Genomic DNA, 57,671 nt, shown 5'->3' on the forward strand with positions numbered 1-57,671 from the left:
ACTTCATCACAAATATGGTTTCCGGACTCATTGCATATGCCTTTTACCCAACAAAACCAAACATCAATATAGACAACCTTCAAAGAATTGGATAGTCCTTATATCGAACTCACGTTAAATTATGTTGAAAGCCAGAACTTTATTATATTAGTACAATCGATTGCATAAATCTTAATGTTATGAATGTCAGCCTTCGCTTTTTTCTAAATACATCACTCATTATTCTGTTTTTAGGTTCTGTTGCCACTGCCTGTAAGGAGGCACCAAAAGAGCAAAAGGAGGTTGTGGATGCATTTGCCGCTGCCGATAGGATAATTAAGGATATAGTAGTGCCTCAATTTCCGGATAGGGATTTTAATATAGTCGATTTTGGCGCCGTAGCAGATGGCGGTACAGATAATACCCAGGCCTTTAAATTGGCCATTGAGAGTTGTAATAAAGAAGGCGGAGGTAAGGTGATTGTACCGGAAGGAAGTTTTTTAACCGGGCCTATTCACCTAAAAAGCAATGTGAACCTACATTTGGAGGAAGGCGCTGTGGTTTTGTTTACAAAGGATTCCAGTGCCTATCTGCCCGTTGTCCATACCTCTTATGAAGGCGTGGAACTCATGAATTATTCGCCCTTGATTTACGCCTATAAACAAAAGAATATTGCCGTTACGGGAAAGGGAGTTTTTGATGGACAGGCAAGTAAAACAAATTGGTGGCCTTGGAGCGGAGCGGAAGAATATGGGCATATTGATGGGCAACCGGAGCAAAAAGATGATCACAACTTGCCTAGGTTGCGTAAAATGAATGAAGAAGCAACGCCGGCTTTAGACCGTTTGTTTGGGGAAGGTTACCAATTGCGGCCGAGCTTTTTTCAACCTTTTGATTGTGAAAATATACTTGTGAAGGGAGTAACATTCACCAATGCCCCATTTTGGGTTATGCACCCCATAAAATGCAACAACATTACAATTGATGGGGTAACGGTAACAAGCCATGGCCCCAACAATGATGGTTGTGATCCAGAGTATTCCAAAAATGTGCACATTACTAATTGCGTATTCGACACAGGCGATGATTGTATTGCCATCAAATCCGGTAGAAACGAAGAAGGAAGAAGAGTGAATATTCCAAGTGAGAATATTGTTGTAGAGAATTGTAAAATGAAGGATGGCCATGGAGGTGTGGTTATGGGAAGTGAAATTTCTGCAGGGGTAAGGAATGTGTATGTTAGAAACTGTAATATGGATAGCCCCAACTTGGAAAGGGCAATTCGCATAAAGACCAATACGCTAAGGGGAGGCTTTGTTGAGAATGTATTTGTAAAAAATATTCAGGTAGGGCAGGTAAAAGAGGCGGTATTAAAAATTAACACCTACTATGCAATCTATGGCAATCAGGACGGGAATTTTATTCCTACCATCAAGAATATCCATTTAGAGGATATAGAGGTGGAAAACGGTGGTGAATATGGCATTCTTATCAAAGGTAGGGCCGAAAGCCCGGTTGAAAACGTAAGCTTGACAAATGTTCATATCAAAGGAGCAAAAACTCCTTTATCTATTGAAAATTCACAACCTATTATATTTAAGAATACTACTATAAATGGAGTTGAGTATTAAACTATAAATAACTACAATGCATAAATTATGAAAAAAATCGCTGTACTATGTCTTGCCTTATTGGGGATCATGGCCTGTAAAGATAAATCGGTCAAAAACGAAACCATACCCGATGTTGGGGAAAGTGTTGGGGTCGCGGTCCATACACCCCTTAAAACTTACGCAGAAATCTCCATTAAGGAGGGCGGGGAATGGGTTGGAAGAAAGTATGTTGGGGGAGATGGCTTTAAAAATGTACAAGAATTGGAGGTTCCTAAAAATCACACGGACCATTCTTTTTTTATTCGTTACGAGGGCCCGGGATGGGAAAACAATCAAATTGGTTATAGGCTATATTTGGACTGGAGGAACGCCATAGACATTTATGGCAAGAAGGTAGATTCTTTGGTCTTGCCCTATGTAGGGCAAGATGGTTTCGATTCCTATCACGAGCCCGCAGATTGGGGACAGGATATTTTGAAGGCCGGAAAATCCATGGGTATAGGCGGTTATGGTAGATTGGTAAATGACACGGTGGCCCATTTTAGAAATGTGGACAATACTTTTGTACAAATTGAAAATACGGAGAGTAACTCTACGGTGTATATTGACTACAAGGGTTGGGAAACGGGTAATGAAAGTATTGATTTGGATGCCACATTGTCCATTTTTAAGGAAGACAGGTACACACTTGCAACATTGACCCCGTCCAAAGCCATTTCAGGTATTTGTACTGGGATAGTGAAATTCCAGGATATTGCCCTAAAGAAAAAAGAAGGGATAAAGTGGGGGTATATAGCAACATATGGTGCCCAGACATTAGTGAATGACACCGATAAATTGGGGATGGCTATTTTTTATAGGATCGATCAAGTTGCCGAACAGAAAGAGGGAATCAATGATCATCTTGTTGTATTTAAACCAACCACAGATAAAATCGCCTACTATTTGCTTGGGGCATGGGAACAAGAACCCAATGGCATTAAAGATGAGGCATCTTTTATTTTGGATTTGGACAAAAAATTGGAAAGGCTAAACACTACTAATTCACTAAACTTATAAAGCATGAAAAATTTAAGAACTTACATTTCTATTTGTGTATTGACTATTGGTTTATCTGTTACTTCGTGTAAGGAGACCAAAGGGGAATCCAAACAAGTAACAGAGGACACTACTACCTCGATAATTGTTCCTGAAAACCTTAAGTGGTCCGAAAGAATGCTGATGTCAGAAATTGAGCGTTTTCCGGATGCCACCAAGCTCGACTTTGTGGACAAACCTAGATGGAGCTATACTAATGGACTGGTGCTATCTGCCGCCATAAGAGTGTATGAGGAAGCCAAGAAGCAAAAATACTATGACTATATCTACGCTTATGCCGATGATTTAATTGACAGTACGGGAACCATAAAAACATATTCTTTGGAAGACCAGAACCTTGACATGATCAAGTCTGGTGATGTTTTATTGTACCTACATGATAAAACCAAGGAAGAAAGGTTTTTAAAGGCCATGCAGACCTTAAGCAGCCAAATGGATTCCCAGCCAAGAACTTCGGATGGAGGTTTTTGGCACAAGAAGCGATATCCCTATCAAATGTGGTTGGACGGATTGTATATGGCAGAGCCCTTTCATGCGCAATACACCAAAATTTTTGAAAAGGACGAGGCTGAGGTGACCAAGGTGTACGATGATATAGTGCATCAATTTGATTTGATCCAAAAGCATAGTCTTGATAAAAATACAGGTCTTTTGTACCACGGATGGGATGAAAGCAGGGAACAAAAGTGGGCCGATAAGAAAACCGGGACCTCACCTCATTTCTGGTCCAGGGCCATGGGCTGGTACGGTATGGCTATAGTAGATGTTTTGGATTTTTTACCTGAGGACCACCCTGGCCATGAAAGAATTATTACCTACCTGAATCAATTTGCAGAAGCGGTTACTAAATATCAGGATAAAACTGGCCTCTGGTACCAAGTGTTGGATCAGGGTGATCGTGAAGGCAACTATTTGGAGGCTTCCGGTAGCTCCATGTTTACCTATGCCTTTGCCAAAGGTGTCCATAAGGGATATTTACCGGAAAAATACTTGGATATTGCAGAAAAGGCATACTCGGGAATATTGGATAATTTAATATCTATTGAGGAAAACGGTGTTGTAAACCTCAATAAAGTATGCGGAGTGGCCGGTTTGGGAGGCGACCCATATAGGGATGGATCCTATGAATATTATGTAAATGAAATTATTCGCCCCAATGACCCAAAAGGAACAGGTCCGTTTATATTGGCTAGTATAGAACTGAATAAGTAGCCTTTAAGGGAAAGCATGTGTATCCCGATTTGATTTTCGGATTCCATTTAAAATTGAAGCAATAATCAACTCACTTATGGTGACTAACACTTGGCATTCATGACCATAAATTGTATTAAATTTGTGATGGGCATGAGAATTCACTAGCCGATAGTAATGAAGTATTTTCATTTTAGATAAACGGTGAAATAAGATTTTCTAAAATTAATTACTCCATAAAGAATACTTCTTTTAGTGTACTTGATTGTGGGGAATTGTCGGGGTTGGTTTCCATAATATCGGCCATATAGGCCCACCACTTTTTTACTATGGGTTGATTTGGAATAACCTCCCCATTAAAATTATCCGCCAACTTATGAAAAGCAAAAAGGGTAAGGGTTTCTTCGTCCAAAAAAATGGAATATTCAGAGATACCTTTCTTTGAAAGTAAAGCGGAAAGTTCTGGCCAAATTTCATCATGGCGCTTTTTATATTCGGCCTCAAAACCTGGCTTTAATTTCATCTTAAATGCATTTCTAGACATAGTTATTTTTTTACTTTCAATTGCAGCGAACTATCGTTTATCTCAAATTCATTGTTTTTCAGCAATAGGATTATTTCAGCTCCTGCAAGCATTACTGGACCATAACCGTGTGCTGCGAACACATTGATGGGCCTGTAATAATAAAATGCAGGATCAAACCCCATTCCTGTTCCTACACAAGTCCCTTCAACCTGTCCTTTGGCGTTTACCTTGGTGGCAACAGCATTCCATCCTAACAAGGCCATGGGTGCATAGGCCAATTTATCTATGTACTCCCTATTGATGGCCCTTGCTATGGCATAGGTGTAGATTGCTGTTGCAGAAGTTTCCAAATACGTATCGCTGCGGTCTATAAGTTGGTGCCAGAATCCTGTTCCATTTTGATAGCTGGCCAATCCTTTGATATGATCCTGTAATTGTGTTAACACCATTATATAACCGGGATGGTTCTTCGGTAATACTTCCAGTAATTCAACCATGGTCATTACAGCCCAACCGTTGGCTCTTGCCCAATGATATTGTGGGTGATCTTCCATAGCCTTCACCCAGCCGTGCATGTACAGTCCATTCCCTTTATTGAACATTCTTTCGGAAAATTGGGCCAGCTGTTTTACGGCGTCATCAAAATATTTAATCTCTCCCGTCAATTTCCCCATTTGGGCCAATGCCGGGACACTCATAAAAAGATCATCTAGCCATAAAGTGTTGGGTTGAGGTCTGTTTCTGGCAAGTGTTCCGTCTGAAAACCTAAATTCCTTATTGCTTATATAATCTATAAAATTATCGATCAATGGTCTTAGGTCGGCTTTGAGACCTGCTCTTTCCACTTTTATCATCGCGGCACAAACCGCACCGGCATCATCCAATGCATGGGGTTTAAGGACCGTGGATATAGGAGAAGGGAAATCTTTATTTTTTTTAATCTGTTCTTTGTAAAAGGGGGCAATATCCGCTATGAGTTTAATTCTTTCATTGGTATAGTTGGCATATTTTGGGTTGCCAGTTGCTTCAGTAGCCAGAAGCATTCCAGCATAGGTAACGCCCCATTCGTAACTGGTAAGTCGGAACGCACCAGGGGCAAATAAGGTATTTTCGTCCAGCCTTTTTAGATTGGTTACTTCTTGATTGGATTTGCTATCCACCAATTTTGCAGGGGTTGAAGCATCCAGAAAATTATAGACCCTATCTAAGGTGGCTGTGATTTGCGCTACGGATTTGGTGCCGTAGGGAGTAGGATAGTCCGGTTGCAGCAAATGTAAGGGAGTGGTTACATCATTGGTGGGCTCCTGTGCAATTATTGGTGTTTGAATGGAAATCGCAACTATTAGAAATGATAAATTTTTGATGATTATGTATTTAGTTAGATCCATTTTTATAGGGCTTTTTAGTTAATTTTTTACTTCGATAACTATTTCTGCAGAAAGTTGACGGGTTAGCATTTTTAAATAATCCATAAAATAGGTTTCGTTTGTAAATTTTTCGTCACTGAGCTCCCATCCAGCAATGGCAAAGTAACTTATTGGCTCGTTGTTGCCTATTTTAAGTTTTGCTAAATAACTGTTGGAAAGATTTCCAGTTTTGGGAGCTTCCAAATACCCTAAATATTTATCCTTGGGTACAATTAGTGCCATTCCCAGCCACCATTCCTTATCATAGGTCTGCTTATCATGAGTATACAAGGCTACATATTTGCTGTTATCATCCAATATTTTCAAGGCCTTATCCGTATGAATGTTGACAAGGCCAACGCCTAAATATTCATCGCCCTTTAAACCAGATACCGCAACCGTATTTTTATAGCCATAGATCCCTGGCCAAATAGAAGTGGTTTCTTTGACCGAATAAGTCCTGTCATTGGGCATCCAATGGTCATATGTATAAGATAATATAGATTTTACAGGTCCTTCTGCAACAATTTGAAAAGACGTTTTTTCTACATTGTTTATAGAATCTTCTACGGTTACCCCCAATCTCATAAATTCATTCTCGGTAATAAGGGCATAGCCCCCCAAGCCAACGGAATTGCCAACGGCAAGAATATCCCTGCCCCAGTCTTCCATTACATGATAGTTGTCCTCTACGGCACCATTTGCGTTAAGACCAACATCCTCAGGAGAGATGCCAGAAGTCTTTTTTCCGAAAAGGTCTTTTGCATTTCTACCGTCCAAATAATGTCTAAACCCCACCTTGTCATTTTCCCAGGAAGGCCCATCGGTCTGGTATTGTTGGTAGCCCAGACTTTTGGGAAGTTCTTTGGCCATCATGGTTTCGCTGGTGGTTGGCTGTACCGGGGTATCCGCTGAGCTTCGTTTACCAAACCTAACACTGGTTCTTGCCGTATAAATTGGTTTTTGGTATGTCCAATTCAGCTTAATAGCCTTTGATTCTTTTGGGTTAAAATCAGCAACAAAAAAAAGCTCGTCCCACTGCCCATCATTATCCGTATCATTTAGTTGTGACGGAAGCGTATCCAGATTAAAAACTACAAGAGGATATTTGGCAAGGCCATCTTTCAGTCTCAGTAATTTTTTTTCAATAGAAATGGGCTTGTCCAATAAGTCTAATTCTGACGTATTTATCAATTGAATTAGCTGGCCATTTTCTTTTACCTTTTCACAGGAAGCAAAGACGAATAGCATACTAAAAGAGAGCGAATAAATGCATGTTTTCATAGGGTTGTTATTAGTTATTTAAATATAGATTCTCTGCTGCAGTATTGGCACAATCTATTATTTATTACCTATAGTTGGCTATAATCAATACTGGGAACGGGTTATCACCTTATCTGAAAGTTAACGAATTATCGTTGGAATGCAATCATTTTGGTTTCCCGTATTTTTCCGTTTATAGTCAATTTTTAGCTACTTCAAAAAAAAGAGTCCCAATTTTTGGTCGGGACTCTTAAAAAACTAAATTAACTCAACCAATTATTTTTAATGATCAATACCCTGGATTCTGCATTGCCGACTTTTCATCAGCGGTCAATGTACGACCTTCTGTATATACGCCGTCTAGGAATGTTTGCGGTATAGGTCTTAAGTTGTGGAAATCTTGAATATTAGGGGCTGCTTCAGGGTTATAGGCCCTAACTCTGGCCACTAGTGTTTTGGTGCGACTTAAATCTTCCCAGCGGTGCCATTCTCCGCATAGTTCCCTAGTGCGCTCATTTAAAACTAAACATAGCATACGGTCATATTCGCTGCCATAGCCCAATTTGGCAATGATAGCCTCATCTTCAGCGGGTAAACTCCCGGGGCCACTAATAGTTAGATCGGTTGCAGAGGTAGTATACGGAATGTTATTTGATTCGTAATAAGAATTCTCGTTCATAAATGAATTATCTGAAAACGGTTGCGAAAAATCGGAGGTAGGATAAGCAGCCGCACCATCAGTGTAATAGGAACGGTCTTCTCCACCCTTGTAGGAAGCGCGATTACGAATGGTATTAATGTACGACAAGGCAGCGCCAAATGCATTTTGACGAATTTTTGCTTCTGCTGCCATAAGATAAGTTTCTGCGGAACGTGCCAGAATTTCATCACGTAGTCCCCTATTATCATTTATTGAGGTTCTTGCAGCATCAAAATGCTTTGTCAATGAAGGAAATCTTGGGTCCTTCAACAATCCAATCCCATCAGCAGCATAGGCCGCATAAACATGGGGGATGGTTTTACCATTATAAAGGATATTGGGATTATTATTGTTTTTTGTGAAATCGAAGCGATCGTCATCAGGGGAATTAATGACATACATAATGCCCAAATCAACACCTGGAATATAATCGATACCATCAAAATTGCCGCCTCTGTTTACGCGGTGCTTGGTTCTAAACGTTTTCCAAAAACGAGAATCGTTGACATGATCAAAAACATCGTATGTGAAGTAGGTTGCCGCTAAACGGCTATAGGGACGCATCCCCGTTAGGTCACGTTTCATCATGGACAGGTCATCATAACGAGCTGTAAAAGGGACCGTGCTAAAATTAGAAGTTGCTAAAGCTTGATCACGACTAAATTGTGCCGATAAAATTAATTCAGGAATAAATTCATTGGCACCATCGGGCTCCGTATAATCCCAAAGTTCTTGGTAATTAACCGCTAAAGGGTGATTTGCGATTACCTCATCCGAAAGCTTTACAACCTGGGCAAGATCAGCTTCTTTAGTTGAAGCATTCCAATCATCATTTATTTCACTTGTTCGCGTTAAGTAAGCTTTTGCCAAATAATGGGCTGCGGCATCTTTGGTAATTTTTGCAGGCGCACCGGCATTATCCAATAAATTATAGGCTTGCGTAAAGTCGTCGATGACCTGGGTAAGTACTTCCTCCGCGGTTGCACGTGTAAATTCCAATTCAACGGTTGTACTTACGGTTAGTTTTAAAGGGACACCCCCATATTGTCTTACTAATTTCAAATAGTTGTATGCACGGAGGAAATAACCCTCCCCTAATGCAATCTTCTTTATGTCAGGGTTGGTAGATTCAATGTTTGTTGCAGCTTCTATTAATTGATTGGTTAGACCAATCCCTAGGTAAAAATTATCCCATGGTTCCTCTGCTTGTGTTCTTGTCGTATTTACAATGGAATTAAATCTACTATCGTAATTGTTCCAAGGGCTATTGGTATCGTCACCTCCAACATGAAATTCATCGGTACCATAATTTGTAGTCGCAAATTGTTGTTCCGAAGGAAATGGGGAAGCTAAAACTTTATAATATGCTCCTATAGCTAATGATCGTATCCCCTCTTCTGTAGTGAAATACTCAGAATTTCTTTTGGTAGTTAGTTCTTCGTCAAGAAAATCTTCATTACAAGAACTAACAATACATACTAGCAGGATGCCCGTAAATAAGTTGGTAAAAAGGTTTTTATAATTTTTCATGATTATTGTTCTTTTATGATTATTTGAATTTTTCATTGATTAGAATTCTACATTCATTCCAATTGCAAAACCTCTATTGGAAGTTGATGTTCTTACATCTAAATCAATCCAATCTACATTGGAGAAAACCATGCCCGGGTTGATTGCCTGTACGTAGAAATTTAACTTACTAAGCCCAATATTATTGGTTATTTTATCCGGGATATTATATCCTAATGATATATTTCTGATTTTCATAAAGGACCCATCCTTATACCCCAAGGTTTGGAAATATGGATCACCATTCCCTGCGGAATATATGGGCTTTTGATATTCGGAATTTTTATCAATCTCAGTATAATAATCTACTTTTCGAGAATTATATCTTCCTACAAGACCTTCACCTCCAGTGTTATAAGTATATTTCAATCGGCCGTATAGGAATAAAGAAAGTTCTATTCCTTTATACGTAAAGGTATTGGTTAAGCCCACAATAAATTTAGGAATTTCATTTCCTATAACAACGCGATCATTATTTGCATCAATAACATAATCGCCATTTTGATCTACAGGACGTGCGTTTCCGGGCGAAAAGGTATGTCCATTGGCATTGAACAATGCAATTTCTGCTGCATCTGATTCTTGCCAAATACCATTTGATTCATACCCGTAAATAATATTTTGGGATTCTCCAATAAACCACTCATTGTTGATATCATCTTCTTTTCCATTGGCTAGCTCTACAATCTCATTATATTGCCAGGATCCATTAAAGTTTGTATCCCATTGAAAAGCATCGGTTTGAACATTAACAGTATTCAAAGTTAAATCCATTCCCTTGGTTTTTGTTTCCCCAATATTGGCAAAGGTTGCATTATAAGCTGTAACAGTAGGGATTGCTTTAAGCAATAATAAATCGGTCGTATGTGCAGTATAATAATCTAAACTTCCAGAAATTCTCCCTGTAAATAAAGAAAAATCAAGTCCGTAATTGTATTGGGTGGTTTTTTCCCAACCTAACTCCTCATTTGCCAACAAGGTATAATCGTTATCATTAACCTCTGTCAAAGCATTTTGTACTCCGGATACAGACGTAGAACCAATGGGGTAAAACAATGGGGATAATGCATTTTTAGTAGAATAGGCATTAATTGCAGAGTTACCAGTTACTCCTACCCCTACGCGTAACTTTAATTGGTCTATCCAATTGACATTTGTTAAAAAGTTTTCCTTATCTAATCGCCATCCCAAAGCTGCACTAGGAAAAAACGCCCATTTATTGCCTTCTGCCAATTGCGAAGCGCCATCATATCGGCCTGATACCGTAATTAAATACTTGTCATCAAAACCATAATTTATACGCGCCATATAAGATAATATTTGTCTGTCGATAATATCCCCATTCCATCCAGATAATGACACATTATCTGAAGTTAAGGCATTCCATTTTTGACTAGAAAAGGGAATATTGTCTGCTGAAATCGAATTCCATTCTTCGTTAAATTGTGTTTGACTTTGTAATAAAGTAGCCCCTACATTATGCATACCGAATGTTCTATTATATAATAATAAGTTGTCCAGGGTATATGATAATCGTTGTCTTTTTTCTAACGATGCATAACTCGAACCCGATCTAACTACCGACTTTCCGTCAACATAAATTCCTCTGCGATAAGTTTCTATATCCGGACCAAAGTTGGTTCTAAATTTTAGCCCATCCAAAGCATCGGAAAAAGCGCCAAAATCCAATTGTGCGAAAAAACTACCAAAGGCTCGTAAGGTCACCCGTTGGTCTTGAGAATATTCATGCTCATCAATAATTGTCTTTACGGCAATATCTCCCCCAGGAAAGTCGATTCTATTTCCATCGCTATCATAAGGTAATGTATATTGAAATATAGATCTAGCACTTTCATATAAGCCTCCTTGTACGGATACTCCATTGTTGCCAGCTGTAGATTGCCCGTATTCTTGGGTGCTAAAAGATGTATTTAAAGTGCCTCCGAAGGAAAACCAATCGACTGGTTTGATATCAACACTAACATTTCCGTTATAACGTTTATAGCTTTGCCCGAGTACAGTTCCTGTATTACTGGTATAACCAAAAGAGCCGTAAGCTTTCATTTTTTCGGTACCTCCACTTGCACTTAAGGTATGCAGGGTAGTATACCCTGTCTTGGTCACAAAATCTGTCCAATCGGTACTTGTTAATTTTGATCCGTCCCAAGTACCGCTCTCCCATCCTTGTAAAATATTGTCAAAAGCAGTAACATCACCTGTAAAGATTGCATTATCATTTGCTATGGTGGGTTGATCTCCTCTAGGATATGTTACCGAGTTTTCATAATGTTTTGCCCATCGACGGTATTCTACATATTCTCCGGCATTAAATAGTGGGGCAAATTCTCGAATATTTTGTGCAGTTACAGAAGTACTATAATTTAAGGTAAATCTACCTGTTTTACCTTTTTTTGTCGTTACAATAACTACTCCGTTAGCACCACGAGAACCGTAAATTGCTGTAGCAGAGGCATCTTTAAGAATATCTATTGATTCTATATCGGAAGGATTAACATTTTCGATGCCTCCAGAAATTAATGGGATACCATCTAATACATAAAGCGGTGAGTTTGAAGCGGACAGTGATCGAACACCACGAATGGTTATGCTACCGACCTGTCCGGGTCTTTCGTTGGTACTAATGTCGACCCCAGCTGCCTTGCCTTGCATTGCCTCAATCGCGTTATTTACAGGTCTAGAAGTAATATCTTCTGCGCTTACACTGACTAGGGAACCAGTAACATCCGATTTCCTTTGGGTTCCGTAACCCACAACTACCACTTCCTCCAATTGCGTATTGTCCTCTTCCATAATAATATTATAGACATTGGCCAATCCAATAATCAATTCTTGGGGTTTTAATCCGATAGAACGAAATACTAGGGTACTTCCTTGGGAAACGGAAATTGAGTAATTACCATCAAAATCGGCCACAACCCCATTGGTCGTGCCTTTTTCAATAACGTTAACTCCAGGTAGGGGCTCTCCATTTGCCATGGATATAAACCCTGTTACCTCCTTCTCTTGGGCATAAATTCCAATGGATAACATGAAAAGGCATGAGCTAAGTAGCACCTTTAGTGTTTTGTTCATTTTAATTTTTCTGTTTTTCATATTTGTTGAGTTTAAGTTTTGAATTGTGTAATTGATTGAGTCATTTGGTGAAGAATATTTTTATTGAGTCATATACTGTATATTTTAGTAATGCAATCGATTGTATAAATTTGATGATTTAATCTGTATTTTATGCAATTGTTATTTGTAATCGATTGCATGGTTTGTCAATATTAATTTTTTCATTTTATATAACTATCCTGTACTATCCTGTACTATCCTGTTCAATGTTTAAATTTTGGCGCTTATCTATCAATTTAACAGTTTTACTATCAATTAATTGGCAATATAATTGTTGAATTTTTTGCTAACTAAGATTATTGGTTCGTGAAATATTTAATCCTGCCATTGGTCTTAAATTTTAGGCCTTGCAGGGTTTTTATTGTAGAGAAACTAGGGTAACGTTAACTACTTTTTTAGAACAACAGAATACTCTTTGTTTTTAGGCGATATGGTGAATAAAAGAACATTTTTTTTATGGATTAGAATGGGTTTTCCCTCGGTATTACTATCCTCTGGACCTACTTTCTTATTATTAAAGTATACTTCTTTTGGTGGGTCCTGTAAGTGCACTTTAAAGGAAAATGAGCGACCTTCCATATTATATAATCCTTTTGGAGCGTTCACTTTTATTTCTGTCCTTAAGTTACTGTCCTCTACCTCAATTAGGGTTTCTGCATACTTTCCTTTCAAATATTCTAAACTTTTCCCGTCATCATCATACAGAAGGAAATTACTACTATTCAAAGGATAAATATCAAGATGAATAGTGTCTATTTTCTTTTCTCCAATATAGTTAACTACTTGTTGGCTAGGGATTATGGCACCAGACTTAATGAAAATGGGTATTTGATCTAATGGACAAAGAACACTTATATATTGTTTGCCATCATAAGGCTCGTTAGTCCAATAATTGATCCATTTACCTTCTGGAAGATATACTACTCTGGTCTTAGCTCCTTTTGTGGTAATAGGGCATACCATAAGGTTTTTACCCAGCATATATTGATCTGTAATTTCATATACATTTTTATCATTTTGATAATCGAGAACCAATGCCCTCATGATTGGTTTTCCTGATGTGTACATTTCATAAGCTGTACTGTACAAATAGGGAATAAGACTATATCTTAACTCGTCATATTGCTTAAATATCCGGAGGGCCTCCTCTCCATAATTCCATGGTTCTTTGTAGTTCGGATGTTCCATTCCAAACAAATGGGCAATGGGACTTAAGAGTCCAAATTGGCACCAACGAATGTATAGTTCTGGGTCTGCAACATGTTCAAATCCCCCCATACAGTGTGCCCAATTGCCAACTCCTGAAAGACCAATGTTTAATCCGGCCTTTATAACGGGTTCAAAATATTGCCATTCACTGGGCCAATCTCCGGCAAAAATAAAAGGATAACGCTGAATACCAGCATAGCCTTCACGCGTATGGTTCATTCCTCGAATCTTATTGAACTCTTGAAACTTCTCGTAAGGAGCCTTGGCATATGCCAATGGAAATAAATTATGAAGTGATTTAATTTCTTCCCCCAGGGGTCCAGTTTTGTCACTTTCGTTTGCCTGATGTCCAAAAGCACTACCTTCATCCGTTTTTAGAAATCTGGCCCCTTGTTCCGCTATACGTTTTACTCCATTCTCCCACCACCAATCAACGGCTTTTTGATTGAAAAAATTTACGAATTCTCCAGGATTGTCTTGTTCGGGATATACTAAGCCCTTCTCCCGGGCCACATCCAACAGACGCAATGTTTTTCCATTGTCAAACCTTGGTCTTAAATGAACGCCTACCATATTGAGGTTTAAATCATAGAGATCGGAAAACATTTTTTCAGGCTTGTCAAAAGTTTCGCGCCATTCAAAAGTGGTAGCTCCCTTTCCTCCGTTTTCACCAAATATTCTCCATGTAGAATCTAAATGAAGGACATCTAGGGGAATTTCCAATTCCCTAAACTTTTTGACAAGATCAACGACGTATTCCGTTGATGTTTCTGATTCGTGTCCCCATGTTCCGCCACTATAGGTGCCCACTTGTAGACCCAATGCAAATTTTGGCAATAAAGGGGATTTCCCAGTTATGGAGGTATAACCGTCCAAAATTGTGTTAAAAGTGGGGCCGTATATAAAATAGTAATCCAGCTCACCGCCCTCGGCTTCAAATGTATAGGTGTCCGAATTGCTTAAACCCATATCCCAGGTTGTGGGGTGGGCATTATGAAAAAAGATTCCATACCCTTTGGTACTCATAAAGAAGGGTATTGGGCTATAGTTGGCCTCCAATACATTATATGCACCAACAATATGTGGCAATCCAACTCCCCTGCCCACATTCAAGCTTACCTTTTTGCCCCTTCTGTCCAAAAAGTCCATTCGTTCTCCAAAGCCAAAAAAATGCTCATCGGGCATCAATTTTTTTACAGAGCCAATAGTTTCATTATTGCTAAAAGCGCCGGATTGAGCACTGGAATTTAAATTTGCTTCCGAAGACAGTAAGTTCCCTTGCTTATCCAAAATTTGAATGGCAAAAGGTTGCTTTTGAATTTGTAATTGTAAAATGTGAGTTGAAATCTCAATGTTATTTTTCGTTTCAATTAATTGATAGGGAACCGGGCCCCAATCATATTTATTAACCATCCAAGGTTCATTGGCTTCAAATTGTTTGTTCCAACTTGTTCTAAACCTAACAATTTGGGGGGTACAAAATTCGATTGCTACGGTCGCATTATTGGTAGACAGCCTTAGTTCGTTCCCATTTGTGGAAAGTACTTTTTGGAAGTTGCCAAGTGTATTTTGAGCCATTACACTGTTTAGGTACCAAAAAAGGAAACATGGGAAAATGATTGTTTTATATTTCATTGTAATAGAATTATAGTGAAAAGTTATATGTTTTCAAATGATATTGTATCCTGTGCTTTCCTGCATTTGTTTTTTTAGAATCGATTTCTTGGCGTTTAACCAGTGTAATTCGGTAAAATATTATTCATAAACACATTGTTAATAGATAGTTATAGAATATTTCACTTTATATCACAATAGGTAAAAAATTAGGCATTCGATAGTTGCTTTAATATTCTTCGATCGCGGGACTTTAATTTTGGTTGGATTTTGAGTATTTTTTTGGACAGTCCGGGTAGGTAAGTTTAGATATGGTATACTTTTTCTAAGTTTATTACCAAACCCTAGGCCAAAATGGTTCCTCGCAACTCCGTAAAAAGTCACTTTTCTATTTACTTTTTAGTTGAAAACAGGATGCCACAGGATACCATATCTTTATATAGTTATTATTTTTAGTGTTTGAATTCAATTCAGTTTGTCCATTTCCATTTTTAGGTAATCGATTATGATGTTGAATTTTGACTTATAATACGCTTGCGTCAAATAATGGTATTACCTAAGGTTTAAAGTGGGAATTAAAAAATAATACTCCAATGAATAATGTATTGGCAAAAAAAATTGGATTGGTGCTACTACTATTTTATATCCCTATGCACTTTGTTAGTGCGCAGGATAACAACGGTTTTTCTCCCGAGAAAACCAATACGGCCCAACCATGGACCCGTTGGTGGTGGATGGGTAGTGCTGTGGATACTTTTAATTTAAAACAGAATTTAATCAACTTGCACAAGGTGGGGATTGGAGGCGTGGAAATTGCACCTATTTATGGGGTAAAAGGGGAAGAAAATAATTTTTTGGATTACTTGTCCCCCAAATGGATGCAAATGCTGGACTACACTATTAAGACAGCGGATAGTTTGGGAATGCAGGTAGACTTAACACTGGGAACTGGATGGCCCTATGGTGGTCCACAGGTAACTCAGGAATTTGCAGCCACAAAATTAATTACACAAACTTATCAGGTAAGGAAGGGGGAGAAATTTTCGCAGCATATCCTTGTGAAGGATGACAAAGAAAAACAACCTGCCCATTTACAATATTTGTTGGCCTATGGAAATAAGGGCGCATATATAGACTTAACACCACAACTTAGCGGGGACTGGATAAATTGGAGGGCAAAAAAGGAAGATTTCACCATTTATGCGGTATTTGTTGGTAAAACCGGACAAAAAGTAAAGCGGGCCGCCCCAGGTGGCAGTGGTTTTACCCTTGATCATTATTCCGCCAACGCACTAAAGGCTTATGTAAAACCTTTTAATGAAGTATTATCTGGGTTTGAAGGTAGAATTCGCTCCGTTTTTAATGATAGCTATGAGGTTTATGGAACCGATTTCACAGCTGATTTTTTTAAGGCATTTGAAAAGTATCGTGCTTATGATCTTAAACCGTTTCTGCCATTATTATTAAGTGAGGATAATAATGAGGAAGGCAATAGGGTTAAAAGTGATTATAGGGAAACCTTGTCCGATCTATTATTGCTGGATTTTGATAATCCTTGGACGGATTGGGCCCATGGCAAAGGTTTTAAGTCACGACTTCAAGCACATGGTTCACCAGGAAATTTGATCGATCTATATGCCTCTGCGGATATTCCCGAGTGTGAGACTTTTGGTTCTATGCCTTATGATATTCCTGGGTTGCGCAGGGAAAGGGAAGATATTCGGGAAGGTGATACTGATCCGGTCATGCTAAAATTTTCATCTTCCGCGGCTCATATTACGGGAAAGCCGTTAACCTCCTCAGAGACTTTTACTTGGTTGCGGGATCATTTTAAAACGGCCCTTTCCCAATGTAAACCTGAAGTTGAAGATTTATTTTTAAACGGGGTGAATCATGTCTTTTTACATGGTACCACCTATTCCCCAGATCGAGCCCCATGGCCAGGGTGGAAATTTTATGCCTCGGTAAACTTCAACCCCAATCTTTCTTTGGGAGAGGACGAAGCACAATTATTTTCCTATATCGCTAACTGTCAATCTTTTTTACAAGCTGGCAAACCGGATAACGAAACCTTACTTTATTGGCCGGTATACGATGTATGGAACAGCTATTTGGAAGGTGCATTCTTTTTTCAATTTAAAATACATTCCTTGGAGGAATGGCTTCACAATCAGCCGTTTTATGAAACTACTAGAAGTCTTATGCAAAAAGGGTACGGCGTAGACTTTGTTTCGGATAATTTTATAGAAAAGGCGACTATTGAAAATGGTGAAATAAAATTGCCCGGAGGAAGTTATAAAAGTTTGATCGTTCCTACCAGCAAGTATATGCCATTGGGCACTTTAAAAAAATTGATAGCGCTTAAAAAACAGGGAGCCAATATTATCTTTCAAAATCTTCCAGAAACTATTCCAGGGTTTAAGGACTATAAATTGCAGCAGAGTGAAATGCAGCAATTGTTATTGGATAATAAATCGCTTATTAATTCTTCAAAAAATATATTTTCAGATTTGGAAATGGCCCAAGTTGAGCCCGAGCAGTTGGTTGAAACCGGTTTAAAATTTATTAGAAGGGATCATAAGGGCAATAAAATTTATTATCTGGTAAATCATACTTCAAAAACGGTTGACCAATACATTCCAATAAATGGCAGTTACAGGGAGGTGAATATATTTGACCCCAATACCGATATAACTGGGAAGGCCAAAATTGAAAATGAAGGTAATAATACTCTGGTTAAAGTCCAGATTAAACCAGGAGGGACCCTCTTTATAATAACGGGTGAATATTCAATCAATAAGGACTGGGAATATTTTGAAACTACAGGTGAATCGTACGAGATCAAAGGGGATTGGAAAATATCTTTTTTAAGGGGCGGGCCAAGTTTACCTGAAAATGCTACTATTTCAAAATTGAAATCTTGGACAAAATTGAGCAAAACAGCTGAGGAATTTTCGGGTACAGCCAAGTATGAACTGGAATTTCAAAATTCAGATACTAAAACGGAGGCCTGGTTGTTAAGATTGGGAGATGTAAGGGAAAGTGCAAAAGTGTGGGTAAACGATGTCTTTGTGGGAACATTATGGTCCAACCCTTTTGAAATTAAAATTGGACCCTTAAAAAAAGGGAATAACAAAATAACCCTCGAGGTTACAAACCTGTCCGCAAACAGGATCAGGGCAAAAGAACTAAGAGGGGAGGAATGGAAAATTTTCCACGAAATAAACATGGTGGACAAAGACTATAAAAAGTTTGATGCAACATTATGGGATCCCATGCCCTCCGGCATTTTAGGGCCTGTTACCTTAACTCCATTAGAATTGAATTAAAAATTAAAATATGAAACAGCAACTTTTGTTTTTATGCATTACGGCCATATCAATACAATCAATATTTGCCCAAATTACCGATAAGGCCAAAGTAATGGAGCATATGCAACTGGCCAATGAATACTTTATGAACAAATGGCCCGATGTTGGGAAAACGATCATTACCAACAAGGAGCGCCCTAGCAATATTTGGACCCGCGGGGTATATTATGAAGGACTTATGGCATTACATGATATTTATCCCAAAGAAGCGTATTATGATTACGCCTATGATTGGGCAGAGTTTCACGGATGGGGCTTTAGAAATGGCAACGCCAATCGCAACGCCGATGATTATTGTGCTGCCCAAACCTATATAGATTTGTACAATTTGGAGCCAGACCCCAAGAAATTGAAGAACACCAAGGCATGTATCAATATGTTGTTGAACACTCCACAAATGGACGATTGGTCCTGGATAGATGCTATACAGATGGGAATGCCGGTGTTTGCAAAATTGGGTGTTTTGGAGAAGGACCATCGCTATTATGAAAAAATGTATGGGATGTATATGTTTACAAGGGACAAACATGGCGATAAGGGCCTTTTTAACCCTATAGATGGCCTGTGGTGGCGGGATGCCGATTTTGATCCGCCATATAAAGAACCCAATGGTGAGGATTGCTACTGGAGCCGCGGTAACGGATGGGTAATTGCAGCACTTGCTAAGGTTTTAAGTATAATCCCCAAGGATGCCCCCCATAGGGATCAGTATATTAAGGACTTGAAATCTATGGCGGAAGCCTTGGTCCCCATTCAGAGAAAAGACGGATTTTGGAACGTAAGTTTGCACGACCCTAAACATTTTGGGGGAAAAGAGTTTTCTGGAACCGCACTTTTTATCTATGGGATGGCTTATGGCGTTAACAGCGGAATTTTGGATAAGGAAACCTATCTTCCCATAATAGAAAAAGGTTGGAAAGCTATGACCGAAGAAGGCTTGCATACGAACGGATTTTTGGGATATTTGCAGTCTACCGGAAAAGAGCCAAAAGACGGTCAGCCCCTATCCTATGACAAGGTCCCCGATTTTGAGGACTATGGACTGGGCTGTTTTTTGTTGGCGGGAAGTGAAATATATAAAATGAAATTATGATTCGGAAAAGAGGAGTAAAATTATGTTTTTATGTAATAATTGCATTTTTTTCTTTGGCAGGGGAAGTAAGTATATATGCCCAGGAAGTGCTACCAGTTTGGCCTAATGGAGTGCCAAATTCGTTACTGAATAAGGAATATAACGAGGTATTGACTTATGATGAAGCCAATGAAATTAGAGGGGTAAGTAAGGTGACCAACCCTAGCTTGACCGTTTATTTGGCAGAGGGCAACAAATCCAATGGTGCTGCCGTAGTTATTTGTCCCGGAGGGGGATATTCGCATTTAGCTATCAATAAGGAGGGGTATAAGGTTGCCAAATGGTTCAATAGTATTGGAGTTTCAGCCTTCGTTTTAAAATACAGACTGCCCAATGATTTGATTATGAACGACAAATCCGTAGGACCTTTACAAGATGCACAGGAAGCTATAAGATTGGTAAGGCGTAATGCGGTTCAGTGGAAGATAAATCCGAATAAAATTGGGATTATGGGCTTTTCGGCAGGCGGTCATCTTGCCTCCACGCTTTCCACCCATTACAATGAAAAAGTGTATGATTCTGGACCCCTTAGTGCCCGACCGGATTTTTCCATTTTGATCTATCCGGTTATTTCCATGGAAGATGGGGTTACCCACCATGGTTCCAAAAGAAATTTGCTGGGAGAGAAGGTCAGAGCTGACTTAGTTGATAAATTCTCCAATGAAAAGCAAATAGATGCCAACACCCCTCCTACTTTTCTGATCCATGCTGTGGATGATAAGGCTGTTCCCGTTGAAAATAGTATTAATTACTTGCTAAGGCTAAAAGAGAATAATGTACCTGCCGAATTACATATTTATGAAAAAGGGGGGCATGGTTTCGGATTGGGCAGGGAAGGTACCAGTACTTATTGGCCCGAGTCCCTCAAAATCTGGTTGAGTGCCAATGATTTTATATTGGATGAATCGGTGCTTTTATTTTCATATTTTAAGGGAAACGGAGAGGATGGTTTACACTTGGCTTACAGTAATGACGGTTATAAGTGGAGAGCTCTAAAAAATGACACCTCATTCTTGACTCCAGAAGTTGGGAAAGATTCCTTAATGAGGGATCCATGTATTATTAAAGGTGGAGACGGCAATTATCATATGGTCTGGACAGTAAGTTGGACCGATAAAGGAATTGGATATGCTTCTTCCAAAGACTTGATCAATTGGTCCAAACAGAAATTTATTCCGGTAATGAAACACGAAAAAGGAACCCGAAATACCTGGGCTCCAGAGATAACCTATGATGAAGATACGAAGGTGTATATGATTTATTGGGCGTCCACCATTAGTGGGCATTATCCGGAAACCCAATCCAAAGAGGAAAATGGGTATAATCATAGAATGTATTACACCACTACCCAGGATTTTAAATCCTTTGGTAAAACACAATTATTGTATGAACCTGGTTTTAATGTAATTGATGCGCATATTTTAAAACACGACAATAAATATGTAATGTTCTTAAAAGATGAAACGAAGGAACCGGCTGAAAAAAATATTAAAATAGCCTATAGTGATAATTTAACAGGACCTTATTCCAAAGCCAGTGAGCCCATTACCGGGGACTATTGGGCCGAGGGTCCAACGGCCATTCAAGTGGATGGCCAATGGATGGTATATTTTGATAAGTACATGGATGGAATGTACGGTGCGGTACGTTCCAAAGATTTAAAAAATTGGAACGATGTATCGGACAAAATTGATTTTCCTAAGGGATCAAGACATGGAAGTGTTTTTAGAATTTCCTTAGATGAGTTTAAAGTAATTCAGAAGAAGTTAGGGGAGTAGTTCCATTCTACTATATATGCATTTAGAATTTTATATGTTGCTTTTCCAATTCGTCAAGGGCTAACTGGGCAACCAAGGTTGCTCCAATTACCGATAGGTGGGTATTGTCCACAATGCCATTTGGCCTGTGGGGATTTTCTCCTGGGGCAAAATGAAGATGGAGTTTTTTGGACCCTTCAACACCATATGATATTTCCATTTGTTCTGTCAATAATTGTAAGTCAATAAATGGCACTTTTAAATCCTTGGCCACCATTCGTGTAACTAAGGGGTAGGCACCATGAGTGTCTATCAACACCCCATTTTCGTTAAAATTTCGTCTTGTTATAGAGCTAAAAAGAATGGGAAATGCCTCTTTACTCCTAGCTTCTTTTACAAAACGTTCAAGGTTATAACGGTATTGGGTATAAGGGTTGGTATATCGCGATGAATCTTGGTGCTTTTGGTCATTATGCCCAAATTGAATAAAAATATAGTCTTTGGGTTTCACCGAATCCAATACTTTTTGCCAGCGTCCCTCAGCTATAAAGCTACGACTGCTCCTGCCGTTAACAGCGTGGTTGTGTACATGCACAGATTCTCCCAATAATTCGGGAAGCATTTGTCCCCACCCACGTTCCGGATTATTTGTTGGATCGGGTTTGTTGGCCATGGTAGAATCACCGATTAGGTAAAGGCATGTTTTCTCTTGGGAGTGATCCGTTGTTTCATGCTTCTGGGCACTGACCACAACTGAAAAAACAAATAGGATCCATTGAAATATATTTTTCATATTCACGTGTTTTAGGATTTAAAATTTAAATACCACTCCAACGGTTTATCTTGGACCTTTTCACCCAGTATATTTTTTGTGGTGTATTCTTTTGCCTGTGATTTTGTTAATTGGCGGCTCCATGAAACCCTTTGGGAGGGTTTGTATCCCGGTCCAAAACAACCGTACTCGCCATAAAAAGATTGTTTTTCAGCCTCTGTGTTGGACCAATTGTCCCATCCTATGGGGAGAATATGTTGACCCATGTAGCAATTAATGAAAACTGTTTTGGCATGGGTTCTCCATGGTCTTCCCAAATACACTTGGTCGGTCTGTGGATCTGCGGTTAGCCTACAGTCTATGAACACATATCCGAAGTCCATTCCTCTTGGGGTGGATGCAGCGGTAATAAAGGAATTGGATTTACTATGTATGGTACATTTTTCAAAAACTACAGTAGCGTTGCCAAAAATAAAATCCGTTGTTCCTTCTATAAAACAATTTTTGTAAAACTGTTTAAATCCCTCGCCAGAAGTATAAAGTGTATCTTGATTTCCTATTATCTTACAGTTTTCCACACGGGCTCTGTTCGCATTCACAGCAAGGGCTACTGCTTGTCCTACTGCTCCTGCCGTATTTTGAATGGTTAGGTTGCTGGCGTAGAAATCGTTGCCCTCAACAAGAAGGGTAGGGGTATGAAAAGTGCTGTTCCTGCCCAAATTAATCTTGTCAAAATAATCATCGTAGGTAATAATGGTATTTTCCCGGTCCTGACCTATTAATGATATTTTGGGATTCCAGGAATATACGTTTACCTTCTCATAGTAAACGCCATTCTTTATATGGATCAAGACTCTTTGGTCTGGATAGGCTTTGGCAGAATTAATGGCCTCTTGAATGGAAGTATAATCTCCACTACCATCTTTGGCCACGCTAATGTTATATCCTTTAAGGGATGCTGAAGTGCCTACAGGGTTGTTTTGAGCTAAAACGGATAGGTCTGCAAAGAATGTCAGAAGTAATAAAGTAAGGATAAACGAATTATTCATAATGACTCTTATGGTCCGGTCCACGGTATCTGAAACCAAGGGATCACATTTTTCAAATCTTTAATGTAATCGATTACACGAATATAGATAAAATATTATATCTTGTCAAGGTCGTATTTAATGATGGGGTTTTTTAGGATGGTTATGGTAAAGTATATGGAATATTTGGTCCATATAATCTACATGTATTGGCTATATCCTTTAATTTTGCCCCAATTTAAATAGTAAACTAAGTTATCAATTTTCAGTGAACATTAGTGGTATTGTTATAAAAACCAAGTTAAATAATTCATGAAAAAGAAAACGACCATATATGACATAGCGGCAAAACTTGGTCTCACTGCTGCTACAGTCTCTAGGGCCCTGAACAACAATACCAAAATTAGTTTAAATACACGGAAGCTGGTTCTGGAGACTGCCTTGGAAATGAATTATGAGCAGAACAAGTTGGCTTTGGCTTTAAAAAGCGGTAAGAGCTATAATGTTGGTGTCATTGTTCCTAGAATAGATAGTAATTTCTTTTCGTCGGTTATACGGGGTATTGAAGAAGAATTGTACCCCAAGGGTTACCATGTTATAATCTGCCAGACCCATAATCAGGAAAATATAGAAGTCGAAAAAATAAATTCCCTTGTAAATGTACAGGTGGATGGTATTTTAATGTCTATTTCCAATGCCAATCTGGAAGAAAATAAGGGTTTTAATAAACTTCTAAAAAATAAAAATACCCCTTTGGTTTTTTTTGATAGGAAGAAAGATATTAAGGGTGTCAGTTCCGTAACCATAGATGATTTTAAAGGTGGTTATGATGCTACCCAACATTTGTTGGACCAAGGTTGTAGGCGTATAGCGCACTTATCCAACGACCGTAAGTTTGAAATTTTTAGGAATAGGTATTTGGGATATAGGCAGGCTTTATTGGACAATGGTATTGAATTTGATGAAAGCCTGGTCATTGAGACACATAGTAGTGTTCTTGAGGGTAGAAGGGCGGCACGCCTTCTTTTGGATATGGAAACCCCACCGGACGCTATTTTTTCTTCCAGTGATTTCGCTGCTTTGGGTGTTATTCAGGAAATTAAGGAAAGTGGACTACATATTCCAGAAGATATTTGTGTTGTTGGCTTTTCCAATGAGCCATTTACCAGGTTTATGGAACTTACGACCATTACGACTGTTGATCAATATCCGTTGGAAATGGGAAGAAAGGCCGCTCAGGTTTTTTTGGAAGAGGTTAACAATACGGAGGACACTAAAATAACCCAAACGGTGGTACTCACCCCCCAACTCATTATTAGAAAGTCTTCTTTAAAACACAAAGAAGGTTGAAGAAATACGATAATTTCTTCAACCTTTTAATTATTGCACATTTAAGGTAATGGACTAACGGAATATTATAAAGACACGCCTCTACGCCAAGGAATAAAATCATTTTGATTTAACAATTTTGCCTTGGTCTGAATTTTTCCACTGGCCACTTCGATTATAAAGTCCAACATTTCCCCCGCCATTTCCTCGATGGTTTTTTCACCTCGTATTACCGCACCGGTTTCAATATCAATTATATCGGGCATTCTTTCCATTAGTTCGGTATTGGAGGAGACTTTTATAATTGGGGCAATAGGATTGCCTGTTGGTGTTCCCAGACCTGTTGTAAACAAGACAACATTGGCTCCTGAACCTACCATGGCCGTAGTGCTTTCCACATCATTTCCTGGAGTACACAAGAGGTTAAGCCCCGGCTTGGTAATGTATTCGCCATAATCCAAAACATCTTGAATGGGGGAGGTGCCTCCTTTCTTAGCGGCACCTGCAGATTTCATGGCATCGGTAATTAATCCGTCCTTAATATTTCCTGGTGAAGGGTTCATATCAAAACCAGATCCGGCATCCACCACCGACTTTTCGTAGGCCTTCATTAACTTTAGAAACTTTTGGCCCTTATCGTCCTCAACACATCGGTTTACCAATTCCTGTTCCACACCACATAGTTCCGGAAATTCGGATAGTATGGCAGTACCATTCAAGGCAGCCAATAAATCTGAAACGGCCCCTAAAGTGGGATTAGCCGATATCCCTGAAAATCCATCCGATCCCCCACATTCCAAGCCAACTCGTAATTTGGACAGTGGTGCCGGTTTACGTTCGGTATTATTGGCTTTTTTAATGGCTTCAAAGGACTCTTTGACAATGGTGGACAACATTTCATCCACTGTGCCCATTTGTTGTTGTTCAAAAATGAGTACAGGTTTATTTAGGTTGGGATTAATGGATTTTAAGGCATCTTTAAATACACTTATTTGGAGGTTTTGGCAGCCTAAACTCAATACTGTGGCTCCTGCAACATTAGGGTTGTTTACGTAACCTGCCAGGAGTTTTGCCAAACTTTCGGAATCCTGTCTTATACCGCCACAACCTCCTGGGTGTGTAATGAACTTTACATCAATATTGTTGAACACATTGCTGGAATTAAGATCTGCCGCAGTTTCTTCTGTAGTATTGTTCACCAAAGATCGCAGTAACATTTGATGTGGGTTTACTTTCTGTTGCAACAACTCCTTTTCAAAAACTTCCTTCAAAACTTCTATGTTCCTATTTTCGCAGAAAACCAAGGGGAAAAAAAGCCATACGTTTTCTGTACCAACCTGTCCGTCTTCCCGATGGTACCCTAAAAATGTTCTGACTTTCCACTTCTCCACATTAGGGGCGGTCCAACCAATGGTGCCCGTTTTTTCAAATACTTTTTCACTTTGGTGTTTAACATTTTCGGTAGTAAGTACATCTCCTTTTTCTATAACACCATTGGCGCTCCCTACGAGAACACTATACATAATAATACGATCCCCGGATTCAAATTTTTGAAGGGCAATTTTATGCTTTGATTTTGTATCCGATACCACGGTGATTTCTTCGCCTTCAAATGAAATTACTTCCCCAGCTTTTAAATCGACCAAAGCAACTGCTACGTTGTCCGTTGAATTTACCTTTATAATTTTACTTTTCATTTTATCAACCTCTAATTAGTTTTAGTTTAATGGCTTAAAACCTTTTACTGTAATTGGCATACCCTACTTCAATTCCATTTGTTTCAATTTCCTCCAGGGCTAGGGCAACTGCTTCGGAGAGATTTTTAACTTGCGTTAAATCCTCCCCCCAATAGGATTTGTTGCCCAAGGTTTTATTGGCGATTTCCAAATAATTATTGGATTCCCATATTTTGGCAAAGGCCTCCACTATTTCATCACTGTCATTTACGGGTAAATTTTCACCCTTCCAAGTTCCTTTGTAAAAACGTATTAGCGCAGCAAAGGAAAATGTTAAGTTGGTAGGTATTTTTTTATGAATGTCTATATACTCCAATAAACTTGGCAGTACCCTTACCTTAAATTTTGAAATTGAATTTAAGGCAATACTGGATAAGTTATGAATAATAAAGGGATTTCTAAATCGGTCCAAAACCTCTTCCGCAAAGCTGTCGAGTTCTTCCTTGGCCATTGGTAGGGTGTGGTTTATTTCATTAAATATGGCATTGTTTACGAATTGGCCGGTAAAGTGGTTGTCTACCGTTTGTTTAACCGTAGTATTCCCATATAAAAGGGAAAATGGTACCATGGCGGTATGCGCACCGTTTAAGATCCTTACCTTCCTAGTTCTATAGGGCTGCATATCGTTTACAATCTTAACGTCCAGATCTGTTTTGTGAAAGGGTAATTTTTCTTTTAGAGCTTCATCCCCTTCAATGACCCACAGCAGAAATGTTTCGGCAGCGACTATTAAATTGTCCTTATAGGATAGTTGGGCATTGTACTCTTCAATTTCATCCTTTGGGTACCCCGGTACTATGCGGTCTACCAAGGTGTTATGAAACGAGGAATGTGTAGTAAGCCAATTCTTAAAGTCTTCACCAAGATTCCAGTCATCGGAGTATTTTAAAATTATTTCCTTTAAGGTGTCCGAATTATGATTTATCAGCTCACAGGGAATTATAGTTAAACCTTTACCGGGATCGCCCTTGAAATGTTTGAAACGTTCATACAATAGTACCGTTAATTTGGCCGGAAATGAATTCGGCGGCTGCATTTCCATTGTGTCCGTGTCAACATAGGCAATACCGGCCTCCGTAGTATTGGAAATAATAAACTGAAGGGCCTCTTCCTTGGCTAAATTTAAGTATTCCGTGAAATTGCAGTAAGGGTCAACTCCCTTTACAATATTGGTGATAAGCTCTTTATGCTGAATTTCCTTGCCTTTCTGAATTCCCTTTAAAAACAAGGTATAAAGTCCTTCCTGCCCATTAAGCATATTTACCAAACCGCGTTCAATAGGTTGTACCACCGCTATGCCGGCATCAAAATTTGCTTCTTGGTTTAATTTTTGGAATGCATAATCCACAAATGCCCTTAGAAAATTTCCTTCTCCAAATTGTACTACCTTAATGGGCGATGTCGATTTTAAATGGGTAACTGTTCTGTTTAATGGTTGCATATTATTTTTTTATTATGTTACTATGGCTTTAACGGATTACCAGGGGAAGCTCCTAAAAGCATTTTAGTTCATCCCATCATAAAAATGTAATCGATTGCACAAATGTAGTATAATTTATGTTATCTACAATTTATTTCATCTTGGTTCTGATAGATTTTTTTTGATTGAAGGTATTATGAGTCCAGTAAATAAAAGGTGTTCAGCTTCAGGCTTTTCCCAAACGCCGATTGTGTGCATGCCTTGTTGGACGCTGTTGAATTTATTCAACACCAATCTATTTGTCAGAGGCAGGCAATACCCGTTTCAAAATTAGTTCCTATCTATAATTCCACGACCCTCTTTTCCTTGTTGCTTTGCAGGGCCGCCTCGATTATTTTTATAACGTTCATACCATCTGTGGCGGATACCGGGACCGACTTATTATTTCTTAAAGCTTGGTAAATACCTTCGTAATACTCCATATAGTCTCCATTTAAAGTTGGGACGTATTCCCTGATAATTTTACCGTTCTTCTCTGTATGCAACAATCCTTTTTCTTTTTCCGGTTCGGCTCCCCAGTCCTTTGTATCCGGTGTTTTCCCGGCCTGTAGGGCAGCCTCCTGTACATCGGCTTTGGATTTAATAAAGGACCCCTTGGTTCCGTGCAGTATATTTCCCGGTAAAATTTCACGAACGTAATAGCTGGATTTTAATGTTACCCGGTGTGTACCATAAATTAATTTTACATCAAAATAATCTTCTACCTTGGAATTTGGGCGAAAAGTATCCAAATCGGCATATATGGCATTTGGCATGCCAAACAGTACCAATGCCTGATCAATTAAATGGGAGCCAAGATCGTATAAACTCCCAACAGCTGCCGTTGGGGTTTCTTTATGTACTTTGTAACTCAGCCCTGGGTCATAACGATCATAATGGATCTCCGCCTCAACAATGGCTCCTAACCAGCCTTCGTCCAATATTTTTTTCACCGTTCTAAAATCACTATCATATCTTCTATTGTGATACACAGAAAGTGTTACATTTTTTTCCTTGGCCAATTGGATCAATTCTTCCGCTTGTGCAACTGTGGCTGTAAAAGGTTTTTCCACGATTACGTTTTTCCCTGAAATTAAAGCCTGTTTGGTAAAATCATAATGTGTTACACTTGGGGTATTCACCACTACCAATTCTATGTTTTCATCTTCCAGCATAACTTCCAGGTGTCGGAAGGTTTTTATATGGGGATATTTGGCCTGGGCATTATTTTTTGTTCTTTCCCAAACTCCATATAAACTGAATGCTGGATGTACCTCGATGAAGGGAGCGTGAAAAACGTATCCACTCATTCCAAATGAGCATAAGGCTGTGTTTATAGGTTTCATAAGCTTAAATTTTAAGTATACTAATTTATAGGTTTTAGATAATGACCAATTGAATAGTGGTCATTTGTACATATTTTTAAGTTTCATTTTAGCGCCTGAAATATTAATTCTTCCATAATTTCACAATAAGGATGAAACCTCAACCAAACTAGTTACAAATTAATCGATAACCAGGTTTGGCAACGCCAAGGAGAGCCACGGAAATAAAGTGACCAAAATTAGCACCAAAAAGCTTACCAACAGAAAAGGTAGTCCGGCCTTACTAACTTCCCCAATGGAAATCTTCCCAATGCTCGATGCCACAAAAAGACAGACCCCTACAGGGGGGGTGGTTAACCCAATAATTAAATTCAATACGGCGATTACTGCAAAGTGAATAGGGTCTACATCCACGGCAAGGGCTACCTTTAACAAGATTGGAAAAAGTATGAGCAAGGCTGCAATGGTTTCCATAAAGGTGCCCACCACTATCAATAAAAGATTGATCAATAGTAAAACCAGATATTTATTGTCGGAAAAGCCCAGGATTTCATTGGATATGCTTTGTGGAATTTGCTCCGTAATCAAGATATAGCCAAAAAGGTTGGCAAAACCTACCAAGACCATCAAGGAGGCCGAAGTCTTCATGCTATCCAAAATAATGACCTGTGTATTTTTTAAATTCAATTTTTTATAAACGAATTTGCCTATGATCAGCGCATAGACCACTGCAATAATTGAGGCTTCCGTTGGTGTAAAGATACCCCCAACAATACCATAAAGGATAATAAAGGTCATCAACAACGACCAGAAGGTATCCACAAAACTATTTGCAACATCCCTAAGACTGCTGCGCTTATGCTTGGGGTATTTTTTTCGTTTGGATATGAAATATGCCGTAAACAAAAGTCCAACCCCCAATAACAAACCAGGAAGCGCTCCCGCCAAAAATAATTTCCCTACGGACAGGCCACTCAAGGTGGCGGCTATGATCATGGGCACGCTGGGGGGGATTATAGGTCCTATAGTTGAGGAAGCTGCGGTAACGGCACAGGAAAAGTCCGTATCGTAACCTTCTTTTTTCATCGCAGGTATCATTATAGACCCCATACTGGCCGTATCCGAGATGGCCGTACCGGAAATTCCAGCAAAAAGCATGGAAGCGCCAATATTCACTAGGGAGAGTCCGCCCCGAATATGACCCAAAAGATGGTTGCAGAACTTAATTATTTTTTCGGTGAGCCCGCCCTGGTTCATCAAATTTCCTGCAAGGATGAATCCAGGAACACTAAGTAGGACAAAAACGTCTATGCCCGAGTACATTTTCATGGGTACTATGATCAAAGGGACCCCTTTGACCACCAAATAGCTTAAACAGGCCAGTCCTAGGGCGAAGGCAATAGGAAAGCGAAGTATCAGACCAAGAATAAAAACGATAACCAATATCCAAATCATGGTCTTGTATTTTTTATAATTTTCATAACTTTTCTTAGGAGGTAATAACTTATAGACGCGGACATAATAAACATGCCAAAGAAGGCTATGCCCATATTGAAGCCCATGCTAGGGGATTTTTCCGGGATTCCCAAAATCACGAATTTAATGGCATAAATGGCCATAACAACAAAAAGAATCAGACTCATTGTGGGCACCGTTATATTTAATATTTTTTTTATCCTTTCCGGGAGTCGATTGTAGAACATATCCAAGTGCACATAAAATTCATTTTTCATAGCCAGACCTGAAGCGAAAGACATGGCATAGATAAAGAAAATGCGTGAAGCTTCCTCCGTCCAATGCGGAGTGTTGAAGGGTGTAAAGCGGCAAATAATCTGAAGTAATACAGTGAATATAAGTCCCCATGTACTAAGTAAAGTACCAATTTTCAAGATACGGCCTATCATTTTATTGAACAACATCTTCCACCTTTTTAAATTCGCGATATATTTTCTGCATGTTAGGAGACAGACTTTCAAAAATGGCCCTTTCGCTTTTTTTAGCAAAGGCTTCTTGGTCCACCTCAATAAATTGCATGCCCTCGGCCTTCAATTGTTCTTGTACGTTCTTTTCGTTTTCTAGGTAGAGGTGGTGCTCATAGGCCTGCATTTCTTTGCCCGCCTTTAGCAATATTTCCTGTAGGTCCGGAGGAAGTTTTTGAAATTGTTTTTCGCCCACAACAGGATATACCCAACTTATGACATGACCGGTTAAGTTGAGGTATTTCTGTACTTCCGAGAAACCAGCATTATGGATCATGGCGAATGGATTTTCCTGTGCTTCGATGGTGCCCTGTTGTAGGGAGGTAAACACTTCGGAAAAGGCCATAGGTGTTGGTTTGGCGCCGAGCGCACTCCATGTGGTTACAAATGCGGGCACATTGGGTACCCTAATGATGAGTCCTTTTAGGTCGTCTGGATGTCTTATTGGTCGGTTGGAAGTTAAGTGCCGAGGCCCCCTTTCAAAATGGCCGAGGGAGCGTAACCCGGCCTTTTTGATCATTTCCTCTTCCATTAACTGTCCTATCGGGCCATTAATATAGCGATTCATATCCGTTGAGTCGCGCATTAGAAAGGGTAGCTCACAAAATGTAGCAACCTCGAACCAATTCGTTAAAGTGGATCCAGTAGCGGTCATGTCGATGACTTCGGCCTGGATCAGGCGAATGGCCTCGATCTCTTTGGCCAATTGTTCCGAGGGGTAAATCTCTATTTGGATACGACCTTTTGAGCGTTCCTCCACAATTTCTGCAAAATAAGCGAAGGCCTTGTACCAGGTATGGTCTTCATTGACCAAAAGTGCCGCCCGCATTAAAAACTCAGGGCCTTTTTTTTGAGGTTCGCAACTGCCAAATAGGAATATGGAGAATAAAGAAAGTACAAATGTAGCACAGAAACAGGCCATCCGAAGAGGGTTATTCATGGTTTTGGTCCTAAAGTGATTATTCCATATAAATATAACTATTTAGTTTTAACGGCCATAAAAGTTATATGGTTACAATATGGGGCGTATATTTTCAGGAATTCAGGGATAACCTTGTTGCAAGCCGATTTATTAGAGGAATTAGTATAAGCACTTGGGATTACTGCTATGGTATAGGGCAAAAGTCCTTGGATCAAAGCTTATAATTATGCAATAAATTCATTCATTATTGTTATGGCTTCCTCATCGGAAACCTGATCGAAATCCATATAAAATTGTCCCACGGCCTGAAAATTAAAGGGTGTTTCCAAACATACCACCTCATCAATATAGGGGGCTGCCTGTAATTTTTGTACCGTTAATTTGGGGGCTACTGGTATGGCGACCACTATTTTTTTTGGCTTTTGGTCATAGGCCAACTGTGCGGTGACCCGTATAGTGTTACCTGTGGCGATACCGTCATCGACAATGATTACCATCTTATCATTTAAGGGAATGGGAGACTTATTTTTAAAGTATTTGGTTTGATTTTTTTTTAGCTTTTCGCGAAGACGTTTTTTTTCTTTCTCGATATATTCGATCGAAATTTCAATGTTGTCGTCCAGGACAATATTGTGGAGGCTAAGAGCCCCAATGGCAAATTCCTTGTTGAACGGATGCCCTATTTTTTTGGAAAGGGCAACATCCAATTTTGCGTTTAATGATCTGGCCACAATAGCGCCCAAGGGCAATCCGCCCCTAGGGATTGCCAAAATTACTACATTTCCCTTATCCCTGTATGGATGTAACTTGTTGGCTAGTTGCTTCCCGGCATCGATTCTATCCTTGAACATTTTTTATGGGATTTTAGTTAACAACCATTCTCCTAGGCTAGAATACGGAGAGTTCGGCTATTTTTCCAGCTTTCCCACCTTGTCAAAAAGTCGGCCTGCATCCGAAATGGTTTCAATTTTACCTTCGCATTCCATTTTAACAAAGACCAGGATAGTCCTAGTATTGCCCAATCCTTTTCTCCAATTACAAATATTGATGCAGTAACCTTGGGTATTTGCTCAATGACAAGGTAGGGTCTTTCGTTTTCTATAACATGACATTTAATAAAATAAAGTAATTATAAGTGTAAAACAATGATAAGGGTCATGTACCAAAATCAACCATAAAAAAACCCTTGGGATCAAGGGCTTTTAATTGGAATGTCTTTTGCCGTGCTGCACGATTTATTAGCACAGGTGCTATATTGACCTACTAAAGTCTGACCAGCTCCTCTGTGTCAATAGCTTCCTTAAGCCTGGCTTTTATATAGCTATGGCTATTAAAAAAGCGTTTTCCGTTTTGTCTCTTAAGGTGCACTACTTTGCTACCATCGGGCATCACTATCATTTTGGAAACGATTACTTTGCTTTGGATAAGGGTTTTGTAGTTTGGGATGCCCCCTTTCTTAATGACAAAATTCATCCTTGGAACTTCTATATGTTCATATAGATTTGCCGAAGGACTTCCAATCATTAATACCGAGCCAACTTCCAAATCATCAATTTCGTTTGTTGTTGTCGATGCTTGTAGTAATGTAATTCCCAAAAAGAAATAAATTGCTGTTAATACTGTTTTCATAGTTTTACAGTTGTTTTTTAATTGTTTTAATCATTTTTACCGCTTAAAAATACTTATAATGGAATATTTTATTTCTTAAGATTTTCATAAATCGGTTGAAACAAAATCCAAAGGGAGGGTCAGTGATTTTACAATGCTTTTTGGCGGACTCCGCTTATAACTATAACACTGTGGGGTCGAGAACGGGTAAATCGTTTTCATCCGGGAGTGCCATGGTAGTATATGGCAAAAGGATAAAGGGGTATTGGATAATTGGGAAAAAATAGGCCTTTGGACCAAAGGCCATGACGATTAAATTTACCATAAATACCACTGGGCGAATTGAAATGGATCAATATCGCCCAGTAAGCTTATAGCGCCATCATCCTTTGGAGGATTATTTATAAAGGATAGATTTGGCCTCTCCGCCAAGATTAATACGTTATTTTGTATATGGAGCCGTTTAGATCATCGCTTACATACAATTCACCGTCCGGTCCTTGCGCCAATCCACAGGGTCTGTGCTCAATTGGGCCACTGGGATTTGCGAGATCTATACCGGAAAAGTTATCTGCAAATACTTCCCAATTTCCATTGGGTTCGCCATCTTTAAAAGGTACAAAGGCCACGAAATATCCTTTTTTTAACTCAGGGGACTGTCCATGGAAGGCAACAAAAGCACCGTGTTTATATTTTTCAGGGAACATATTCCCGGTATAGAAAAGAAGATCGTTTGGGGCCAAATGTGCAGGGAAGGCCATTATAGGGTCTATAGCGTTTTCGCCGGCTGTTATTGCCCCGTCCCCACCATATTCCGGAGCTAGCATTTTCTTCTTCTTAAATTGATCGTAGTAGATATAGGGCCAACCCGCATCGTCACCATCATGAAGTTCATATAATGTTTCTGCAGGCAGCTCTGCACTGTGCTTGGCGGTATAGTGGTCAGGATAAAAATCATGGAAAGCCCCCCGTCCATGAACAGCAGCAAACAGGGAGTTGGTTTTGTAATTCCAAGCTATGGCCACGGCGTTTTTTACTCCGGTGGCATAGCGTTTGCCATCGGCAAAGGTCTGGTTTAATTTGTCGGCCTTGAATTGCCATATACCACCTGCAGAATCCAGAATAGCACAGGGCATAATCCCATTTCCGGTACCCTCCTCACGACAGGAATCGTTCCATGAGCCTATGGTAACATAAAGGTTGGCATCATCATCCATTGTAAACGATTTGGCATTGTCACGTCCTTTATCAGCCAATCCGTCTACGATGTTCTCTGGATTTTCAATATCGATGATTTCTTCCTTTTCATTTAATTTGTAACGATAGACCCCAGAATTGGAGGAGGTATATAAATAATCATTTTTGATCAATATTCCTGTTCCAGGGAGATTGCCAAATGATTGTTCCATATCAATTTTTCCATCATTGTCAGTGTCCTTTAAGTGTATGATTCCTTTTTCATCTTTCAACTTGGATCTATTAACATAGATCTCCCCATTTTTTGAGACGGTCATATGTCTTAGGTTTCCCAAATCCTTGGCCATAAGTTCAACGGAAAATCCATCAGGAACCTCTATATTGGTATCATTGATAGGTTCTGCTTTTTTTGGGGATTTTTGCTTGCATTGGGTTGTAAGTGCCCCCAGCAAAACAATCATGGACAATGACTTAATGAGAGGGAAGGAGATTGCGTTCTTCATGAATATTTTTTAGTATGGTTTGATCAAGAGCTAAAGATAGTATATCAATCTTATTTTTTGGAAAAAAACCCCAAATTTGGCTTGGGAAGTTTTAATATTTTAAATTAATTCTCCCCATGGGCCAGTGTAAATAATATGCTTATTTTGGTTGTTGGATTATTTGTTCAAAGGAGCGCTCAGCAAAAACGAACCATGCCAATGGAGTATAACAAAATTCTAATTACAGCCGATGAGGCCATCAATATTGTCCTTGAAAATTTTAACATTCTAGGAAGCGCTAAACCCTTGCCCGGGGAAATCGATTTTAATTTTAAGATCGATGCAGCTGATGGTCGGGAGTATATTTTAAAAATCTCCAGGCCCAATGAGAATGAGGATTATTTGGATTTTCAACAGGAATTGTTGCTTTACGCCAGGGAACATGACGGAGATTTAAACACTCCCAAGGTCATTGAGGATATAAATGGAAATCCAATATCAGAATTTAAGGATAATTTTGGACGGATACGAAAGGTGCGACTCTTGTCTTGGGTAGCTGGCAGGGTCTGGAGTGGGGTGAATCCCCAATTGGAGGAGCTGCGCTATAGCTTGGGGAAACAATGTGGGAGACTAACACAAGCCTTGCAAGGTTTTGACCATCCGGAGGCCCATCGGGAATTTGTTTGGGATGTGGCCCAGGGCAATTGGACCACTGCCCACCTAAACCTCTTTGAAGGGGAGAAAAGAGGGATTGTTTCCTATTTTCAAAATTTGTTTAAGCTATCCCAGTCTGGTTATTCCCAGTTGCGCAAGGCCGTGGTACACAATGATGCCAACGACAATAACGTTATTGTTTCCCAAGACCTTATCGATCCCAAAGTGGTCTAGGCCATAGATTTTGGGGATTCGGTCTATACCCAGATTATTAACGATTTGGCCATCGCCTGTGCCTATGCCATTATGGGGCACAAGGATCCGTTGGAGGCGGCATTGCCCATTGTACGCGGCTATCACCATACATTTCCTTTGGATGAGAATGAACTGGAGCATTTGTATATGGCCATCGCCATGCGTTTGGTGATTTCGGTAACCAAATCGGCCATTAATAAGTTAGAGGAACCGGACAATGGGTATCTGTTGATCAGTGAAGAACCGGCCTGGGAGCTACTTCGAAAATGGAGGGATATCAATGCGGATTTTGCCCATTTTAGCTTTAGGGGGGCCTGTGGTTATACCGCTCATCCCAAAGAAGTAAAATTCTTGGCTTGGACCAGAAAGCATATTTTTTCCCTGGAAAATCTTTTCCCCACAGTTGGTTCCAATACAGTGTTTCCTCTAGACTTAAGTGTGTCCAGCACATGGATAGGGCATGAAGAGGACTTTAACGATCTGGACTACTTTCAATACAAACTCAATAAACTACAGGGAGAACATCCTTCCAAAATATTGGCGGGCGGCTATCTGGAGCCACGCCCTATCTACACCACTTCGTCCTATGATAAAATAGGGAACATGGGCAGGGAGAATAGGAGTATCCACTTGGGGGTCGATTTTTGGTTGCCGGCTGCAACGCAGGTACATGCTCTTTTTGACGGGGAAGTGGTTACCGCTGTAAATGATGCAGGGGATAAGCAATACGGCGGACTGGTAATTTTGAGGCATAAAGAGGAAGGCCTGGAGTTTTATACCTTATACGGACACCTATCAGTGGATAGTGCTACCAGCCATGTGGTGGGTGCTGGGCTAAAGGCTGGCGATACAATTGGGGTTCTGGGCAATCGTGCAGAGAATGGTAATTGGGCCCCTCATCTTCATTTTCAGATCATGCTTTCCATGCTCCATTTTAAAATCGATTTTCCGGGAGTAGGTTATTACAGTCAGGTGGACCTATGGAGAAGCCTTTGTCCCGACCCCAATATGTTGTTTAAGGAAAAGGCCTTGGCCCAAAGCGAGTCGGTTTCCAATTCGGACATCTTGGCCTATAGAAAACAGCATTTGGGAAAAAGTTTGAGCCTTCAGTACAAGCTGCCCATTAAAATGGTTCGGGGTGCAGGGCAGTACCTATTGGATGAATGCGGTAGAAAATATTTGGATACCGTAAATAATGTGGCCCATGTTGGTCATGAACATCCGGCCGTAGTAAGGGCAGGGCAGGAACAAATGGCCTTGATCAATACCAATAGCCGGTATTTGCACGAAAATATAAATGAGCTGGCCAAGGAGTTGTTGGAGACCCTGCCGCCAGCATTGAGTGTGCTCCATTTTGTAAATTCCGGTAGTGAGGCCAACGAATTGGCAATCCGAATGGTAAAGGCCGCTACGGGGCAGCGCGACATTATTGCTTCTGAGGTGGGCTATCATGGCAATACCAATATGTGTATCGATATCAGTTCGTATAAGTTTGACGGTAAAGGTGGCCAGGGCGCTCCGGAACACACCTATATTTTTCCGCTTCCAGATGCCTTTAGGGGCAAATACCGTGGGGAAAATACCGGAAGATTATATGCAAAAGAGGTAAAGGGGCAAATAGATAATATACATGCCAAGGGAAGGGGAGTAGGGGCCTTTATCATAGAGCCGATTATTAGCTGCGGGGGCCAGGTGGAATTGCCAGAAGGATTTTTGGCCCTGGCCTATCAATACGTTAGGGAAGCGGGCGGACTCTGTATTTCGGATGAGGTGCAAGTGGGTTGTGGCCGTATGGGCACTACCTTTTGGGGTTTCCAATTGCACGGGGTGGTCCCCGATATCATTACCATAGGGAAACCCCTTGGCAACGGACATCCCTTGGCTGCCGTGGCCTGTACCCAAGAAGTAGCGGAAAGATTTGCCAACGGCATGGAGTATTTTAACACCTTTGGGGGCAATCCCGTATCCTGTGCCATAGGCGCCGAGGTCTTGAGGGTAGTGAAACGGGAGAGGCTACAGGCACATGCATTGAAGGTTGGAACTTATTTGAAAAAGGAGCTAAGAACTCTGGCAAAGGAGTTTCCTATTATAGCTGATGTAAGAGGTCAGGGGCTTTTCTTGGGAATAGAGCTGGTAAATGGCCACATGGAACCTTTGGCGGAACAAACCGATTATTTGGCCAACCGTATGAAAGATCACGGTATCCTTATGAGTACGGACGGCCCAGACCATAATGTTCTAAAAATAAAACCCCCTATGGTCTTTACCCAAGCAAACGCCGAAGAACTAATTTTTTATCTAAGAAAAATTTTGGCCGAGGATTTTATGAAATTGTAACTCATTGTCTGCAATTATCCCAATAAACATGATGATTGTACGGTCGAGTCTGTTTGCGGACAAGCGAGGCTCGAGGAGACGGCCCAATAGAATCAATCGCGGATATTCAATATTGTAAGCCTCAATGCCTGTATAAACTAATCCATAATAAATTTGGCGCCCAATTCGAATATACTGGCACTTAGGCCGGTGGTTCTTTCATATTGGTTAAACCTAAAACTAATGCTCTTTAATCCAAATTTCCACACTTTGCTCTGGGTAAAAATGTCCTTGTAGGTTATGCCAAAACCGTATTGATTGCTATTAAATTCGGACAAGTCATAATCAGAGGTATAGTATTCATAGGTCGATAATGCCGTTTCTTTGGGATAAAAGTAATCGGAGGCTGTTTGGGTATAATAGCGGTACATGGGAAACACGGTAAACTTTTCCGATATTTTTATGGGGATTTCCAAACTTGCCGTATAGGCGCTAACCCCCCAATCGTCATAATAATATCTAAAATAAGCGCGTAGGCTCATTAGATCGTTAAGGTAGTACGAAAGCCTTCCACCAATGGGCAATTTAAATCTGGAAGTTGGCAATAGTTCCACATTGTCCGCCAACTGAAAATTCTCAATAAAAAAATTGTTCCTATCCTGTAAGTATACTCTTTGGTGGGGAGTAGAAAGTAATCCATCCTGTAGAACAAAATCCAACGACAGCGACGCTTGAAAACGTTTAGTGATAATCTGTGAAAAATTAAGGGAAAGTGAATAGGAATTTCGGTTCAAGTGGTTAAACTCATTAAATAATGGAGAATAGGTACCTGTTCCACTAATTCGGTCATCAAAAAAACCTTCCCGTAGTTCTATGGGATATTGTGGCTTATAAGTGTCCAAATATACTTGTGCACTAATTCCCAATTCTGTATTTTTTTCGTTCATGAGATGGGTATAACCGCCTCCGAACCCCACGGAAAAGTAATCGTACTCTGCAGAAATGGCTATGTTTCCGCTAAGGATGTTGTTTCTATTCTTGGAACTATGGGTAAAGGTAGGGTGGAAATAGGTAAGGGCATCGCTTTTGGAGGCGCCTGAGGACTCCACCCATGGGCTGGCGGTCTTGTTGCCGTCAAAAGGATTGATATTGCTGGAGGAAGCGGAAGTATAGGCGGATATTCCCGCATCCAAAGTAAGAACATTATCCTCTCCCAATGGGATACTGACAATAATGGTCGGGGTCATATCCGTTAATTTTTCTGTTCCCTCCCCACCGGTAACAGCGGCATTGTTCCCATCTTGACTATAATAACTATATAGTAGCTCCACTTCAGGAGTTTCCAAGACTTTCTTAACGTATTCCTGATTATTTCCTTGGGAAAATCCAGCCCATGAAATCAACCCCAAAAACAATATAGATCCTAATTTCTTCATTTCTTTTTAATTACATCCACATCCACCACCTGTTTTGCCCCCATTGGCTCCTGCAGCAGCTTCCCTATATATTTGAAAATTGGTTTCGAAGCGTTCCAGGCTTTTGGTGGCCAAAATCATCTCTTCGTCATTGAGGTAGACTTTGTCGTACTCCCTGACTGCAACGCAGGAGGATAGTGATAACATGCCCATAATAAGTATAATCAATTGTCGCATAATGCTATTGGGTTTTGTTAAGTTCAATATTTTTGGAAGTGTGGATGTTGTTCTCGTCGTCTATAATAATACATTCTACCCCTTTTATTTGATTAATTATATATAGGCCCGTTTCCACCCCGGTAATAAAAACGGAGGTAGCCAAGGCATCACATAATTCCGCACTTGGCGCAAAAATAGTAACACTTAGGATGCCAGTGGAAGGGTATCCTGTTCTTGGGTCAATAATATGGCTATATTTTACACCATTGAAGGTAACATATTTCTCGTAATTGCCCGATGTGGCAACGGCGGCATTGACTACCGGGAACCAGGAGAATATGTTGTCCTTGTTAAGGGGGTTGGTAATGCCCACCATCCAGTCCGTACCATCGGGTTGTTTTCCCCAGGTAGTTAAATCCCCAGAGGCATTTATTATTCCAGACTTTACGCCTTCCGTTTTTAGCATGGTTCTTACCTTATCAGCTGCATATCCTTTGCCAATGGCCCCAAAACCTATTTTCATACCTTCCAATTTTAGGAATACGGTTTGCGCATTCTTATCCAGTACAATGTTTTGATAACCAATTTTGGAAACCGAATTGGTTATGGCTTCCTTAGATGGCATTTGGGTCATGCTGCCATCATATCTCCATACCTTATCGATGGAGGCATAACTAATATCAAAAGCGCCATCGGTAATTTTCGAGATAGTAATACACCGTTCTATAAGGTCTATTAGTTCCGGATCAACTTTTACAGCTGATATGCCAGCATTTTTATTTATTTCAGAGGTTTGGGAGGAAGGATTCCATGAAGAAATCAACTTTTCAATTCTGGTGATTTCTGCAATGGCGGCGTCTATATAATGGTCAGCAGCAACCTCATCCTTTGCAACCACAGTTATATCGAACCTACTTCCCATTAATTTAGTGGTTCGCCTATGTGCTATGTCCTGAGCAAAGACGAAACATGGGATTAAAACTGCAAATGCAATTAATAATTGGTTTTTCAACCTTCAAATGATTTTAAAAGTGCTATGTATTCTTGCACGGATATGTTTTTAAATCCGGTTTGTCCCAGAATATTACCATTCGGGTCCAGGAGAAGTACCAAAGGGAAATATCCATTTTTATTGTATTTTTCAGCGAGTTGGGCGTTTTTAATCTTTTGATCCTCCGGGAGTTGATTCGCTTTTTTTCTGGGAAAATCTGCCCTTAGCATAGTCCAATGGTCCTTGGCATAATCCTGAAATTCGGAGGATTGCCAAATACTTTTATCCAGTCTAATACAAGGGGCACACCAATCGGAACCAGAAAAGACCAAGAGCACATTTTGGTGGTTTTGTTTGGCCAGGGCGGCAGCGGCTGTCCAATCGCTTTCCCATTTTTGAGCGGATAGGAAACTAGACAAAAGTAGGGTCATTATTAAAATCCGCTTCTCCATTCTATGAGGTTTTAATGATAAAAGTAAAGTTTTTGGGTCTATCAAAACATGACAACTATCATTAGATTTTGTCGGGCTTATATCAATACCTTACATCTATTGGTCCAAAACCATTGTTAAAAGAAAGTTCATTTCCAATAGAGTGGAGGATTATCATTTTAAATTGTTTAACCATCCTACCCATTGATTGGTCCATGTGGCCAAATGGGTGTCTTGTAGCCCCAGGGCAAAACCGTGACCTCCTGTTGGGTAGATATGCATTTCTGTGGGAACCTTATTTTTTATTAGGGCCGTATAGAACAAAAGACTGTTCTCCACGGGGACAGCGGTGTCGTCCGAGGCATGCAGCAAAAATGTGGGAGGGGTATCGGCAGTAACCTGTAATTCGTTGGAGAAATGTTCAACCATCTGTTGTGAAGGATTTTCCCCCAATAAGTTTCTTCTAGAGCCACCATGGGTATTTGGTTCTCCCATGGTAATAACTGGATAGGCCAAGGTCATGAAGTCAGGTCGTGCACTAAGGTTATCAATGGCATCTTTTTTGGGATATACCTCGTCATTATAGTGGGTACCCAAAGTAGAGGCCAAATGACCACCTGCAGAGAAACCTATTATTCCAATATTGGTAGGATCAATATTCCATTCCGAGGCTTTGGACCGCACTGTCCTTATGGCCCGTTGTGCATCCTGTAAGGGTACTTTGTGTATTTCTGTTTGTGATTTTAGACTGGGCAAACGATATTTTACTACTATTCCCGCTATGCCTTTGGCGTTAAGGAATTTTGCAAAATCAGTGCCTTCCCAGTCATATGCCAGTATACCATAACCACCGCCCGGGAAAATCAATACCGCCTGTCCGGTGGCTATTTTTTTCGCAGGAAGATATACTTCTATTTGTGGTACCTGTACTTTGGCTATCCTAACAATATCCGCGCTTACTACTTCCTCTTTTTCATCGGTCTTAATGGAGTTGGGTATGTTGTTGGGCCAAAGAGGCAGTACAGTGTTTTGGGCGTAAGTGGTCATGCTTAGTAAAGTGGAGAAAAGGAAAATAAATGGTTTCATTTTAATTTTTGAATAGTTTGATACGGATAAAGATAGAAAATATCGTTGAACAAGAAGGTTTAAAATTTTTCAGGCACATCCTGGCCCATAAGAAGGTTCGTATAATCAATTTTTGAAGCTGTACGGCCAATATTTTTGATGCCCTGTGGTTATTACAAGTAACATATTGATAATTATATGATATTATGTATTTTATAAAACACTGATTAAGAATTGTTTATATATTTGCTAGACTGCTTAATTCTCTTTTGGAAACATGCCTACAGCATAAGACTCCTTCCCTTGGTTAAGGGAAGGTGGATCCTGCATCCAAGCGCAGGAGACGGAAGGGATTGAAAGTCCAAGACAAGTGAAATAAGCTTATAGCCAATACAATTCCTTAGGCAAAACCACCGAGCGTTATATTATACATTAAGTTCCAGCCAAGGATGTGCGATTCCTCGTCGTCCCAAAAAGGGGATGCTGTCGAAGTAACTACTGCAGTCATTTCATACGAATAGAAGACCAAGGCGTAGTTGTGAATTTTATAATACACTTATTTAATATTTCCATTCCAATAGGTTGCACCCCTTCCGTCCCTTCAGCCGATTGCTGAAGATCCACCTTCCCCTGTCTAGGGGAAGGAGCCTTTTCTTAGGTTATATGTAAAGAATTTTAGATGCTACAAGTTCACGGATACTCCTAGAATAGAAATGACATGTACTAAATTACACAAGTAGCTCCGCTCAATGCTGAGGGAGCTAAATCTAATTTGTGAGCCAAGGATGTGCGATTCCTCGTCGTCCCGAAAAGGGGATGCTGTCGAAGTAACTATTGCAGTCATTTCGATCGATAGAGAGAAATCACACAAGTAGCTAATATGCAGTTTAATGAATACCCTTAAGATAAATAATCCCTTATCAAAATCACACAACTGGCTACCTTCAAATCTAAGGCTTATTCAAATCCAACAGAAAAGTCAAATATGTACAACTTCTCTCCCTAAGGTACCTATCTGGAGTTGCAAAAGGGCAACTCATTTCGAAGTGACTTTGGAGGTTCTTTTTGAGCTTTAATTTATTCTACTCTTTCTTTGTTGCAATCTCTATAACCCCGTGTTTACCTAATTTTCCATACTTATTGGAGGTGGATTCACCTGGTGCAAAACTGCCAATGCTTTCAATTTCCGAATACTTCATAGTAGGTACATAATCTTTTCCCTGGTTTACACCGTTGACAAATACCACGGCTTTTTCCATCCCTTGCTTTCTATATGAACTTAAATCCAATATATCATCTGGGTCGTTCGTGTTGATACCGTAACCTACTTTCCATTTACTATTTGGAGTTTTGCCATCTTCCCCTTTTATGACCTCATTACTTTCATTGTAGCTCGTTACATTGGTAGTCCAGTTGGCGTTGGGTTGTACGGCATTGTTGTTAGTGGATTGCACCTTCCATCCACTTTTTTTGGTAGTAATCTCTACTACGCCACTTTTTTTTCCTTTGATGCCATATTTTTTAAAGGCTGCTTCCCCTTTTAAAACGTTAATGCTTTCAATAGAACTTGGTAGGATATTACCCATGTCAAAATCTTCATCCTTTATAACTCCATCTATAACAAATAATGGTTCTTTATCGGATTTAATGTAGAGGTATGGATTATTTTGGGAAGTGTCTGAGGTTGTTTCTGAGACAATGGCATTTTGATAATTTTTAGTCGTGATCTCAATTGCCCCATTTTTTGCTTTTTCCCCATATATATTTGTGGCAGTGACTCCTTTTACGACATTAATACTGTGAATGTTCTTGGGATCTACTTCACTGACCTTGTAATCCTTGGAAACTTCCATGGCATCTATAATAATCAAAGGGTCTGCTGCTGCTGAATTATTCGTCGTAGCGGACGCCTTGATACGGATCGTTTCGGAATCATGGTTGGTTTTTTTAATTTGTTGATAGGCCTTAAGTCCATTCATGTTGTCATTTCCCTCCGACTCATGCCCCATAGAAATAATTTTATTATCCTTATCGGTTTCAATATATATTGAAAATGGTTTTATACCATTTAGATCCTTAAATGTATTGGTGCCTGTCATGGTCGTCTCATCAAGTTTGGAAACTGTAAACGATGATGATATGTTTGTGATTGCCCCATTTTGATTTCGCTCTATGTCTGCGAAAGTTTGGGAAACGCTATAATTTTTTTTGAGAGTGTTGGAGATTTTCTCCAGGTCTTCTGGCGTACTGATCTTGTAAATGGTAAATTCAACTTTGGTAGTGTCTGTATTGTTGTTCTCCAATGTTGATACCGGTAGGTTGGTCGGGGTACTTACCTGTGTTACCGTTTTGGTATTAAAGGCAACTAAAAAATAGGCAAGGAAAGGTACTACAAGCGTAAATTTCCAAGCTCTGAGATTGTTTGATCTGCTTTTGTTTAACATGACGATTCGTTTTTTGATTGATGAAGTAAAAAATGGATTGATGATTGATGAATATTGTTGGGCTGCCGAGGCGTTTTTCAGCAATAAGTATTGATATTCCTTAGAACTTCCCAAGTTATTTGAAACACATTGGTCTGCAATGTACTCCAGATTCTGTGAGACCGATTTTTTGTATAACCAGACAAAGGGATTTACCCATTGAAACGCAGAAAATAGATGGACCAACAAAATATCCAAGGAATGCAATTGAAGCGCGTGTATTTTTTCATGGGCAAGTATTTTTTCCAATTCATCGGGCTGGTGTAGGGCCGGATTGTAAACTATGAGATTGAAAAAGGAAAAGGGGGAGGTATCCGCCTTGGATTCTATTAACTTAAAAGCATTGACTTCCATAATTGTTCCCTGTTTTATCAATCGTCTTAAGGATAATAGTTGCATCCCAAGTCGGCCCAGGAAAAAGAGAACTCCACCGGCGTAAAGGATGGCAATTATGTTCCACCAATCAAATCCAGGAGTATTTATAGGAATGGATTCCACAGTCGCGGATTCCTCCAAAGTAAAGGGCAGGGGGTCTACCAGTACAATTTCGGTGAGTGTCCAAAGTGGAAATAGTAAGGCTATTAAAATCCCAGAAGCCAGGAACACTCTATGTAAGGCAAATAGGGTTTCCTTTTCCAGGAAAAGTTTATGGCAACACCAAAAAATGGCAAGAACACCACTGCTTTTTATCAGGTAAATAAGGAAGTCTTCCATTAATTCTTTTTTTCTATGAGCTTTATAATTTCTTTCAATTCTTCCACGCTGATCTTGTCCTCGGAGGCAAAATGAGAAACCAGATTCTTATAGGAATTATTAAAATAATCCTCAATGGCCCCGCTAATAAATTGTTTTCTGTACTCCTCCTTGGCTACCACTGGGTAATATTGGTGTGTGTTTCCATAGGCTTCATGGGACACATATCCCTTTTCTTCCAAGTTGCGGATAATGGTGGAAAGCGTATTGTAATGGGGCCTTTCTTCGGTAAACTCGGCTAGAACGTCCTTTACAAAAGCTTTCTCCAATTCCCATAGAATTTTCATTACCTCTTCCTCCTTATTGGTCAATTTTTTCATGGATCCTTATTTTTTTGTGCGTTACGGCTTAGGCCGTCAGGCTTTACGCTACAAGTCCTCGTTCTGGTAGAACTGCGGGCTTTTCACTCCAATCCTTAACGCTATCCAAACATATAACTATTTTTTTAGTTATGCAACTATAAAAATAGTTAAACAACTAAATATGTAGTTTTTGTTGGGTAAAGTCAGAATTTTAGAGACTAAATGATCACGAATAATGTAAAATAGAAATGCCATGGGCTAAATCACAAGTGGCTAATCTGAAGGCTCCCTGATACCCGTAAAAAAAAATCAACGGGTCATGTTAATGTTATGTCTGGGGATAAGCCATAGATAAGCCGTATATAGGCCGTATATAGGCCGTATATGAAAATAGGGAAAAACAAGCTAAATCCACCCCTTTTTGGTGCGCTAAAATAGCTCCGTTTCAAGACACTTTTTACCTTTCATGGACGGCAAAATACGATCCAGGATCCCTTGCGGAAAACAAAGCCAAAATGCAGTGTCTATATGAAGCTATTTTTTCCATAAGAATATTTGCATAAACACAACAATTGCTCCTGATCCAATTCTTCCTGTATAGATTGACCACAATTTTTGTATAGTCCCCAACAATTAGACTTGATCCGTGACTATCCCAATCCAATTCCAGCAAAGTAACATTAATTCTAAAGGCTTCAAGCATCATCTTTAAAAGTAAACCTAAAATATTATTTGTTTGGACCCCTTGTTAATTGAAACCGGTGAAAATGTTTCTAGGGAGATTTTTTTAAGTTCGAAGTGGAGTCCCGGTAATTTGATACGGCTTCTATTAATAAATCTTTATAATCCTGGTTATCCGTGCTTATTTCAAAGTTTCCCTCCTGAGATATATTTTCGGCCAAGGTATTGTTATAGGCTATACTAGGCGTGCTTCCTTTGGAAAATAGATAGTTGTTTCTCACAACATTGGTCTGGGCTTTATGAAAGCGTAAGGGAGATTTTGCTATATTATAGATAAGGTTGTTTTCCACTAGCACGTCTTTGGTTCCTTCATCCAAAAACATCCCGTTGCTTTCAGCCCTCCCCGCATTTACCGAAATATCATGAATATGATTGCCAATCAATTTACTTCCTGGTTGTAGGCCCAACATATAAATTCCCCCACCGTCACTAAGTTTTTGCATTACATGATGAATATGGTTTTCCGCTATGGTATTGTCCCTACAAGGGGTGGGTTCCGGGCTCCACATCCAACCTATAGAAATACCGGTGTAAGGCAGATTATATATTTCATTGTTCTTCAGTATGGTTTCAGCAGTTAATCCGCACCATATACCAACGGCACCGTAAAACTGTGTCCCACAATCTGAAATATCAGAGTCTACAACTTTGTTTCCAAGAGCTGCTTGGTGCGGGGCAATTTTCCACCAAGGCTCGCCAGAAACCCGTCGGTCTTGTCCTTCGCCTATCATAACTCCATTTCCTGAAATATCCCGGATCCTACAACTTGTGATAGTGCTATTTATCGTTCCAGTTCCTAACCAAATGCCACTTCCTCCCAAGGAAGAGAATTCACAATCTTCAAACCGAATATTGTGGGCCCATGTTGTCCGGATAGCGGTTGGCACCACTGCCCATTCTTTATTGCCCTGTTGCGTATCAAAATTACAGGCCTGTATTCCTGCATAGGTATGGTTAGGGATATTCCATCTGCAGTGTTTGAAGCTAATCCCTTCAAAGCTAATATTGGATATAGGATTCTGTTCACTGCCCTCCACGATCAATAGGGATTCTGCCAGTGGCACCTCTATGGATAGTTGGGAAGGTTCCAAGTCCATTGGTAATTTTAAATATATTTTGGAGGCAAAGGAATCCAAATACCATTCATATTCCTCATCCAAAAATTCAATATCATTTTCTAAGTAATAACGAGGGTTGGGTTCCCAATTATCCAGATTAAAGAAATTCAAACCTTTTGCCCCGATCGAATCCGAAGCGGTAATAGTGTGGGCGTCCAATGATATATCTTTAATCGGAATTCGCGTTATGGACCAATCGTGAAATACCACCAGTTCCACTTCCCCAGGTTTTTTTGGTTGTGGAAAGTCGCCTATGTGATAAGTGAAGTTGGTTCGTCTATCAGCCCCGACTTCCTTCACCCTAAGATATTCTTTGTTGGGATGTCTGGCCCGTATAGCGCGTTTGCCTTTTACGAACAATTCCCGAAAAATCCCAAGATTTTCGGGTACCTCGGAAACCCATATGCCATTATCTAAATTAGTCCAATCCTTGAGTTCCACGGCCCCGGATATTGTAGGACTTGAACCTTCAACCGCCTTAAATTTGAAGGTAGTTCCCTTTCTCTTTACGGTTGAATCTAATACAATGGCATTACTTATGCGGTATACCCCATCATTAAGCCAAACTACAATTTTCTCAAGTTGATGGGAATCCATGGCTCCCAATACAGCAGTTGCCCTACCTAGAGATTTAAAAGGTCTTTCAAAGGTTCCCGAATTGTTGTCGTCTCCGGAAGGCGATACATGGATTTCTCTAATTTCTTGTGCCAAGGAAAAGTTGGCCATCAAAATAAAGACAGCAAAAAAAAGTATTTTAAGAGGCGATTCTCTTTTCATATTACCGGCCATTTTGGATCTCTCTTTCAGATATGATTGCAGGCATCAAATTATTTTGCATATTTGTGGAGAGGTTATTATTCACTAAGGTTTAAGCCATATTTCTTGCCCTGGATCGGTTTGTATGATCAGTGTATCGCCATCCCAGGTATGGGTTATATTTTCGCCAATGGAAATTTCTTTTTTCTGAAAGGGGTTCTTAAGCTTAATTTCCCCACCTCTTTCAGAAACGATCTTTACCCATTTTAGTTTTCCATCTTGTTTTTGGGCAGATATCAAAAAGGCCCCTTCTGTCCGTAATTTGCTAAATCCAACGTTTTTCCAGTCTGAGGGTATAGCGGGGAAAAGGCGTACGGTTCCTGTATGACTCTGTATCAGCATTTCCTGTAAGCCAGCGGCAAAGGCGAAGTTGCCTTCCAAAGTAAATGGTCTGTACGTAAAATTTGATTTTCCGGTACCCGATTGGTCACCGTTAACGTGAAAACTATTGGGCAGTACAAAGGAGGTGGCAAAATCCTTTAATGCTTTTGCTGCCCCTTCCCCATCAAAAGCCCTCGCTTTCAGATTTCCCAGCCAACTAAAGGAATAACCAACCCATTGGCTAGAACCAGTTGCGTCCAAGTTGGCAATGGTCTTTTCTATGATCTCCATATCTCTTGCGCCATTTGCCGGGTCTATCAATCCAAGAGGATGAATGGCCATTAAATGGGAGAAGTGGCGATGGGATTCATTAAAGGGTAGGCTGGGGGAGAACATTAGGCCTGATTCATCAACGGCATAATCCGGCCATTCCTTAAGTGATGCTTTCCATTGTTCCGCTTCCTCCTTTAGCCCCAGTTCCAAGGCCAGTTCTTCCGCATGGGAATAGGTCCATTTAATCAGGGCAAGGTCAAAATTGGTCATATCGCCAAACCAAGCTTCACGGGAATTATTATGTATTTCAGGGCTGGAACTCAAAGGCAGTTTTCTTTTTCCATCCTCATCCAAAATAGATAATTCATTAAAGTGTATGGCCACCTCCTTGATCCAAGGATAGGCCTCGTTTTTAAGAAAATCCCTGTCCATGGAATACCGCCAATGAAGATAGAAATGATGCCCCAACCAAGCCCCCACGGTAGGTCCAAAAGAATATTGGATCCAACCGCCCATGGGGTCTCCCGTTAGAGTGGTCACTCCCGGAACGTTAAGTCCGTTAGTACCATAAAAATCTTTGGTATACTTCTTAAAAGTAGGCTTGTAATGGGAAAGCCAGTCAATAAACCCCTGTTCCAAATCCAAATGATTTCCCGAATAAGTAGGCCAATAACTTAGTTGTGTATTTAGATCGTGGTGGAAATCACCTTTCCAAGGCGGCAATTTTCCATTATCTGCCGTCCATACACTTTGAAGTGATATTGGTGGTGCCCCTTGTCTGGCCGCCGACCCCAATTTGTACATTTCCATATACCATTGGTGCTGCAGAACAGGATCTGGAACCTTAATGGTAGACTTGTTCCAAAAGGAATTCCACCAACCCATATGGCTCTCCATAGCAGATTCAATTCCCTGTTGGAGCGATTTTGTTACCACCTGTTCCGCGGTTTCTTCTGGATCTTTTTCCGAGCCTTGGGAGCTGATGCTCCAACTACCTTGTAATCCTTTTGGTATAGGTTTCCACTGGGTGTGCACTTGAAATTTAAAGTCGGACCAACCCTTTTGGTCATAGGTAATAACATGGTCTTTTTGGGTAACCCTACCCCCATCATAATTTAGTCTTCTAAGGTCTTGCCCTGTTACCGGATTATCTGCGCCGGCCTCCTTTACTGAGACATAGGCAGGTGGAATTATGGTGGGGTTCAGTTCTCCGCTAATGTTTTCAAAGATATACCAGCCCAAAGGTTCAGTGGCATGGACAAAAGTTTTTAAAATGGCGCCATTCTTCCATTTTACTTCGCATATTGCTGAATCCAAATTTAGCGTTACCGATGCTACCTCTCCCAATCCTTTTACATCAAATTCCAGGGCTCCCCCAGGAATTTTTGAGGGTGCCGGTAATTGGTCGTAGGGAGCATCATATCTATTCTGTACATTTTTATAGGTATCCTTTTCCCATTGCTCCTTTACCCAATCAAATCCATAGTTCGCGAAATCTAGATTTTCCATGGGCCGTAGGTCCCAGAGATCGGCCCGGTCCAGGGAAAGTCGAAGTTTTCCGTCTTTTTCCCAAACCAAGGCTCCTACAGTGCCATTCCCCAAAGGAATGGCTTCGTCCCAAGTCGTGGCCAGTTGATTGAACTTAAGTTTGTATTTGGGAATTCGGTCGATCTCCACTTTTTTTGGCGTGGAATCGCAACTTGCCATGAAGAGAATTATGGCCAAGATGTAAATTGTTTTAGTCGTCATATGTTTTGTTTTATCGCTTAATAAATTATAAACCAAGTGCTGCCGTTGGCGGGGATTTCCACTTTTAAATTTATCGAATAATCCCTAGCCAATTTATAGCTTATTATTTCTCCGTCCTTCTCCTGAATGTTTACTACCTCCGAATGCCCAGTATAATACATGGGGAGTTTTATGGTTTGCGACAAGGTTTTGTTGGTTGGGTTAAAGAACAATGCCAACCCTTTTTCGTTCAATTCCGGGTTAACGTGCATTATTCCATCAATGTCCCTTCCATTCGCTCTTTTAATATGTACTATGGGAGAATTAAGGATGTTACGGTATTTCTTGTACCAATCAACTACCTCTTCGACGGTGTTCTTGGTTTTCTCGGTGTCGTACAAACGAGGCCCCCTATAACAGGCCTGAACTCCCATGCCATAGTTTTGCACCATATGGGCCTTATAGGCTTCTAAATGGGTGTCCAATGGCTCTATAGTGGCTTCTGCTCCGCCACCGTGGTATTCTGTAAGGGGAACAAAGGTCCAACTCATGCTTGGAAGCCTGTCGTAAGTTCCGTCATACATATTTTGCCTACCCAGTACCAATTGACGTTCTCGGGGTAGAGACCAATTGACTTCCCTATATCCAATTCCATTTTTAGTGCTGCCACTTAGATAGTACCAATCTGGGATATTAAGGGAAATTCCTTTTTCATTGCACCACTTGTAGAAATCGGTAATTCGTTTCCAAGATTTCCATTGGGAATCCTCCAACCCCTTATGTCCCACATGACTGGTTGAAGCACATAATTGACCAGGGTAGGAACCATCGTGTTCCAAAAGATCAAAACCGGTCTTATTGAAGAAGACCGTTAATTTTTCAAAATAATCAATGCCCCACTGGCTATTTAAACACGGGGAACTTCCGTGAATTACACCACCTCTTTTGCCCGTTTCCGGATTAATTACATCTACTTCCTCACTGATCCATCTGCTGGATAAAAGGGAATATCCACCGAGTTCTATACCCTTGGAATGGGCATAGTCTGCCAAGGCTTTAAATTTATTTATATTGCTATCGGACAGATCTTCCATATTTAAACCACTGCCAAAACTTAAAATGACCATTTCATAACCCGTTTCCGCACATTGTTCAATGGCTGCCCTTACTTTGGCATCGTCCGTAGTGGTCAAATGTAAAAATAGGGGATTTTCCGTAGTCCAAGGGGCTATTAATTTGTACATGGCATTGGTATAAAGGCCCTTGCGCTGTTTGTCATAACTATCAAAGGGCATTTCCCAGACTCTAAAAGATTCAAAATTGGTTCCTGGGGTTATGGTTTCATTGGGTCCGAGGGGCAATTTACACTCCAACAAACATGGAGTGGACAATAAATAGCTGGCTTGTGAAGTATAACGTGGGTCTTTTTCCCAATGAACTACTTTGTTGGCATTTTTCATGGACATGGAATGAAATGCAAAATCGCTTTCCACATGAATATTGGGGGTCTCCCAGCCTTTTTGTTTTTCTACCGCACTTTCGGCCTCCACCATCGCCAGGATTTCACTTTTAAAATTGTTTAAGACAACAGGTTTTGATCCCCTGTTTTCAAGGGTGAACCATTTGCTGATCAAAGGAATGCCATCATAGATTTCATAATGCACTTTTACCAAGAGGTCTTGAAAATCTGGATGCGCATAGAAAAAACTTATTTGTTTTCCTTGGGTTGGACTTTTAGGTTGGGAAGACCATCTTTTGTTTGGCCACTTAATGCGCTCTTGAATTTCATCAACCTTAAAATCGGTAAGTTGAAATGAACCGGCCGGACTCCACATTTGGTCCAACCATTCTTCTTTTAAATAACCGTATTCAATCTGTCCATCCAGACCGCCCACTGTATATTCCTGCCCGTTTATGGTAAGCATGGCTTCCGGACTTACACCGCGAAGTAGCGATTCTCCAGAAACAAGATTGTCAAAACCTACCGTGGCACAGTTTGGGGTGAGTCGGAATGTTCTACTGATCAAGCCGTTGGAGATTACAATTTCCTTTCCGTTGGCCTGTTGATATACCTGGGAAGGGAGACTTACTTTTTTAACCAACCAATCCGTTTTTATCCCTTCTTTAAATATGTCTTGACCCAGGGGTAATTTTTGTATTAGGGGTTTAATACGGTTATTAAAAATGGCATCGACGGTCTTTAATTTATTAAAATAGTTCGCATCTACCAGTTGTGGTTTAAAATTGGAATAGTTGATGGTTGCATTCGCCCAAACGGCATGGTCACCGGAGACACCATCACCACCATCCTCAACGCTGAGTTCCAAAACCTGGACACCTTGGAGGTTTAGTTCAACTGTTGTAGTTTTGTCCCCACCATTTATTTTTTTACTTTTCCACAATAATTTTCCGTCCCCTTTTATTAGGAATCTAACACTGCCTTTGCCCATGTTGTCTTTAGAGTTGGCAATGCCTACAAAGGTTTTATCCCCTTCGTGTTCGGAATAGAATAATTTATTGCCATCGCTTAGGGTGTTATATTCAACATCCTGCGGAAAGTCCTGCATATCCTGAATGCCTACTTGGGCCTTAAATTTTTTACTCTTACCATCCAGGAAAAAGAAGAGTTTACTTCCAGACAAGGTCCCAATACCATTTTTAAAAGATACCCTCCCAATTTGAATCATTGCTCCGGTGATAGCCTTGTTTTTCTGGGCAGACCACCAAGGTTGTTCAGGTTTTTCAATATCCAATTCGGAAAGGCTTACCAGCTTTTTTTCCGTATGTTGCGAATGGGTGGATATGGAAAAAATGAGTAATAACGGTAAATATAGTTTTAGGAATTGCATTGTGATTTAAATCTGGAAATTTGGTGTTCTTTAGGTTATTAGGGTTTAAGAAAAATATAAATCTCAATAATAGTGGTCGTGTAAAAGTTGTTTCGCTATTGCTGACTTATGGCTCTTCTCATTCGAATCTATTTGTTTAAGGTGAAAAAACCTACACTTTACATTATTAAAAATATTGACTCTTTGTTAAGACATTGTGAAAATATCGACCAATAGCGATTTCAGAAAGCTAAGTAACGGAATAAAAGCAATAGCTTTTCACTTTATTTGTACGCAGTAAACTCTTAAATAAAGGAATTTGTAATGTTTTGGGAATATTTGGAAAAATTAAGGACCTATAATTGAAGGAAAATGTTTTATGGATTCGGCAAGGTGATTTTTAATGAACCCATTAATTTCCCATTGATCCCCTAGCGGTATTTTAGTGTTTGCCTTGTATATTGAATAGGGATGTGGGCCATATTCAGGAGTAACAGTGATATAGGGGCGTTTTTTTGTTTGGGCAGACTTTATCATTAAACTCCACCATTCAGTAAACAGGTCCAACTCAGTTTTATAATTCCCGTCCCGGGGGTCTATGACCTGCGGACTCTGGGCCGAACCTACCCTGGCATGGATGTGATAGGTATGTTCAATGGCCCTTTGAACTGCTTTGGGCTGATTTTCCAATAAGGATTCGGCAACGCAACACCAATGGGACAGGTCCGAAGTAAGTTTTAGAAAAGGGTATTCCTCCAAATACGGTAAACAGACATGGGCGGCATATGAAAAACGTGAGCGATGGGTTTCATGGGTAATGATAACCCCGGTTTCCAATTCTACTTTGTGGGCCATTTCAATCAAAGTGGCATTTTGGGAGTGGGAGAAAAAATCCATTCCGGTATGCGAATTCACGAATAGGGGATGGGCTTCCACGAGATTGTACAAATGCCTTTTGTACTGTTCTTGATGTTTGGTAAAATCCACCTCCTTGGTTTCCCAATGCTGTGCTACGAAATCTAGCTCCAAATCCTTCAGTATGGAACAAATTTCGTTCTTTTTAATGCTTTCTAAGGGAAGGTCTATTTCTACTCCCTCATAACCGGCATTTTTTATCTTGTTTAAAAAAACGGACCACCTTAAATCCGAACTTCCCCAACGTGGATATATAAATTTAATTTGCATGCATTGTATTATTTTAATTTCTCTGTTTTCTTTCCCCAGTATGATCTACCCCTTGTTCCCGTTCAAATTCGATCATTTTTTTGGGTCTAAAGTTTAAAATTAATGCTCTTCTTTGGGTTTCGGTAGTGTTGCCTTGGCTAAAGTGAAGCGTAAAACCATCATGAAAAGTACATCCGCCCGGATTTAAAGGTATGCTTAAGGCCTGTGAGCTGTCGGTTTCGCAATATAGGGCGCCCCCATTGGGTAGATTTTTGTGGGGAAGAATAGGTATGCCGGTTGTTTTTGGAATAAACCACATACAACCATTTTTTTCGTATACCTCGTCCAATGCAATCCAACAACTGGCCGATCTTTTATCTGGCATAGCTATCCAATAGGCAGCGTCCTGATGCCATGGCGTAGGGGTATTGGTGTAAGGCGCTTTATTGATCATCATATCGAAATCCAGTTCCATATCATCACCTAAAAGATCTTTGGCCCATTGTTCCGCCTTCTTATAGGAACTTTTCTCCAGCAATTCAGGAATTAAGGTGCTGGGTCTCATAATTTGGGTTATACGCTCCACCTTCTTGTCGGCATTATTGTCTGCGCCAGCAAGATCACTTCTGAGGTGGGCTGTTTTAACTTTGTCCTGTAACAATTCATCGTATATCATTCCAAGGCTGTCCACTTCCTCTGGTGTGATTAATTGGTCTATTTTAATAAATCCATCCTTGATGAATTTTATTCTTTTTGTTTCCATGTTGCTAATTTAAGTGGATCAAAGATGTAGTTAAATTACATTAATATCTATCAATTTTATACTATATTACTTTTTTATACATTTTGTGGATATGTCAACTCAGGGTAGAAAGGTGTTTAATCTTCAGGATTTGGGAATAAAAAGGGGCTTATCCTTTGGTTATTACCGGTACAAAGAGGTGAAGCCTGGTCTGGTGGGCCATCAACACCCAGGGGCTTTGGAAATATGTTTTTGTATGAAGGGCCGACAATATTACAGGATAGGGGAGGAATTATTTGAACTAAATGGAAATGACATTTTTGTGGTACCGCCGGATACTGAGCACAGTACCGGTGAGTTTCCCGAGGATAAAGGGGAATTGTTTTGGCTACAAGTACTTGTAGACAGTTCATATGGGAAACTTTGTAACATGCCCAAAAAGCATTCCGACTTTTTGATGGCCGCACTTCTGGATAAATCCAAATATATATTTAAGGGTTCGTTTCAACTAAAATTTATTTTGGAGAAATTGTTGGATCAATTGGGCAAAGGGGATACCATGCTCTCCAACATAATGATAGATCAATTAATTGCCCAACTCTTATTGAATACGGTTGTCCTATCCCAAAAGCAGCAAAAAAGTCCACCATCCATTAAGTTAAACACCTTGGAAATATTTATCAGAAAAAATCTGTTTAGGATTATTTATGTGGATGAAATGGCCAGTTTGGTGGAAATGTCCACAGGTTACTTTAAGGCTTGGTTTAAAAAAGAAACAGGAATGCCCCCAAAGGAATATGTGAACCGGCTAAAGATGGAACAGGCCAAAATGGAATTACATACCGCCAAAACGATTACGGAAGTGGCATTTGGCCTAGGCTTTGGTTCCTCCCAGTATTTTGCCACCACTTTTAAGAAGTTTACTGGGGTTACGCCCAAATCCTATAGAAGACAGCACAGGGAATAACGAATCATTGATTTAAGCTTTATCATACCAAAAAAAAATCCGGAACCTAAAAGGTATCCGGATTTTTCAAAACTAACTCAACTCAAACTCTTATCAAGTTCATTCAGAAGAACTTGTAATTTTTAAAACTCAATTTTTCAACAATTTAATTACACTTATTAAATCGTATGCAAGATAAGCAGTTAGTATCTATTTGGCTACCTAATTACTGACAAACACTGATAGTTTTTTTGCACTTTTATGTTTACTTGATAGTTTGGGGTATATAATTTGAATGAATATATGAAGAAACAAGGTGTAAGCTTTAATGAGATTTGAGCTGGCCCCTGCCAGAAGTATGGTTTTGGTCATAGTATTTGGAGGGGTAAAATTTAATTACTGATCCAAAGTTTTGATCAACTACGGATGTACATAGCATAATAAACAAAGACACGGGTGGAAATTTCCTGCCCGTGTCTTGATTAGCCATCTTTGTTCTGTAACCTATTTAGGCTACAAAAAGAGAATGTTAAGTACTAAAATGTTGTTTTGCCCTTGTGGAATAGCTATTTCCACTTTTCTGGGGGCAGTATTTATTAGTAACCTGTATTTTGTACTAGATTTGGATTGTTCTGCATTTCTGAGGTTGGTATGGGAAATAGAAGTTCCCTTTCGGTTAGCGATTTATTGGGCAAGTAAGAAAAGTTATG

The 57,671-nt window shown here is 39.9% G+C and carries 40 protein-coding genes and 1 pseudogene (1 of these 41 running past the window's edge); 11 read left to right on the forward strand and 30 right to left on the reverse strand.

Annotation, left to right across the window (positions count from 1 at the left end; translation table 11 throughout):
• The 4 genes and pseudogenes from QSE00_RS25370 to QSE00_RS15965 form a co-directional block, all read left to right on the forward strand.
• Positions 1 to 95, forward strand: a pseudogene (locus tag QSE00_RS25370) (IS982 family transposase); the annotation flags it as partial.
• 84 nt (positions 96 to 179) lie between these two features.
• Positions 180 to 1,610, forward strand: coding sequence for a glycoside hydrolase family 28 protein (locus QSE00_RS15955; protein ID WP_286106712.1), 1,431 nt, complete (start codon positions 180 to 182; stop codon positions 1,608 to 1,610).
• Positions 1,611 to 1,637: 27 nt separating this feature from the next.
• Positions 1,638 to 2,651, forward strand: coding sequence for a DUF4861 family protein (locus QSE00_RS15960; RefSeq protein ID WP_286106713.1), 1,014 nt, complete (start codon positions 1,638 to 1,640; stop codon positions 2,649 to 2,651).
• A gap of 3 nt (positions 2,652 to 2,654) precedes the next feature.
• The gene (locus QSE00_RS15965; protein ID WP_286106714.1) at positions 2,655 to 3,902 is read left to right on the forward strand and encodes a glycoside hydrolase family 88/105 protein; all 1,248 of its coding nucleotides are present in this window, start codon (positions 2,655 to 2,657) and stop codon (positions 3,900 to 3,902) included.
• A gap of 208 nt (positions 3,903 to 4,110) precedes the next feature.
• On the opposite strand, the gene rhaM is transcribed toward QSE00_RS15965, so the two are convergent.
• The 6 genes from rhaM to QSE00_RS15995 all read right to left on the reverse strand — a co-directional run bounded on the left by rhaM (position 4,111) and on the right by QSE00_RS15995 (position 15,267).
• Positions 4,111 to 4,425, reverse strand: a complete 315-nt coding sequence (gene rhaM / locus QSE00_RS15970; RefSeq protein ID WP_286106715.1) for an L-rhamnose mutarotase — start codon at positions 4,423 to 4,425, stop codon at positions 4,111 to 4,113.
• Positions 4,426 to 4,427: 2 nt separating this feature from the next.
• Positions 4,428 to 5,795 (reverse strand): glycoside hydrolase family 88/105 protein, encoded by a 1,368-nt coding sequence (locus QSE00_RS15975; RefSeq protein ID WP_286106716.1) that lies wholly within the window; start codon positions 5,793 to 5,795, stop codon positions 4,428 to 4,430.
• Positions 5,796 to 5,813: 18 nt separating this feature from the next.
• Positions 5,814 to 7,097 (reverse strand): DUF4861 domain-containing protein, encoded by a 1,284-nt coding sequence (locus QSE00_RS15980; RefSeq protein WP_286106717.1) that lies wholly within the window; start codon positions 7,095 to 7,097, stop codon positions 5,814 to 5,816.
• 268 nt (positions 7,098 to 7,365) lie between these two features.
• Positions 7,366 to 9,306, reverse strand: a complete 1,941-nt coding sequence (locus QSE00_RS15985) for a RagB/SusD family nutrient uptake outer membrane protein (RefSeq protein WP_286106718.1) — start codon at positions 9,304 to 9,306, stop codon at positions 7,366 to 7,368.
• A 39-nt stretch (positions 9,307 to 9,345) separates the two neighbouring features.
• A complete protein-coding gene (locus QSE00_RS15990; protein WP_286106719.1) occupies positions 9,346 to 12,459 on the reverse strand; it encodes a SusC/RagA family TonB-linked outer membrane protein in 3,114 nt (1,037 codons plus the stop codon).
• Between the two features lie 408 nt (positions 12,460 to 12,867).
• Positions 12,868 to 15,267 (reverse strand): glycoside hydrolase family 31 protein, encoded by a 2,400-nt coding sequence (locus tag QSE00_RS15995; protein WP_286106720.1) that lies wholly within the window; start codon positions 15,265 to 15,267, stop codon positions 12,868 to 12,870.
• 629 nt (positions 15,268 to 15,896) lie between these two features.
• Here QSE00_RS15995 and QSE00_RS16000 point away from each other — a divergent pair.
• Genes QSE00_RS16000 through QSE00_RS16010 form a run of 3 tightly spaced genes read left to right on the forward strand, consistent with a single transcriptional unit; the run spans position 15,897 to position 21,584 of the window.
• A complete protein-coding gene (locus QSE00_RS16000) occupies positions 15,897 to 18,632 on the forward strand; it encodes a glycosyl hydrolase (protein ID WP_286106721.1) in 2,736 nt (911 codons plus the stop codon).
• A 10-nt stretch (positions 18,633 to 18,642) separates the two neighbouring features.
• Entirely contained in the window at positions 18,643 to 19,767 is a 1,125-nt protein-coding gene (locus tag QSE00_RS16005) for a glycoside hydrolase family 88/105 protein (protein ID WP_286106723.1), read from the forward strand.
• The gene (locus QSE00_RS16010) at positions 19,764 to 21,584 is read left to right on the forward strand and encodes a prolyl oligopeptidase family serine peptidase (protein WP_286106724.1); all 1,821 of its coding nucleotides are present in this window, start codon (positions 19,764 to 19,766) and stop codon (positions 21,582 to 21,584) included. Before QSE00_RS16005 ends, QSE00_RS16010 begins: the two co-directional genes overlap by 4 nt.
• Before the next feature lie 22 nt (positions 21,585 to 21,606).
• Here the strand turns inward: QSE00_RS16010 and QSE00_RS16015 are convergent, their stop codons facing one another.
• Entirely contained in the window at positions 21,607 to 22,356 is a 750-nt protein-coding gene (locus tag QSE00_RS16015; protein WP_286106725.1) for a rhamnogalacturonan acetylesterase, read from the reverse strand.
• An 11-nt stretch (positions 22,357 to 22,367) separates the two neighbouring features.
• Positions 22,368 to 23,384, reverse strand: coding sequence for a pectinesterase family protein (locus QSE00_RS16020; protein WP_110354877.1), 1,017 nt, complete (start codon positions 23,382 to 23,384; stop codon positions 22,368 to 22,370).
• A 291-nt stretch (positions 23,385 to 23,675) separates the two neighbouring features.
• On the opposite strand from QSE00_RS16020, the gene QSE00_RS16025 reads away from it, so the two are divergent.
• Entirely contained in the window at positions 23,676 to 24,713 is a 1,038-nt protein-coding gene (locus tag QSE00_RS16025) for a LacI family DNA-binding transcriptional regulator (protein ID WP_286106726.1), read from the forward strand.
• 65 nt (positions 24,714 to 24,778) lie between these two features.
• Here the strand turns inward: QSE00_RS16025 and QSE00_RS16030 are convergent, their stop codons facing one another.
• The 9 genes from QSE00_RS16030 to QSE00_RS16070 all read right to left on the reverse strand — a co-directional run bounded on the left by QSE00_RS16030 (position 24,779) and on the right by QSE00_RS16070 (position 35,421).
• A complete protein-coding gene (locus QSE00_RS16030; protein WP_286106727.1) occupies positions 24,779 to 26,389 on the reverse strand; it encodes a UxaA family hydrolase in 1,611 nt (536 codons plus the stop codon).
• A 34-nt stretch (positions 26,390 to 26,423) separates the two neighbouring features.
• A complete protein-coding gene (locus tag QSE00_RS16035; RefSeq protein ID WP_286106728.1) occupies positions 26,424 to 27,869 on the reverse strand; it encodes a tagaturonate reductase in 1,446 nt (481 codons plus the stop codon).
• Positions 27,870 to 28,189: 320 nt separating this feature from the next.
• Entirely contained in the window at positions 28,190 to 29,233 is a 1,044-nt protein-coding gene (locus QSE00_RS16040) for a Gfo/Idh/MocA family oxidoreductase (RefSeq protein WP_286106729.1), read from the reverse strand.
• Positions 29,234 to 29,392: 159 nt separating this feature from the next.
• On the reverse strand, positions 29,393 to 30,667 hold the full coding sequence (locus tag QSE00_RS16045) for a TRAP transporter large permease (protein WP_286106730.1): 1,275 nt from the start codon (positions 30,665 to 30,667) through the stop codon (positions 29,393 to 29,395).
• A complete protein-coding gene (locus QSE00_RS16050; RefSeq protein ID WP_110354884.1) occupies positions 30,664 to 31,131 on the reverse strand; it encodes a TRAP transporter small permease in 468 nt (155 codons plus the stop codon). The genes QSE00_RS16045 and QSE00_RS16050 overlap by 4 nt, the downstream gene beginning before the upstream one ends.
• On the reverse strand, positions 31,118 to 32,131 hold the full coding sequence (locus tag QSE00_RS16055) for a TRAP transporter substrate-binding protein (protein ID WP_286106731.1): 1,014 nt from the start codon (positions 32,129 to 32,131) through the stop codon (positions 31,118 to 31,120). Before QSE00_RS16055 ends, QSE00_RS16050 begins: the two co-directional genes overlap by 14 nt.
• A gap of 206 nt (positions 32,132 to 32,337) precedes the next feature.
• Positions 32,338 to 32,964: a phosphoribosyltransferase gene (locus QSE00_RS16060; RefSeq protein WP_286106732.1), complete on the reverse strand. Its 627-nt coding sequence runs from the start codon at positions 32,962 to 32,964 to the stop codon at positions 32,338 to 32,340.
• A gap of 412 nt (positions 32,965 to 33,376) precedes the next feature.
• On the reverse strand, positions 33,377 to 33,742 hold the full coding sequence (locus QSE00_RS16065; RefSeq protein WP_286106733.1) for a hypothetical protein: 366 nt from the start codon (positions 33,740 to 33,742) through the stop codon (positions 33,377 to 33,379).
• Between the two features lie 413 nt (positions 33,743 to 34,155).
• Positions 34,156 to 35,421 (reverse strand): PQQ-dependent sugar dehydrogenase, encoded by a 1,266-nt coding sequence (locus QSE00_RS16070; RefSeq protein ID WP_286106734.1) that lies wholly within the window; start codon positions 35,419 to 35,421, stop codon positions 34,156 to 34,158.
• Positions 35,422 to 35,619: 198 nt separating this feature from the next.
• Between QSE00_RS16070 and QSE00_RS16075 the strand changes: the two genes are divergently transcribed.
• Together QSE00_RS16075 and QSE00_RS16080 are read left to right on the forward strand one after the other, a co-directional pair.
• The gene (locus QSE00_RS16075; protein ID WP_286106735.1) at positions 35,620 to 36,288 is read left to right on the forward strand and encodes a phosphotransferase; all 669 of its coding nucleotides are present in this window, start codon (positions 35,620 to 35,622) and stop codon (positions 36,286 to 36,288) included.
• A gap of 45 nt (positions 36,289 to 36,333) precedes the next feature.
• Positions 36,334 to 38,646, forward strand: coding sequence for an aminotransferase class III-fold pyridoxal phosphate-dependent enzyme (locus QSE00_RS16080; protein ID WP_286106736.1), 2,313 nt, complete (start codon positions 36,334 to 36,336; stop codon positions 38,644 to 38,646).
• A 137-nt stretch (positions 38,647 to 38,783) separates the two neighbouring features.
• On the opposite strand, the gene QSE00_RS16085 is transcribed toward QSE00_RS16080, so the two are convergent.
• From QSE00_RS16085 to QSE00_RS16140, 12 genes are all read right to left on the reverse strand, one after another.
• The gene (locus QSE00_RS16085; RefSeq protein ID WP_286106737.1) at positions 38,784 to 40,061 is read right to left on the reverse strand and encodes a DUF3570 domain-containing protein; all 1,278 of its coding nucleotides are present in this window, start codon (positions 40,059 to 40,061) and stop codon (positions 38,784 to 38,786) included.
• Between the two features lie 6 nt (positions 40,062 to 40,067).
• Positions 40,068 to 40,277: a DUF4266 domain-containing protein gene (locus tag QSE00_RS16090; protein WP_110354890.1), complete on the reverse strand. Its 210-nt coding sequence runs from the start codon at positions 40,275 to 40,277 to the stop codon at positions 40,068 to 40,070.
• A 4-nt stretch (positions 40,278 to 40,281) separates the two neighbouring features.
• Positions 40,282 to 41,271, reverse strand: a complete 990-nt coding sequence (locus QSE00_RS16095) for an FAD:protein FMN transferase (RefSeq protein ID WP_459076847.1) — start codon at positions 41,269 to 41,271, stop codon at positions 40,282 to 40,284.
• The gene (locus QSE00_RS16100; protein WP_286106738.1) at positions 41,268 to 41,702 is read right to left on the reverse strand and encodes a thioredoxin family protein; all 435 of its coding nucleotides are present in this window, start codon (positions 41,700 to 41,702) and stop codon (positions 41,268 to 41,270) included. Before QSE00_RS16100 ends, QSE00_RS16095 begins: the two co-directional genes overlap by 4 nt.
• Before the next feature lie 153 nt (positions 41,703 to 41,855).
• Complete coding sequence (locus tag QSE00_RS16105) at positions 41,856 to 42,767, reverse strand: alpha/beta hydrolase (RefSeq protein WP_110354893.1); 912 nt, start codon at positions 42,765 to 42,767, stop codon at positions 41,856 to 41,858.
• Positions 42,768 to 43,828: 1,061 nt separating this feature from the next.
• Entirely contained in the window at positions 43,829 to 45,943 is a 2,115-nt protein-coding gene (locus tag QSE00_RS16110) for a M56 family metallopeptidase (protein ID WP_286106739.1), read from the reverse strand.
• Entirely contained in the window at positions 45,943 to 46,302 is a 360-nt protein-coding gene (locus tag QSE00_RS16115; protein ID WP_286106740.1) for a BlaI/MecI/CopY family transcriptional regulator, read from the reverse strand. The genes QSE00_RS16110 and QSE00_RS16115 overlap by 1 nt, the downstream gene beginning before the upstream one ends.
• Positions 46,303 to 47,057: 755 nt before the next feature.
• Positions 47,058 to 48,920, reverse strand: a complete 1,863-nt coding sequence (locus QSE00_RS16120; protein ID WP_286106741.1) for a right-handed parallel beta-helix repeat-containing protein — start codon at positions 48,918 to 48,920, stop codon at positions 47,058 to 47,060.
• Positions 48,921 to 49,004: 84 nt separating this feature from the next.
• Complete coding sequence (locus QSE00_RS16125; RefSeq protein ID WP_286106742.1) at positions 49,005 to 51,302, reverse strand: glycosyl hydrolase family 95 catalytic domain-containing protein; 2,298 nt, start codon at positions 51,300 to 51,302, stop codon at positions 49,005 to 49,007.
• A 17-nt stretch (positions 51,303 to 51,319) separates the two neighbouring features.
• Positions 51,320 to 54,130, reverse strand: coding sequence for an NPCBM/NEW2 domain-containing protein (locus QSE00_RS16130; RefSeq protein WP_286106743.1), 2,811 nt, complete (start codon positions 54,128 to 54,130; stop codon positions 51,320 to 51,322).
• A gap of 327 nt (positions 54,131 to 54,457) precedes the next feature.
• Positions 54,458 to 55,294 carry a sugar phosphate isomerase/epimerase family protein gene (locus tag QSE00_RS16135; RefSeq protein ID WP_286106744.1) on the reverse strand — a complete coding sequence of 279 codons (837 nt, stop codon included), beginning with the start codon at positions 55,292 to 55,294 and terminating at the stop codon, positions 54,458 to 54,460.
• A gap of 13 nt (positions 55,295 to 55,307) precedes the next feature.
• A complete protein-coding gene (locus QSE00_RS16140; protein ID WP_286106745.1) occupies positions 55,308 to 56,036 on the reverse strand; it encodes a phytanoyl-CoA dioxygenase family protein in 729 nt (242 codons plus the stop codon).
• A gap of 91 nt (positions 56,037 to 56,127) precedes the next feature.
• Here QSE00_RS16140 and QSE00_RS16145 point away from each other — a divergent pair, with 91 nt between their 5' ends.
• The gene (locus QSE00_RS16145) at positions 56,128 to 56,982 is read left to right on the forward strand and encodes an AraC family transcriptional regulator (RefSeq protein WP_286106746.1); all 855 of its coding nucleotides are present in this window, start codon (positions 56,128 to 56,130) and stop codon (positions 56,980 to 56,982) included.
• A 575-nt stretch (positions 56,983 to 57,557) separates the two neighbouring features.
• On the opposite strand, the gene QSE00_RS16150 is transcribed toward QSE00_RS16145, so the two are convergent.
• On the reverse strand, positions 57,558 to 57,671 hold the 3' end of the coding sequence (locus QSE00_RS16150; RefSeq protein ID WP_286106747.1) for a RagB/SusD family nutrient uptake outer membrane protein. It continues 1,395 nt past the right edge of the window; only the last 114 of its 1,509 coding nucleotides appear in the window; its start codon lies beyond the right edge, outside the window; its stop codon occupies positions 57,558 to 57,560.

Source organism: Arenibacter flavimaris (assembly GCF_030291335.1).
Lineage (GTDB): Bacteria > Bacteroidota > Bacteroidia > Flavobacteriales > Flavobacteriaceae > Arenibacter.

Excerpts from the sequence above, each read along its gene's own strand:
- QSE00_RS15955 (WP_286106712.1), top strand. The coding sequence starts at position 180 with ATGAATGTCAGCCTTCGCTTTTTTCTAAATACATCACTCATTATTCTG.
- QSE00_RS15960 (WP_286106713.1), top strand. The coding sequence starts at position 1,638 with ATGAAAAAAATCGCTGTACTATGTCTTGCCTTATTGGGGATCATGGCC.
- QSE00_RS15965 (WP_286106714.1), top strand. The coding sequence starts at position 2,655 with ATGAAAAATTTAAGAACTTACATTTCTATTTGTGTATTGACTATTGGT.
- rhaM (WP_286106715.1), bottom strand. The coding sequence starts at position 4,425 with ATGTCTAGAAATGCATTTAAGATGAAATTAAAGCCAGGTTTTGAGGCC.
- QSE00_RS15975 (WP_286106716.1), bottom strand. The coding sequence starts at position 5,795 with ATGGATCTAACTAAATACATAATCATCAAAAATTTATCATTTCTAATA.
- QSE00_RS15980 (WP_286106717.1), bottom strand. The coding sequence starts at position 7,097 with ATGAAAACATGCATTTATTCGCTCTCTTTTAGTATGCTATTCGTCTTT.
- QSE00_RS15985 (WP_286106718.1), bottom strand. The coding sequence starts at position 9,306 with ATGAAAAATTATAAAAACCTTTTTACCAACTTATTTACGGGCATCCTG.
- QSE00_RS15990 (WP_286106719.1), bottom strand. The coding sequence starts at position 12,459 with ATGAAAAACAGAAAAATTAAAATGAACAAAACACTAAAGGTGCTACTT.
- QSE00_RS15995 (WP_286106720.1), bottom strand. The coding sequence starts at position 15,267 with ATGGCTCAAAATACACTTGGCAACTTCCAAAAAGTACTTTCCACAAAT.
- QSE00_RS16000 (WP_286106721.1), top strand. The coding sequence starts at position 15,897 with ATGAATAATGTATTGGCAAAAAAAATTGGATTGGTGCTACTACTATTT.
- QSE00_RS16005 (WP_286106723.1), top strand. The coding sequence starts at position 18,643 with ATGAAACAGCAACTTTTGTTTTTATGCATTACGGCCATATCAATACAA.
- QSE00_RS16010 (WP_286106724.1), top strand. The coding sequence starts at position 19,764 with ATGATTCGGAAAAGAGGAGTAAAATTATGTTTTTATGTAATAATTGCA.
- QSE00_RS16015 (WP_286106725.1), bottom strand. The coding sequence starts at position 22,356 with ATGAAAAATATATTTCAATGGATCCTATTTGTTTTTTCAGTTGTGGTC.
- QSE00_RS16020 (WP_110354877.1), bottom strand. The coding sequence starts at position 23,384 with ATGAATAATTCGTTTATCCTTACTTTATTACTTCTGACATTCTTTGCA.
- QSE00_RS16025 (WP_286106726.1), top strand. The coding sequence starts at position 23,676 with ATGAAAAAGAAAACGACCATATATGACATAGCGGCAAAACTTGGTCTC.
- QSE00_RS16030 (WP_286106727.1), bottom strand. The coding sequence starts at position 26,389 with ATGAAAAGTAAAATTATAAAGGTAAATTCAACGGACAACGTAGCAGTT.
- QSE00_RS16035 (WP_286106728.1), bottom strand. The coding sequence starts at position 27,869 with ATGCAACCATTAAACAGAACAGTTACCCATTTAAAATCGACATCGCCC.
- QSE00_RS16040 (WP_286106729.1), bottom strand. The coding sequence starts at position 29,233 with ATGAAACCTATAAACACAGCCTTATGCTCATTTGGAATGAGTGGATAC.
- QSE00_RS16045 (WP_286106730.1), bottom strand. The coding sequence starts at position 30,667 with ATGATTTGGATATTGGTTATCGTTTTTATTCTTGGTCTGATACTTCGC.
- QSE00_RS16050 (WP_110354884.1), bottom strand. The coding sequence starts at position 31,131 with ATGTTGTTCAATAAAATGATAGGCCGTATCTTGAAAATTGGTACTTTA.
- QSE00_RS16055 (WP_286106731.1), bottom strand. The coding sequence starts at position 32,131 with ATGAATAACCCTCTTCGGATGGCCTGTTTCTGTGCTACATTTGTACTT.
- QSE00_RS16060 (WP_286106732.1), bottom strand. The coding sequence starts at position 32,964 with ATGTTCAAGGATAGAATCGATGCCGGGAAGCAACTAGCCAACAAGTTA.
- QSE00_RS16065 (WP_286106733.1), bottom strand. The coding sequence starts at position 33,742 with ATGAAAACAGTATTAACAGCAATTTATTTCTTTTTGGGAATTACATTA.
- QSE00_RS16070 (WP_286106734.1), bottom strand. The coding sequence starts at position 35,421 with ATGAAGAACGCAATCTCCTTCCCTCTCATTAAGTCATTGTCCATGATT.
- QSE00_RS16075 (WP_286106735.1), top strand. The coding sequence starts at position 35,620 with ATGGAGTATAACAAAATTCTAATTACAGCCGATGAGGCCATCAATATT.
- QSE00_RS16085 (WP_286106737.1), bottom strand. The coding sequence starts at position 40,061 with ATGAAGAAATTAGGATCTATATTGTTTTTGGGGTTGATTTCATGGGCT.
- QSE00_RS16090 (WP_110354890.1), bottom strand. The coding sequence starts at position 40,277 with ATGCGACAATTGATTATACTTATTATGGGCATGTTATCACTATCCTCC.
- QSE00_RS16100 (WP_286106738.1), bottom strand. The coding sequence starts at position 41,702 with ATGGAGAAGCGGATTTTAATAATGACCCTACTTTTGTCTAGTTTCCTA.
- QSE00_RS16105 (WP_110354893.1), bottom strand. The coding sequence starts at position 42,767 with ATGAAACCATTTATTTTCCTTTTCTCCACTTTACTAAGCATGACCACT.
- QSE00_RS16110 (WP_286106739.1), bottom strand. The coding sequence starts at position 45,943 with ATGGAAGACTTCCTTATTTACCTGATAAAAAGCAGTGGTGTTCTTGCC.
- QSE00_RS16115 (WP_286106740.1), bottom strand. The coding sequence starts at position 46,302 with ATGAAAAAATTGACCAATAAGGAGGAAGAGGTAATGAAAATTCTATGG.
- QSE00_RS16120 (WP_286106741.1), bottom strand. The coding sequence starts at position 48,920 with ATGAAAAGAGAATCGCCTCTTAAAATACTTTTTTTTGCTGTCTTTATT.
- QSE00_RS16125 (WP_286106742.1), bottom strand. The coding sequence starts at position 51,302 with ATGACGACTAAAACAATTTACATCTTGGCCATAATTCTCTTCATGGCA.
- QSE00_RS16130 (WP_286106743.1), bottom strand. The coding sequence starts at position 54,130 with ATGCAATTCCTAAAACTATATTTACCGTTATTACTCATTTTTTCCATA.
- QSE00_RS16135 (WP_286106744.1), bottom strand. The coding sequence starts at position 55,294 with ATGCAAATTAAATTTATATATCCACGTTGGGGAAGTTCGGATTTAAGG.
- QSE00_RS16140 (WP_286106745.1), bottom strand. The coding sequence starts at position 56,036 with ATGGAAACAAAAAGAATAAAATTCATCAAGGATGGATTTATTAAAATA.
- QSE00_RS16145 (WP_286106746.1), top strand. The coding sequence starts at position 56,128 with ATGTCAACTCAGGGTAGAAAGGTGTTTAATCTTCAGGATTTGGGAATA.